The sequence below is a fragment of the Kitasatospora sp. NPDC058243 genome, assembly GCF_042882025.1.
GTDB lineage: Bacteria > Actinomycetota > Actinomycetes > Streptomycetales > Streptomycetaceae > Kitasatospora.
Genome location: NZ_JBHVWW010000007.1, coordinates 132,128 through 188,783 on the forward strand (window position 1 = coordinate 132,128; position 56,656 = coordinate 188,783).

General features: G+C 71.7%; 50 protein-coding genes (1 of these 50 only partly in view). 19 read left to right on the forward strand and 31 right to left on the reverse strand.

Translation table 11 applies throughout. The features are described from left to right. Positions 1 to 281 precede the first annotated feature (281 nt). The 3 genes from pruA to ACFVX9_RS07830 form a co-directional block, all read right to left on the reverse strand. A complete protein-coding gene (gene pruA, locus ACFVX9_RS07820; RefSeq protein WP_063349536.1) occupies positions 282 to 1,910 on the reverse strand; it encodes an L-glutamate gamma-semialdehyde dehydrogenase in 1,629 nt (542 codons plus the stop codon). A 161-nt stretch (positions 1,911 to 2,071) separates the two neighbouring features. Beyond that, entirely contained in the window at positions 2,072 to 3,337 is a 1,266-nt protein-coding gene (locus ACFVX9_RS07825) for an FAD-dependent oxidoreductase (RefSeq protein WP_387980949.1), read from the reverse strand. Then, positions 3,334 to 3,930, reverse strand: coding sequence for a PadR family transcriptional regulator (locus tag ACFVX9_RS07830; RefSeq protein ID WP_063349534.1), 597 nt, complete (start codon positions 3,928 to 3,930; stop codon positions 3,334 to 3,336). Before ACFVX9_RS07830 ends, ACFVX9_RS07825 begins: the two co-directional genes overlap by 4 nt. Before the next feature lie 142 nt (positions 3,931 to 4,072). On the opposite strand from ACFVX9_RS07830, the gene ACFVX9_RS07835 reads away from it, so the two are divergent. Then, positions 4,073 to 5,710, forward strand: coding sequence for a PucR family transcriptional regulator (locus ACFVX9_RS07835; protein ID WP_380481469.1), 1,638 nt, complete (start codon positions 4,073 to 4,075; stop codon positions 5,708 to 5,710). Positions 5,711 to 5,740: 30 nt separating this feature from the next. Here ACFVX9_RS07835 and ACFVX9_RS07840 read toward each other — a convergent pair whose 3' ends face one another. Together ACFVX9_RS07840 and ACFVX9_RS07845 are read right to left on the reverse strand one after the other, a co-directional pair. Next, a complete protein-coding gene (locus tag ACFVX9_RS07840; protein WP_363368945.1) occupies positions 5,741 to 7,231 on the reverse strand; it encodes an alkaline phosphatase PhoX in 1,491 nt (496 codons plus the stop codon). Positions 7,232 to 7,495: 264 nt separating this feature from the next. Further along, the gene (locus ACFVX9_RS07845; RefSeq protein ID WP_380375144.1) at positions 7,496 to 8,584 is read right to left on the reverse strand and encodes a hypothetical protein; all 1,089 of its coding nucleotides are present in this window, start codon (positions 8,582 to 8,584) and stop codon (positions 7,496 to 7,498) included. A 320-nt stretch (positions 8,585 to 8,904) separates the two neighbouring features. On the opposite strand from ACFVX9_RS07845, the gene ACFVX9_RS07850 reads away from it, so the two are divergent. Continuing rightward, on the forward strand, positions 8,905 to 9,348 hold the full coding sequence (locus ACFVX9_RS07850) for a VOC family protein (protein ID WP_380375146.1): 444 nt from the start codon (positions 8,905 to 8,907) through the stop codon (positions 9,346 to 9,348). A gap of 66 nt (positions 9,349 to 9,414) precedes the next feature. On the opposite strand, the gene ACFVX9_RS07855 is transcribed toward ACFVX9_RS07850, so the two are convergent. Then, positions 9,415 to 11,064, reverse strand: coding sequence for a hypothetical protein (locus ACFVX9_RS07855; RefSeq protein ID WP_387980952.1), 1,650 nt, complete (start codon positions 11,062 to 11,064; stop codon positions 9,415 to 9,417). A gap of 345 nt (positions 11,065 to 11,409) precedes the next feature. On the opposite strand from ACFVX9_RS07855, the gene ACFVX9_RS07860 reads away from it, so the two are divergent. After that, positions 11,410 to 12,741: an MFS transporter gene (locus ACFVX9_RS07860; RefSeq protein WP_380375149.1), complete on the forward strand. Its 1,332-nt coding sequence runs from the start codon at positions 11,410 to 11,412 to the stop codon at positions 12,739 to 12,741. Between the two features lie 60 nt (positions 12,742 to 12,801). Here ACFVX9_RS07860 and ACFVX9_RS07865 read toward each other — a convergent pair whose 3' ends face one another. Continuing rightward, on the reverse strand, positions 12,802 to 13,476 hold the full coding sequence (locus ACFVX9_RS07865; protein ID WP_380375151.1) for a Uma2 family endonuclease: 675 nt from the start codon (positions 13,474 to 13,476) through the stop codon (positions 12,802 to 12,804). A gap of 133 nt (positions 13,477 to 13,609) precedes the next feature. Between ACFVX9_RS07865 and ACFVX9_RS07870 the strand changes: the two genes are divergently transcribed. From ACFVX9_RS07870 to ACFVX9_RS07895, 6 genes are all read left to right on the forward strand, one after another. Then, positions 13,610 to 14,815: a helix-turn-helix domain-containing protein gene (locus ACFVX9_RS07870; RefSeq protein WP_387980955.1), complete on the forward strand. Its 1,206-nt coding sequence runs from the start codon at positions 13,610 to 13,612 to the stop codon at positions 14,813 to 14,815. 98 nt (positions 14,816 to 14,913) lie between these two features. After that, the gene (locus ACFVX9_RS07875; protein WP_380375154.1) at positions 14,914 to 15,348 is read left to right on the forward strand and encodes an ATP-binding protein; all 435 of its coding nucleotides are present in this window, start codon (positions 14,914 to 14,916) and stop codon (positions 15,346 to 15,348) included. Positions 15,349 to 15,810: 462 nt separating this feature from the next. Next, positions 15,811 to 17,733: a nucleotidyltransferase domain-containing protein gene (locus ACFVX9_RS07880; protein ID WP_380375156.1), complete on the forward strand. Its 1,923-nt coding sequence runs from the start codon at positions 15,811 to 15,813 to the stop codon at positions 17,731 to 17,733. Beyond that, complete coding sequence (locus tag ACFVX9_RS07885) at positions 17,730 to 18,860, forward strand: hypothetical protein (protein WP_380375158.1); 1,131 nt, start codon at positions 17,730 to 17,732, stop codon at positions 18,858 to 18,860. Before ACFVX9_RS07880 ends, ACFVX9_RS07885 begins: the two co-directional genes overlap by 4 nt. Then, the gene (locus ACFVX9_RS07890) at positions 18,838 to 19,632 is read left to right on the forward strand and encodes an SDR family NAD(P)-dependent oxidoreductase (RefSeq protein ID WP_380375159.1); all 795 of its coding nucleotides are present in this window, start codon (positions 18,838 to 18,840) and stop codon (positions 19,630 to 19,632) included. Before ACFVX9_RS07885 ends, ACFVX9_RS07890 begins: the two co-directional genes overlap by 23 nt. A gap of 34 nt (positions 19,633 to 19,666) precedes the next feature. Further along, positions 19,667 to 20,140, forward strand: a complete 474-nt coding sequence (locus tag ACFVX9_RS07895; protein ID WP_380375161.1) for an NUDIX domain-containing protein — start codon at positions 19,667 to 19,669, stop codon at positions 20,138 to 20,140. Between the two features lie 79 nt (positions 20,141 to 20,219). Here ACFVX9_RS07895 and ACFVX9_RS07900 read toward each other — a convergent pair whose 3' ends face one another. The 8 genes from ACFVX9_RS07900 to ACFVX9_RS07935 form a co-directional block, all read right to left on the reverse strand. Beyond that, entirely contained in the window at positions 20,220 to 20,600 is a 381-nt protein-coding gene (locus ACFVX9_RS07900) for a metal-sulfur cluster assembly factor (RefSeq protein WP_279634938.1), read from the reverse strand. Positions 20,601 to 20,621: 21 nt separating this feature from the next. Beyond that, positions 20,622 to 21,074 carry a Fe-S cluster assembly sulfur transfer protein SufU gene (sufU, locus tag ACFVX9_RS07905; protein ID WP_063349529.1) on the reverse strand — a complete coding sequence of 151 codons (453 nt, stop codon included), beginning with the start codon at positions 21,072 to 21,074 and terminating at the stop codon, positions 20,622 to 20,624. A 16-nt stretch (positions 21,075 to 21,090) separates the two neighbouring features. Next, positions 21,091 to 22,350 carry a cysteine desulfurase gene (locus ACFVX9_RS07910; protein ID WP_063349528.1) on the reverse strand — a complete coding sequence of 420 codons (1,260 nt, stop codon included), beginning with the start codon at positions 22,348 to 22,350 and terminating at the stop codon, positions 21,091 to 21,093. Then, a complete protein-coding gene (gene sufC, locus ACFVX9_RS07915; RefSeq protein WP_387980959.1) occupies positions 22,347 to 23,111 on the reverse strand; it encodes a Fe-S cluster assembly ATPase SufC in 765 nt (254 codons plus the stop codon). Before sufC ends, ACFVX9_RS07910 begins: the two co-directional genes overlap by 4 nt. A 6-nt stretch (positions 23,112 to 23,117) precedes the next feature. Next, entirely contained in the window at positions 23,118 to 23,435 is a 318-nt protein-coding gene (locus ACFVX9_RS07920) for a bifunctional 3-phenylpropionate/cinnamic acid dioxygenase ferredoxin subunit (RefSeq protein ID WP_063349526.1), read from the reverse strand. A 5-nt stretch (positions 23,436 to 23,440) separates the two neighbouring features. Beyond that, on the reverse strand, positions 23,441 to 24,673 hold the full coding sequence (gene sufD / locus ACFVX9_RS07925) for a Fe-S cluster assembly protein SufD (RefSeq protein WP_363368927.1): 1,233 nt from the start codon (positions 24,671 to 24,673) through the stop codon (positions 23,441 to 23,443). Positions 24,674 to 24,737: 64 nt separating this feature from the next. Then, complete coding sequence (sufB, locus tag ACFVX9_RS07930; protein ID WP_363368925.1) at positions 24,738 to 26,153, reverse strand: Fe-S cluster assembly protein SufB; 1,416 nt, start codon at positions 26,151 to 26,153, stop codon at positions 24,738 to 24,740. Positions 26,154 to 26,162: 9 nt separating this feature from the next. Further along, the gene (locus ACFVX9_RS07935) at positions 26,163 to 27,005 is read right to left on the reverse strand and encodes a metalloregulator ArsR/SmtB family transcription factor (protein WP_107452933.1); all 843 of its coding nucleotides are present in this window, start codon (positions 27,003 to 27,005) and stop codon (positions 26,163 to 26,165) included. Between the two features lie 164 nt (positions 27,006 to 27,169). On the opposite strand from ACFVX9_RS07935, the gene ACFVX9_RS07940 reads away from it, so the two are divergent. Both ACFVX9_RS07940 and ACFVX9_RS07945 read left to right on the forward strand, forming a co-directional pair. Further along, positions 27,170 to 28,096 carry an ABC transporter ATP-binding protein gene (locus tag ACFVX9_RS07940; RefSeq protein WP_380481460.1) on the forward strand — a complete coding sequence of 309 codons (927 nt, stop codon included), beginning with the start codon at positions 27,170 to 27,172 and terminating at the stop codon, positions 28,094 to 28,096. A gap of 50 nt (positions 28,097 to 28,146) precedes the next feature. Next, complete coding sequence (locus ACFVX9_RS07945; protein ID WP_387980975.1) at positions 28,147 to 28,866, forward strand: ABC transporter permease; 720 nt, start codon at positions 28,147 to 28,149, stop codon at positions 28,864 to 28,866. Positions 28,867 to 29,021: 155 nt separating this feature from the next. Here the strand turns inward: ACFVX9_RS07945 and ACFVX9_RS07950 are convergent, their stop codons facing one another. Further along, the gene (locus ACFVX9_RS07950) at positions 29,022 to 29,732 is read right to left on the reverse strand and encodes an LAETG motif-containing sortase-dependent surface protein (RefSeq protein WP_380375166.1); all 711 of its coding nucleotides are present in this window, start codon (positions 29,730 to 29,732) and stop codon (positions 29,022 to 29,024) included. 301 nt (positions 29,733 to 30,033) lie between these two features. Further along, positions 30,034 to 31,386, reverse strand: coding sequence for a choice-of-anchor A family protein (locus tag ACFVX9_RS07955; RefSeq protein WP_380375168.1), 1,353 nt, complete (start codon positions 31,384 to 31,386; stop codon positions 30,034 to 30,036). A gap of 218 nt (positions 31,387 to 31,604) precedes the next feature. Here ACFVX9_RS07955 and ACFVX9_RS07960 point away from each other — a divergent pair, with 218 nt between their 5' ends. Continuing rightward, positions 31,605 to 32,576, forward strand: a complete 972-nt coding sequence (locus tag ACFVX9_RS07960) for a heme A synthase (RefSeq protein WP_380375170.1) — start codon at positions 31,605 to 31,607, stop codon at positions 32,574 to 32,576. Between the two features lie 126 nt (positions 32,577 to 32,702). On the opposite strand, the gene ACFVX9_RS07965 is transcribed toward ACFVX9_RS07960, so the two are convergent. Both ACFVX9_RS07965 and ACFVX9_RS07970 read right to left on the reverse strand, forming a co-directional pair. After that, complete coding sequence (locus ACFVX9_RS07965; RefSeq protein ID WP_380375172.1) at positions 32,703 to 33,254, reverse strand: GNAT family N-acetyltransferase; 552 nt, start codon at positions 33,252 to 33,254, stop codon at positions 32,703 to 32,705. Positions 33,255 to 33,412: 158 nt separating this feature from the next. Then, positions 33,413 to 33,751: a hypothetical protein gene (locus ACFVX9_RS07970; RefSeq protein WP_063349518.1), complete on the reverse strand. Its 339-nt coding sequence runs from the start codon at positions 33,749 to 33,751 to the stop codon at positions 33,413 to 33,415. Positions 33,752 to 33,823: 72 nt separating this feature from the next. Between ACFVX9_RS07970 and ACFVX9_RS07975 the strand changes: the two genes are divergently transcribed. Continuing rightward, positions 33,824 to 34,465: a DUF2461 domain-containing protein gene (locus ACFVX9_RS07975; protein ID WP_380375174.1), complete on the forward strand. Its 642-nt coding sequence runs from the start codon at positions 33,824 to 33,826 to the stop codon at positions 34,463 to 34,465. A 54-nt stretch (positions 34,466 to 34,519) separates the two neighbouring features. On the opposite strand, the gene ACFVX9_RS07980 is transcribed toward ACFVX9_RS07975, so the two are convergent. Then, the gene (locus ACFVX9_RS07980) at positions 34,520 to 35,467 is read right to left on the reverse strand and encodes a heme o synthase (protein WP_063349516.1); all 948 of its coding nucleotides are present in this window, start codon (positions 35,465 to 35,467) and stop codon (positions 34,520 to 34,522) included. A gap of 463 nt (positions 35,468 to 35,930) precedes the next feature. Between ACFVX9_RS07980 and tkt the strand changes: the two genes are divergently transcribed. From tkt to pgl, 5 genes are all read left to right on the forward strand, one after another. Next, the gene (tkt, locus tag ACFVX9_RS07985; protein ID WP_063349515.1) at positions 35,931 to 38,030 is read left to right on the forward strand and encodes a transketolase; all 2,100 of its coding nucleotides are present in this window, start codon (positions 35,931 to 35,933) and stop codon (positions 38,028 to 38,030) included. 90 nt (positions 38,031 to 38,120) lie between these two features. Further along, on the forward strand, positions 38,121 to 39,260 hold the full coding sequence (tal, locus tag ACFVX9_RS07990; protein WP_063349514.1) for a transaldolase: 1,140 nt from the start codon (positions 38,121 to 38,123) through the stop codon (positions 39,258 to 39,260). Positions 39,261 to 39,324: 64 nt separating this feature from the next. Beyond that, positions 39,325 to 40,881, forward strand: a complete 1,557-nt coding sequence (gene zwf, locus ACFVX9_RS07995) for a glucose-6-phosphate dehydrogenase (RefSeq protein WP_363369122.1) — start codon at positions 39,325 to 39,327, stop codon at positions 40,879 to 40,881. Then, the gene (opcA, locus tag ACFVX9_RS08000; RefSeq protein ID WP_363368898.1) at positions 40,878 to 41,990 is read left to right on the forward strand and encodes a glucose-6-phosphate dehydrogenase assembly protein OpcA; all 1,113 of its coding nucleotides are present in this window, start codon (positions 40,878 to 40,880) and stop codon (positions 41,988 to 41,990) included. Before zwf ends, opcA begins: the two co-directional genes overlap by 4 nt. Then, positions 41,987 to 42,775, forward strand: a complete 789-nt coding sequence (gene pgl / locus ACFVX9_RS08005; protein ID WP_380375178.1) for a 6-phosphogluconolactonase — start codon at positions 41,987 to 41,989, stop codon at positions 42,773 to 42,775. Before opcA ends, pgl begins: the two co-directional genes overlap by 4 nt. Positions 42,776 to 42,843: 68 nt before the next feature. On the opposite strand, the gene ACFVX9_RS08010 is transcribed toward pgl, so the two are convergent. The 11 genes from ACFVX9_RS08010 to uvrA form a co-directional block, all read right to left on the reverse strand. Further along, a complete protein-coding gene (locus tag ACFVX9_RS08010) occupies positions 42,844 to 43,131 on the reverse strand; it encodes an RNA polymerase-binding protein RbpA (RefSeq protein WP_063349510.1) in 288 nt (95 codons plus the stop codon). A 205-nt stretch (positions 43,132 to 43,336) separates the two neighbouring features. Continuing rightward, complete coding sequence (secG, locus tag ACFVX9_RS08015; RefSeq protein ID WP_063349509.1) at positions 43,337 to 43,573, reverse strand: preprotein translocase subunit SecG; 237 nt, start codon at positions 43,571 to 43,573, stop codon at positions 43,337 to 43,339. 87 nt (positions 43,574 to 43,660) lie between these two features. Beyond that, positions 43,661 to 44,446: a triose-phosphate isomerase gene (gene tpiA / locus ACFVX9_RS08020; protein ID WP_363368892.1), complete on the reverse strand. Its 786-nt coding sequence runs from the start codon at positions 44,444 to 44,446 to the stop codon at positions 43,661 to 43,663. Between the two features lie 5 nt (positions 44,447 to 44,451). After that, a complete protein-coding gene (locus ACFVX9_RS08025) occupies positions 44,452 to 45,654 on the reverse strand; it encodes a phosphoglycerate kinase (protein ID WP_380375181.1) in 1,203 nt (400 codons plus the stop codon). 151 nt (positions 45,655 to 45,805) lie between these two features. After that, a complete protein-coding gene (gene gap / locus ACFVX9_RS08030) occupies positions 45,806 to 46,813 on the reverse strand; it encodes a type I glyceraldehyde-3-phosphate dehydrogenase (RefSeq protein WP_063349506.1) in 1,008 nt (335 codons plus the stop codon). A 297-nt stretch (positions 46,814 to 47,110) separates the two neighbouring features. Beyond that, entirely contained in the window at positions 47,111 to 48,091 is a 981-nt protein-coding gene (whiA, locus tag ACFVX9_RS08035) for a DNA-binding protein WhiA (protein WP_063349505.1), read from the reverse strand. After that, entirely contained in the window at positions 48,082 to 49,179 is a 1,098-nt protein-coding gene (gene yvcK, locus ACFVX9_RS08040) for a uridine diphosphate-N-acetylglucosamine-binding protein YvcK (RefSeq protein WP_079136331.1), read from the reverse strand. The genes whiA and yvcK overlap by 10 nt, the downstream gene beginning before the upstream one ends. Positions 49,180 to 49,242: 63 nt before the next feature. Next, positions 49,243 to 50,127: an RNase adapter RapZ gene (gene rapZ, locus ACFVX9_RS08045; protein ID WP_380343832.1), complete on the reverse strand. Its 885-nt coding sequence runs from the start codon at positions 50,125 to 50,127 to the stop codon at positions 49,243 to 49,245. A gap of 118 nt (positions 50,128 to 50,245) precedes the next feature. Then, positions 50,246 to 52,324, reverse strand: a complete 2,079-nt coding sequence (gene uvrC, locus ACFVX9_RS08050) for an excinuclease ABC subunit UvrC (RefSeq protein WP_380375183.1) — start codon at positions 52,322 to 52,324, stop codon at positions 50,246 to 50,248. Positions 52,325 to 52,420: 96 nt separating this feature from the next. After that, positions 52,421 to 52,873: a Rieske (2Fe-2S) protein gene (locus ACFVX9_RS08055; protein WP_363368884.1), complete on the reverse strand. Its 453-nt coding sequence runs from the start codon at positions 52,871 to 52,873 to the stop codon at positions 52,421 to 52,423. A 111-nt stretch (positions 52,874 to 52,984) separates the two neighbouring features. Continuing rightward, positions 52,985 to 55,894, reverse strand: coding sequence for an excinuclease ABC subunit UvrA (uvrA, locus tag ACFVX9_RS08060; RefSeq protein WP_380375186.1), 2,910 nt, complete (start codon positions 55,892 to 55,894; stop codon positions 52,985 to 52,987). Positions 55,895 to 56,162: 268 nt separating this feature from the next. Between uvrA and ACFVX9_RS08065 the strand changes: the two genes are divergently transcribed. Continuing rightward, on the forward strand, positions 56,163 to 56,656 hold the 5' portion of the coding sequence (locus ACFVX9_RS08065) for a maleylpyruvate isomerase family mycothiol-dependent enzyme (protein WP_380375188.1). It continues 241 nt past the right edge of the window; only the first 494 of its 735 coding nucleotides appear in the window; its start codon is at positions 56,163 to 56,165; its stop codon lies off the right edge, out of view.

A 56,656-nucleotide genomic window follows, 5' to 3' on the forward strand; every position in this document is an offset into this window, starting at 1 on the left:
GGGGTGGAAAGGCCCACGGTCACGACGCGGCGGGGGGGGAGGTGGGGAGGGGGTTCGGCTCGGGGAGGGGTGGACGCGGGAGGAGGGGGGGGGGCGGGGGGGGGGGGCGGTGGTGCGTTGGCCCCCCCCCCCCGGCGGGCGACGCCCGGCTGCGGGGCCGGGCGTCGCGGGTGACCGGAGTGGTCAGGCGACCGCAGTGGTCAGGCGACCGGAGCGGTCGGGTGACCGGCGCGGCCACCTGACCGAGACGGTCAGGCGACCGGAGCGGTCGGGAGGGGCACTCAGCCCATGTGCGGGTAGCGGTAGTCCGTCGGCGGGACGAAGGTCTCCTTGACCGAGCGGGTCGAGGTCCACCGCGCCAGGTTCTGCTTGGCACCGGCCTTGTCGTTGGTGCCGGAGGCCCGGCCGCCGCCGAAGGGCTGCTGGCCGACGACGGCGCCGGTCGGCTTGTCGTTGATGTAGAAGTTGCCGGCCGCGAAGCGCAGCTTGTGCATGGCGTCCTGGGCGGCCGCGCGGTCCTGGGCGATGATCGCGCCGGTCAGGCCGTAGGCGGAGGCCGACTCCATCTGGGCCAGCATCTCGTCGTACTTGTCGTCCTGGTAGACGTGCACGGCGAGGATCGGGCCGAAGTACTCCTCGCGGAAGTACTCGGACGCCGGGTCCTCGCAGACCAGGACGGTCGGGCGGACGAAGTAGCCGACCGAGTCGTCGTAGGTGCCGCCGGCCAGGACCTCGACCGCGGGGTCGGCCTGGGCGCGGTCGATGGCGGCCTTGTTCTTGGCGAAGGCGCGGTCGTCGATGACGGCGGACATGAAGTTCGCCAGGTCGGTGACGTCGCCCATGGTGAGGCCCTCGACCTCGGCGGCGAACTCGTCCTTGAGGCCGGCCCAGATCGAGGCCGGGACGTAGGCGCGGGAGAGCGCCGAGCACTTCTGGCCCTGGAACTCGAAGGCGCCGCGGGTCATCGCGGTCTTCAGCACGGCCGGGTCGGCGGACGGGTGGGCGACCAGGAAGTCCTTGCCGCCGGTCTCGCCGACGATCCGCGGGTAGGTGCGGTAGCCGGCGATGTTCTCGCCGACGGAGCGCCACAGGTGCTGGAAGGTGGCGGTGGAGCCGGTGAAGTGGATGCCGGCCAGCGCCGGGTGCTTGAGCGCCACGGCGGAGACGTCCAGGCCGTCGCCGGTCACCATGTTGATGACGCCCTTGGGCAGGCCGGCCTCCTCCAGCAGCTGCATCAGCAGGTGCGCGGAGTACTGCTGGGTCGGGGACGGCTTCCAGAGCACGACGTTGCCCATCAGCGCGGGCGCGGTCGGCAGGTTGCCGGCGATCGCGGTGAAGTTGAACGGGGTGATCGCGTAGACGAAGCCCTCCAGCGGGCGGTGGTCGCTGCGGTTCCACACGCCGTCCGAGGAGATCGGCTGCTCGGCCATGATCTGGCGGGCGAAGTGCACGTTGAAGCGCAGGAAGTCGACCAGCTCGCAGGGCGTGTCGATCTCGGCCTGCTGGGCGGTCTTGGACTGGCCGAGCATGGTGGCGGCGGCCAGGGTCTCGCGCCAGGGGCCGGCCAGCAGGTCGGCGGCCTTGAGGAAGATCGCGGCGCGGGAGTCGAAGGAGAGCGCCTGCCAGGCCGGGGCCGCGGCCAAGGCAGTGTCGATGGCCTCCTGCGCGTCGGCCTGGGTGGCGTTGCGCAGGGTGCCGAGCCTCGCCGCGTGGTTGTGCGGCTGGACGACGTGGATCTCGGCGCCGCCGCCCATGCGGTGCTCACCGTTGATCGTCATGGTCAGCTGGACCGGCTCCTGGCCGCCCAGCTCCTTCAGCTTGGCCTCCAGACGGGCCCGTTCCGGGCTGCCCGGGGCGTAGCTGTGGACCGGCTCGTTCACCGGCGCGGGGACCTGGGTCACAGCGTCCATAGAGCGCACGCTCTCCTTCGTTGATGCGGGGGGATGCCGACGTGGGTCGCACGTCGGCCACAGCACGAACGCTATTCCTGCCCCTGGGGCCACTTGATTGGCCGGGCGGCTAAATTCCCCCGTACGGCGTTGTCCGGCCCGACGAAGGGGTCACGGCGCAGTCACGGCGCGGTCACGGCGCGCCGTTGACGGCCCGTCGCGCCGGAGGCCACCGGGAGCACCGGCCGGTCCCAGTCGATCCGGTGGCCGTGCACCGGGCGGAGCATCTTCTCCGGGCTCAGGAAGGTCCGCATCGCGATCGGCGCGAGCAGCCGGAACAGCGCCCGGCCGACCGGCCCGGAGGACTTCTGGTTGTTGGTGCGCGCCGCGTTGGCGGCGATCTTCTCGACCCGGGGCCGGCGCAGCGCCTCGTAGGCGGCGAAGGCGGCGGTGTGGTCGGGCAGGTCCCGCAGGCAGCGGGCGAGTTCGACGGCGCTCTCGACGGCCAGCGAGACGCCCTGGCCGGAGCTGTTGGAGGGGGCGTGCGCGCTGTCGCCGACCAGCACCATCCGGCCGCGGTACCAGTGCGGGACGGACGGCATGATCTCCAGCCGCGGGAAGACCTCGACGGTGTCGGCGGCGGCCTCGCGCAGCACGTCCCGGGCGGGCAGGTCGTCGGCGTGCAGGTCGCGGACCCGGCGCAGCCACTCCTCCGGGCTGACGGCGCGGACCTGCTCGGCGGTCAGCTGTTCGGGCTGCGGGATGTTGCTGAACCAGGCCGTCCCGGCGCCGTCCGGCAGCCCCCAGTAGCCGAAGAAGGCGCGGGCGCCGTTGGCGAAGTGCATGGTCTCGCCGCGTCCGGCCCGGCCGGGCAGCCGGTGCGGGCTGTAGCCGCCGACGCCGAGCAGGCCGGTGTACCGCGCGCCGGGTGCGGCCGGGTCGATCAGGGTGCGGACGGTGGAGCGGGTGCCGTCGGTGCCGATCAGCAGGTCGCCGGTGGCGGTGTCGCCGTCGGCGAAGCGGGCGGTGATGCCGTCGGCGCCCTCCTCGGCGCCGACCAGCCGTTTGCCGTAGCGGACTTCGATGCCGCTCTCGCGCAGCCGCCGCTGGAGCACCTCGTACAGTTCGGCGCGGCGCATGACCCGGCCGGGCGGCAGGTCGGGGAGGCCGGCGAACTCGGCCAGCACGCCGCCCCGGCCGTCCTCGATCAGCATCGGGCCGATCGGCTGTCCGATCGCGCCGACCTCCGCCCCGAGCCCGACGGTCGCCAGGGCGTCGAGCCCGTTGGGGGCGATCATGAAGGTGCCGCCGATGCCCTCGGCGGAGGACTCGTAGGCCTCGAAGACGACGGCTTCGACGCCGGCCTTGCGCAGGGCCAGTGCCGTCACCGGCCCGGCGATGCCGCCGCCGATGACGAGGGCCCTCTTCTCCCCGTTGCTCGTACTCATTCCAGACTCCCGAAGATCTCGTGCCAGGTCCGGATGAACTCCGGCTCCTTGAGTCGACCGACGAGGTGCTCGACGAAGCGGCCCTCGGCCTCCAGCGCGCCGACCCGGTGTTCCTCCTCGATCAGGAAGATCCAGGCCACGCCGTCGTCCGAGGCCTTCCGCAGGGCCGCCCGGATGCCCGCCACCTCGGCGGCCAGCGCGGCCCGCCGCTGTTCCAGCAGTTCCACGGCCTCGGCCGGCGGGACCACCATGAGCAGCGACAGCGCGACCCCGAACGCGGGGTACTCGTGCTGCGGTTCGGCGACGAGTTCGCGCATCCAGTCGGTGAGCTCCGCCCGGCCCTCGGGGGTGACGGCGTAGACGGTGCGCTCCGGTCGCTGGGTGTCGCGGACGGTCTCCTGTTCGGCGACGAACCCGGCCTTCCGCAGTTGCTCCACGACCATGTACAGCGAGCTGCGGTTGTACTTGATGTTGCGGTCCTTGCCGTGCTCCTTGAGCCGGCGCCCCATCTCGTACGGGTGCATCGGCCCGGCCACGAGTTCGGCCAGGACCGCGAGGGCCAGCGGGTTCGACACCTTGCGTCGCTTCGCCACGAGACGTCCTCATCTCTTGGTCAGTACTGACTATCCACTCCTGAATAGTCAGAGTCAACTATTTACGAAAGCCGGGCCGCGACTCTGTCCGCCCGGCTAAAATCAACCACACGGCATTGTCCGAGCGGATGAAGGAGGCCCGATGACGACCCCCGGCCTCCCAGGCTCCCCCGGACTCCCGCCCACCTCCGGCCTCCCGCTCCGCCGGCTGCTGATGTCCCTCGGCGAACCCCTGGTCGAACTCCAGGCCGCCCCGCAGGGCCTGGACGTCCCGGTCCGCGACGTCGCGATCCTCGACCCGGAGGACCCGCCGACCGCCTCCCCCGGCGAACTCGTCCTCGCGATCGGCGCCCGCGGCCGCGCCGCCCTCCCCGCCCTGCGCGCCGCCGGACGGGCCGGCGCCGCCGCGGTCGCGGTCAAGCTGGACGGCCCCGGCCAGGCGGACGCACTGCGCGAGGCCGCCACCGAGGCGGGCGTCGCCCTGCTCTCGGTGCGCCGCGAGACCCGCTGGGAGCACCTCGACTCGCTGGCCCGCGCGATCATCGCCGGCCCGGACGCCCCGGACACCCCCGGCGCCCCCGAACCCAACGCGGGCGACCTCTTCTCCCTCGCCCAGACCGTCGCCGTGCTCACCAACGGCATCGTCTCGATCGAGGACACCTCCAGCCGGGTGCTGGCGTACTCCCGCTCCTCCGACTCGGACGAGGTCGACGACCTGCGCCGGCTCTCCATCCTCGGCTGGCAGGGCCCCGAGCCGTACCTGTCCAAGCTCCGCGAGTGGGGCATCTTCCAGCACCTGCGCACCTCGGACGCCCCGATCGCGGTCGAACCGCACCCCGAACTCGGCCTGCGCCGCCGCCTGGCGATCGGCATCCGGGCCGGGGCGCAGCCGCTCGGCACCATCTGGGTGCAGGAGGGGGCGCAGCCGCTGGCGCCGCTCGCCGATCAGGCCCTGGTCGGCGCCGCCCGGGTGGCCGCCGCCCAACTGGTGCGCCGCCGACGTGAGTTGTCCGCCGACATGCGGCTCACCCGGACGCTGCTCACCGGCCTGCTGGAGGGCTCCACCGGCCCGCAGTCGCTCGCCACCCACCTGGGTCTGGACCTGCGCCGCCCGGCCACCGTGCTCGCCTACGGCGCGCACACCACCGAGGCGCTGCACCGCTCCGACGTCACCGGCCTGATCTCGGTGCACACCGCCGCCCGGCACCGCACCGCCCTGCTCGCCCCGATCGAGTCCCGGGTGTACGTGCTGCTGCCCGAGCTCCCGCCCGGCCTGCCGATGGCCACCGTGCGCGGCTGGGCGGACGAGGTGGTGGCGGCCGCCCGGGAGCACCTCGGCGTCCCGCTGCGCGCCGCGATCGGCTCGACCGTGGACGGCCTGGCCCAGGTGCCGGACTCCCGCGCGCAGGCGGACCGCATCCTGGACGCGATGAGCCGCGGCGGGGTGGACCTCGACGTGGCGGCGCTGATCGACGTCCAGGCCGAAGTGCTGGTCAGCGAGATGCTCGCGCTGCTCCAGGAGCGCTCCGGCCTGCGCGACCCCCGGCTCACCGCGCTCGCCGCGTACGACCGCCGGCACGGCACCCGGCTCGCCGAGTCGGTGCTGGCCTGGCTGGACGCGCTCGGCGAGGTCCGGGTCGCCGCGGACGCCCTGCACATCCACCCCAACACCCTGCGCTACCGGGTGCGCCGCGCCGAGCAGTTGACCGGCATCGACCTCGCCCAGCCGCAGCAGCGCCTGCTGGCGATGCTGCAACTGAGGCTGCCCGCGGACGAATGACCGCGGGCAGCCCCTTCGACACCCGCTACGTCACTCGCCGTAGCCCTGGCCGCGCTTGTGCTCGTTCAGCCGGTGCCACGGGCCGGTGATGGCCAGCTGGATGCCCGGGGTCTGGATGTTGGCGAAGAGGGTCTTGCCGTCGTCCGAGAAGGTCACCCCGGTGAACTCGCTGAACTCCGGCTTCTCGGCGGTGCCGATGTTCAGCTCGTTGCGGGCGATGGAGTAGGTCAGCCCGTCCTCGGTGGCGCCGAACAGGTGCGACACGCCCTCGCCGTCCTCGGCGATCACGATGCCGCCGTACGGCGAGACGGTGATGTTGTCCGGGCCGTCGAAGTTGTCGTGGTCGCCCCAGACGTCGGTGTTGACGCCGAGCAGCACCTTCAGGGTGATGGTGCGGCGGGTCGGGTTGTAGAACCAGACCTGGCCGTCGTGCTGCACCGGGCTCTCCGAGCGGGCGAAGCTGGAGACGAAGTAGAAGCCGCCGTCACCCCACCACATGCCCTCCAGCTTGCGGGCGCGGGTGACCTCGCCGTCCTTGAACTGCTTGCGGATCGAGACGGTCCTGGCGTCGCGGTCCTGGACCTTGACCCAGTCCGCGCCGTAGGTGGTGCCGACCTTGGTGGCGCGGGAGAGGTCGTCGACGAACTTGCCCTGGGCGTCGAAGACCTTGAAGGCCTCCAGCACGCCCGCGTCGGCGGCCAGCTTGCGCAGCTGGTAGCGGCCGTGCTTGAAGCCGGCCGGCGGGGTCCAGCGGAACAGCAGGCCGTTGGGGTTCGAGGCGTCCTCGGTCAGGTAGACGTGGCCGCGCTTCGGGTCCACCACGACGGCCTCGTGCGCGTACCGGCCGAAGGCCTTCACCGGCTGCGGGTCGCGGTTGTAGTCGTCGTCGAACGGGTCGACCTCGAAGATGTACCCGTGGTCCTTGGTGAAGCCGTTCTTGCCGGCCTTGTCCTCGGTCTCCTCGCCGGACAGCCAGGTGCCCCACGGGGTCACGCCGCCCGCGCAGTTGGTGGAGGTGCCGGCGATGCCGACCCACTGCTCGACCGAGCCGTTCCGCTTGGCGTGCACGATGGTGCAGCCGCCGGCCGCGCCCGGGTCGTAGACGTGGCCCTCGGTCAGCGGCACCGGGTACGGCCAGTTGGCGCGGGCACCGGACAGCTCGTGGTTGACGACCATCAGGTTGCCGCCGCGCTCGTCCTCGAAGGCGGAGGTGCCGTCGTGGTTGCTCGGGGTGAACTCGCCGGTGCGCAGCCGGGTGACGCCGGCTCGGTTGACGACCTTGTACGCGAAGCCCTTGGGCAGCGACAGCAGCCCGGCCGGGTCCTGCACCAGCGGGCCGTAGCCGATGGCGGCGCGCACCGCACCGGTGTCACCCGCCGCGGACGCGGCCGGCAGCTCGCCGCCGGCCGGGGCGGCGATCGCGCCCGGGGCGCTGGCCAGCGCCTCCGCGCTGCCGGCGATCAGCACGCCGGCCCCGACGAGGGTGGAACGGTTGACGAAGTCCCGGCGGGACAGCGGCATGGCAGCAACTCCTGAGGAATCGGCCGCCGGACCGGGGGCGGGCCCGGTGCCCGGCGGGCGGGGCGTCGAGACGGGGTGTCGACGCCCAGCAGACTCCGCCGCGGGGATGAACCAGGCATGACGCCCACCTCACGCCCAGGCGGCCATTTGCCAACCGATGACCGACACATGACCTCCGCTTTGCCTGAGACGCCCCGCCGAGGGCCACCCCGACCCACGGCGCCCTGCCGAGGGCCACCCCGACCCACGACGCCCCGCCGAGGGTCACCCCGACCGCGTCGTCCGCCACTGCTCCCAGGCCGACAGCCACAGCTGCTCGGCGAGCCGGTGCTCCTCCCAGACCTCTGGCCCGCCGCCCCGCCGCTCCCGCCAGAGCTGCTCCCAGGCCCGCTGCGCCGGCAGGCTCGCCACCTCACTGGCGAACACCGTGTACCGGACGACCTCCTCGACGGCCGCCCCGCCCTCCGGCGTGCCGATCAGCCAATGCGTGTGCCGGGCAAGCCGGTTGAGGTGGTTGACCATCGCGGTCAGCGCCGTCACCGCCTCCTCCCGGTTCTCGGTGGCGAGCCGCATCTGCTGGCGCACCGCCACCTCCCAGCGCACCTCGTAGGCGTCCCCGCGCGGGCGCCGCGGCGTCCGCCCGGCCCGGACCTGCGCCTCGACGGCGGCAGACGCGGCGACGCTCTGCGCGATCAGCTCCCGGTGCGCCTCCAGCCCGACGGCGGGCGGCAGTTCACGCTCCTGCACCGGGACCTGCCGGGCCCGCCGGGCGGCCAGCTCGCCCAGCAGCTCGGCCCGGCCGCGCAGGTACGGCTCGAAGTCCGCGATCCCGCCGAGCTCCACGCCGCCGGGCGGCACCCCGCGCCCGCACACCGTCACGGTCAGCCCGCCGATCCGCAGCCGCCCGGCCCAGACCGGTGCGGCCCCGTCGGCGGCCGACGCACCGGGCCAGAGCACCGGACGGTCCTCGTGCACCTCCACCGGGTACGGCTCGCCGTCCACGGTGATCCACTCGCGCAACGCCCGCACCCGGCCCGGCCCGTCGCCCTCGTCGACCCCCAGGTGGTCGTAGACCCGGTCCCGTTCGTCCTCGACCACGTCCTCCAGCTCGGGCAGGTCCTCGCCGCGCTCCGCGTCCGGCCGGTAGGTGCGCACGCTGACGTACGGGCCGGCCACCGAGCTCCAGTCGCCGGACTGCACCTCGACCCAGGCGAGTTCGCCGCCGGAGGTCTCGAAGGCGGCCAGCGCCTCGCCCCAGCCGCCCGTCCCGCCGCCCCCGCGCGACAGCCCCGCGACCACGCCGTACACCGGGAAGTCGGCCGCGGCCACCGTCCGGCGGGAGAAGTCCTCCACCGCGGCGAGACGCTCCTCCTTGCTCCTCGGGTCCGGGACGCGCGCAGGGTCCGTCCGCCCGACGTTCCATTCCGGGGGCCTGCCGCCACTCTCCCGCATCATCCTGTGCCGCACCCCCGAGTCCTCGCGCCCGCACCGCCGACGCCACCTTAGTGCCCGGGACCTGCCGGGTCATCAGCTCGGGTGCCGGGCACCGGCGCAGGCCGCGTCGGGACGCCCGGCCGCCGACGGGCCCGGGCCGTGTCAGGACTGCTGGTTGCCGGCCGGCACGGGCCGTGTCAGGACGCGCGGTTGTCAGCCGCCCTCCCTACCCTGGCGGCATGACAGCAGACAGCAGCTTCCCGCCCCGGATCAGCATCGTCACCCTCGGGGTCTCCGACCTCGACCGCAGCGCCCGCTTCTACGAGGACCTGGGCTGGCGGCGGTCCTCCGCCTCCAGTCCGGAGATCGTCTGGTTCCGCACCGCCGACTCGGCGCTCGGCCTCTTCCCCACCGAGGAGCTGGCCGCCGACGCGGGCGTGCCCGCCACCGGTGAGCCCGCCTTCCGCGGCGTCACCCTCGCGGTGAACCTGGAGTCCCCCGCGCTGGTGGACGCCGCGTTGAAGACGGCGGTCGAGGCCGGCGCCGTGGTGGTCAAGCCGCCGGTCCCGACCAGCTGGGGCGGCTACTCCGGCTACTTCGAGGACCCGGACGGCCACCTCTGGGAGCTGGCCCACAACCCGTTCTTCCCCTTCGCCGAGGACGGCTCCCTCGATCTCCCCTGACCCGCCGGCCCATCAGCCCGTCGAAGCCCCCCGTCGGCCCGCCGAAGCCCCCCCCCCGTCGGCCCGTCAGCCCTTGGACCGCGCCTTGAAGGCCGCCTTGCGCGCCTCCTTGGCCACCGCCCGGTCCAGGTGCAGCTCCCCGACGGCCTCCAGTACGTCCGCCGTGTACGGGTGGTCGACCCGCCAGAGCTCGCCGAAGTAGGACGCAGGGTTGCCGGTCACCGGCAGGTCCGCGATCAGCTCGCGCAGCAGTTCGGCGTCGCCGCCGCTGTCCAGCAGCTGGGCGGCGAAGGTGTCGACCACCGTCCACAGCGCCATCGTCCGCTCCGGTACCGGCACGTCCGTCGCTCCCTTCGAGGTCAGCCAGGCCCGGGCGGCGCCGCCCAGCTCGGGGTCGTCCAGCACGTCGCGCACGGCAGGCTCGGCGGCCGCGCCCAGCATGTTCAGCGCCGAGACGCCGAGCATCCGCCGCATCGGGGCGTACGCGTCGTCACCGCGCGCCGCCGCCAGCAGCTCGCGCGCCGCCGCCACCGGCTCCCGGCCGGTGATCCAGACCCGCAGCTCCTCGTCCGGCAGCACGTTGGCGGCCTCGCACACCGCGCGCAGCAGCTCGGCCGCGTCGCCCTGGGCCAGCTCGCCGACCAGCGGCGCGTCGTAGCCGTCCTCCAGCAGCCACTGCCGGATGCCGTACTGGCCGAGCGGGGTGAGCCGGACGAGCCCGAATCGCGCCGACTCCTCCTCGTCCAGCGGCGCCTCGCCGACGAGGGCGGGCTCCTCGCCCTCCGGGCCCTCCTCCTCGTCGAACAGCTCCGGGTCGATCGGCCGGTACTCCAGCAGGCCCAGCTCGGCCAGGTCGCCCAGCATCGGGTCCAGTGCGACCATCACATCGGTGATGTCGCCCAGCAGCTCCTCGCTCGGCTCCTCGCCCTCCGGCACCACCAGCAGCGCGGCCAGCACGCCCAGCGGCACGGTCTCGTTGCCCGGATCGGCGAAGGCGGTGGTCTCGTACAGCACCTGCAACGCCTCGTCCAACAGCTCGGCGGCGGCGTCCCGGGCCTCCTCGACCTCGCTCAGGGCGTCCTCGTCCTCCTCACCGCCCTCCCCGGCCTCCCCGGCCTCCCCGCCCTCGGCGGCCCGCGCGGCCTCCTCCTCCGGCAGCGAGTCGGCCTCCACGGCCAGCTCCCGGACGATCCCGGCGGCGGTCAGCCACAGCTCCAGGACGGTCTCCGGGTCACCCTCCTCGGCGGGCTCCAGATCCGGGCCCGGCACGGCGACGTGCTCACCGGCCGCCGTCGTCCCGATCTCCACCAGGTCCAGGTCGCAGGCCAGCGACCAGGCCCGCATCGCCTCGACCTCCGCCTCCTCCGGCACCTCCCCCTCGGCGGGCGCCAGGCCCAGCAGCTGCGCCGCCGGCGCCCGGTCCTCCTCCACCAGGTCGCCGAACTCGTCCACCACCCGGTGCGGGGCGGCCCAGCGGGCCAGCGCCAGCGCGTACCCGAACATCGGCACGGCCTTCGCCAGGGCGGCCAGCTCCTCCTCGGCGGGCAGCTTCACCGGCGGTACCAGGACCGCCGCGTCGTCCAGGTCCTCGTCGTCCAGCCCGTGCGCGGCGAACGCCCCGTAGAGGTCCTGAAGCTCCAGGTCGGCGGGCAGAACCGGCTCGACCGCACTCTCTCCCGGCGAAGCCCCGGCGTTCTTCCGACGTCGTCCGGCCATCGTTGTGCGTTCTCCCTCAGCCAGCGGTCCGCCTATCAGCTCAGCGTCCCGATCCACCACCTCAGCGTATAGGCCGGGCACCCCCGATGCCCGGCCTCAAGGGGCGCGCGCCGCAACCGTGCGCCCACCCTTTATCCTTCGCATTGGCACCGTGCACACCCCGCGCGGGCCACCGGGCAATGAAGCCCTTCGCCCTCCCCTCCCGACACCGGGCAGGAGGGGCCCACTCAGCTCACCCGCTCCACCAGGGAGCCCCGCACCTCGGCCACCACCACAGCGCCTCAGGACGGGCGCGCCGGCACACCCCGCCGACCCGGTGGTGCCCTGCCACAGGAGATCCCTTACATGGCGGACCTCTCCCCCGCCGGCTCCGGCCTGCGCACCGCGCAGCTCGACGGACGCCGACTCTCGGAGGCCCTGCTTCCCCTGGAGCTCGCGCCCCGCGCCCAGCTCCAGCTCGCCGCGGTCAGCCGCTGGAACGCGCTGCGCGGTGTCCGCGTCGGCCTGGTCGCCGCCGCCCTGCTGCTGATGCTGATCGGTGCCAACCTGGCGACGCCGATCTACCCGCTCCTCCAGCAGCGCCTCGGCCTCGGCCCGCTCGACACCACGATCCTCTTCACGATCTACGTGTTCGCGCTGGTCCCCGTACTCGCCGTGGTCGGCCACTGGTCCGACCACCTCGGCCGCCGCGCCCTGATCCTGCCCGCCGTCGCCCTGGCCGCCGCCGGCGACGTCGTGTTCGCCACCTCGGGCAGCTTCTGGCAGCTCGCCGCCGGCCGGGCCGTCCAGGGCATCGCCGTCGGCCTCTCCACCGGCGCCGCCGGGGCCGCCCTCGGCGACCTGCTGCCCGACCACCCGACGCTCGCCGCCAAACTCACCCTGGCCTGCTCCGCCGGCGGCGTCGCGCTCGGCCCGGTGGTCGGCGCCCTGCTCGCCAACGGCACGGACCCGCTGCTGACGCCCTTCCTGCTGCACGCCATCGCCCTGCTGGCGCTCTGCGTGCCGCTGGCCCTCGTCCACCCGCGGATGCCCGGCCGCAACCGCCCGCCGGCCACCCCGCCCCGCATCACCACCCCGGCCCACCTGCGCCCGCGCCGACTCGCCCTGCCCCGCACCGGCCGCCGCGAATTCCTGCTCGCCGCCTCGGCCGGCTTCATCTCGTACGCGGTGTTCGGCGTCTACCTGGCGCTCGCCCCGGCCTTCTCCGCCAAGCTGCTGCACACCTCCTCGCACCTGACCGGCGCGATCGTGGCCGCCCTGCTGCTCGGCTCGTCCGCACTGGCCCAGCTCCTCGTCCCGCCCACCTCCGACCGCCTGGTCATCGCCCTCGGCATGGGCGGCCTCGCCGCCGGCCTCGCCCTGGTCGTCGCCGCCCAGTACACCGAGACCCCGGCGCTGCTCTTCATCGGCAGCGTCCTCGGCGGCATCTGCCAGGGTGTGGCCTTCCGCTCCCTCTTCACCACCGCCGTCGCCGCGATGAACCCGGAACGCCGGGGCTCCGAGCTCAGCTCCCTGTGGATCATCGTCTACCTCGGCAGCTCCCTCCCCATCGTCGCCGTCGGCGCCCTGGTCCAGCACTACGGCCTCCTCCCCGCCGTCAGCGGCTTCGCCGCCATCGCCGCCGCCCTCTGCACGGCCCTCGCGATAGCCGTCGCCCGCAAACCCAAGCAGTCCTGACCACCCCAAGAACACCGCCGCCCGGGACGACCATTCGTCCCGGGCGGCGTTCGTACAGGGCTACTCAGCCCAGGGAGTCCATCTCGCGGTGTCGAGTTCGAACCCGAACTCCTCGGGCCACTCCACAGAGGCACCGAACTCCCACCGACCGAGCACCCGGTAACCGCCCGCACTACTGTCCGGCTCACCGAACAGCGTGACACCCGGCTGCCGTGGGTCGCGGTCCACCAATAGGTAGTACGGCACACCGGCGCGCGCATACCCCCGCCGTTTGGCACGACGGTCGTTGTACGCGCTGAAAGGCGCGGTGACCTCGGCCACCAGACTGACCTCGCCCGCGCGGAGATAGCGGTCCTCCCCTGACATGGCCGCCGAGTCCACCTCCGAGGTCACTACGACGAGGTCCGGAATGTAGCCGTCCCCGATCTCCGCAAGATCGAGGCCGACCGTCTGTACCGCCCGCCATCGACAACACGGCTTCGCAAACTCGGCGCGGAACACCGCCTCTTGAATGTCCGAGATGATCACGGCATGGGCGACGCTCGGCACCGGCGCCACCACGAACTCCCCGCCGATCACCTCAACGCGAAGGACTTCAGGCAGCCGCAAGTGCTCGTCGAGCTCGCCACGGGCCCACAACGCATACGGCGATTCGGGCAAGACCCACTGCCCGGAAGCAACGACCGATGACATGCCCCCAGCCTGGCCGCCCGCCGGCAGATACACCTCTGCCACACAAACCTTTCCCCCGAAGGAGAGGCTTGCGCGGCAGCGGGTTGACGAAGGCCTGGCGGAGCCGAAGCTTGTCCGCCCGCCCATGGGAGCGGGTACCTTCCGAGTACGGCCGTGTACCCGGAAGGGGACCAGGATGACGCAGTGGACCGACTACACCACTGGCGAGCGCATCAAGCTTCTGCGCGGACCGGACATGACGCAGGAACAGCTTGCGGAGGCATCGGGCCTGTCGGTGGCGACGATCCGCAAGGCGGAACGCAACCTCGGCGGCAGCCTCCAGACGCTGCTGCGCATCTCGGCCGCGCTGCACGCCGACGTCTCGGTGGTCCTCGGCCAACAGGCCCCCCGCCGCGCGATGCACGGCGCCGACCGGGCGATGATGCGCGAGTTGTCCCATGCCGTTCACGACACCGCCGCCGGGGTCGGCGTCGACGTGCAGCCCCCGTCCCCGGCCGAACTCGCGGCCGGGCTCACCGCCGCGTGGAAGGCCTATCGCTCCGGCGACTTCATGGGCGCCGGAGTGCGCGTCGCCCCAGTCCTGCGCGAAGCCGCCGCTGCACTGAAGGCCGCACCGGTCGACCTGGGGAGTACGGCGGCGGGCGTCCTCGCGGACGCCTACCGGCTAGCCGCCTACGTGGCGAACCAGTTCGGCGCCCGGGATCTCGCGTACGCCGGGATCGGGCACGCACAGCACCAGGCCGACCGCGCCGGGGACACCGTCCGCTCGGCCATGGTCGCGTCCGGTCGGTCATGGATCTACCTGCGGGATGCCCGGCTCGACCAGGCGGAGGAGACCGCCCGCACGTCGTACGAGTCCATCGAGCCCAGGTACGGGGATCGAGATCTCGGAATGCTCGCCACCTACGGATGGCACGTGACCTTCGCGGCCGTCGTCGCCGCCCGCCGAGGAGACGTGGACGGAGCCGACAATCTGCTGTCACAGGGGCGTGCGGTCGCGGCCCGGATGGGCCGGGACGTCATGGTGAACGGCACGGCGTTCGGGCCCGCGACGGTCGCCGCACAGGCGATCGGCATCTCCGTCTCGACCAGTCGGCCAGGGAGGGCGCTCAGCCTGTTCGAGTCGATCGCCGACATGAGCTCGCTCACCCCGTCGGCGCGCAACCGGATGATGCTGGACGTGGCGCTCGCACAGGCCGAGACCCGGCAGTCCGACACCGCCCTGGACACCCTGCTCGAGGTGTGCTCGGCCGCCCCTGGTTGGGCTCGCCATCAGGGGCTGCCCGGGGTGATCGCACAGAAGGCGAGCGCGGGCAGCGCGACCACGGCCAAGCTGCGCAAGCTCTCATCGATCCTCGGAACATCCGTGATCATCAACTGAGGAGTGATACGAAACGTATCACTCGGCGCCGGTACTACTTCGGGAAGTGATACACGCCATCCGTTCACTGACGGCAACAACTCGGCGACATTGAGCGCATGCTGACGTTCCATCACCAGCGCCCCGCGCTCGCTCCCGTTCCGCCGAGCCCCGCCACCCTCCGGCTGCCTTACACCACGGCATCGGCCCTCGCCGCCCGCCGGATGGTCCGCGCCAAGCTCACCGAGTGGAACCTGCCCCACCTGATCGACGACGCCGAGCTGATCATGTCCGAGCTGGTGGGCAACGCGGCGAAGACCGGCTGCCAGACGTCCATGATGGTCGGCATTCGGCGTGCGACCAGCGACACGGTGCGGCTACTGGTCTCGGACGGGTCAGCATCCCTGCCAGTCCTGATCGACGCCGGACCGGACGCCGAATCCGGCCGAGGGCTCGCCTTGGTCGATCAGCTCACTCACCAGCGGTGGGGCGTGACCGCGTGGCCGCGTGGCAAGCTCGTGCACGCCACCCTCGCCGCTTCCACCGGCGCCTGACGACACCCTCGAACACGACATCGCAGGCCGAGGGCGCGGCCGCCCCGATCGGCAGGCATATCTGGTCAACGGCCAGCACCCGCCGATGTGGTGCTGTCCGTCGGCTGCCTGCCCCCTGCACTCCTTCCCCGGCATCGACGGCACACCGGCCCGGGACGGGTCCAGGCGGCTCCGGGTGAACCCCCGCAGTCGTAGCCGTCCCTCTTCGCCGGCCTCGGCGACCCGCCGAGGCCGGAATCCCCACCCCCGAAGGGAGATTCGCCGTGCCGCAAACCGCCGTCCCGATCTTGGAGGCCCCCCAGCCTCCCCCGCCCCCGCCGCCTCCGCCCCCGGCCCCGCCGATCCCGCCGCCGCCGTACCCGGGCCGCTAGCCCGATCCGGCCCTCGGCCGGGCGCCCTCGCGGCGTCCGGCCGAGGGCCGCCCACCGCCCCACAGATGTTGTGCACCACCCGGAGGAAATCGTGTCCATCTCCCCTGAGCACGACCCCACGCCTTCCCGACCCGTCACGATCGCGGTCAGCGGTCCCGACAACGTCGGCAAGACCAAGCAGATCGGCATCCTGACCCGCCGTCTCGGTCCCGCCGCACATGCCACTGGACCGCTGGACGACTACGACCCGCGCTGGGGCGCCATCAAGGCCCTGGGGATGGGCGCCTGGTGGTTCGAGTGCGGCCCGGTCGAGGAGGTCGCCGACGTCCTCGCCAGCTCCTACCTGGAACGTTCCCGCAGGCCCGCCGCCGCGCCCGTGCGTCTGATGGACCGGGGCATCCCGATGCTGGAGGCGTCACTGGCAGCCACCGTCGCGGTGCGCGAGCGTCTCAGCCCCGACGAGGCCGCCGACCGGGCGCGCAAGCTCCTCGATCCGTACGCCGCCGACGTGCGGGCCGCCGAGGCGGCCGAGTACGGCATCGTGCTCCTGCACGACGACGACCCGGTGATCGGCACTTCCCGCAGCCTCTCCTACGAGCGGCACGTCACCCCGGCCTACGCGGACTACCAGCGGCACCTCCACCTTCAGGTGCACCGGCTCGTCGCCGAAGGCGGGTGGGCGGAGACCATCGTGGTCGGCGAGCGCCGGGTCGTGGCCGTCCAGGACGAGATCCGCCAGCGCCTGCACCCGATCGCCCCGCTCGTGCCGTCCCGCGCCCTTCCCGGCGTGCGGGTGGTCGCGCTCGGCGGCATGTCGGAGAGCGGCAAGAGCACGGCGGGCGAGTACCTGCGGGTCAGGCACGGGTACGCGCGCCTCAAGATCGGCTACCTGATCGAGGACGCCGCCCAGCGCGCCGGCATCGCTGACCCGTACGAGCTCCCGGCCGTGGTGCGGGCCGAGCTGCTGGTCGACGGCCTCGACCGCTACTGCGCGGCCCACCACTTCCTCGGCCACGTCACCGTCGAGTCCCTGCACGACCAGGACGCGACCGCCGAGCTGCGGCGGATGCTCGGCGAGCAACTGACCGTGGTGTACGTCGACGCGACGCCGCAGGTCCGCGCCGAACGCGGCACCGCCGGGCCCGAGGACGTGGTCGAGCGTGACGCCGTGAAGGCCCGTCGTGGTGCGGCCGGGATCGCCTCTCTCGCGCAGGAGGTCATCGACAACAACCACAGCCGTCTGCACCTGGAGCGCCGACTCGACGGGATCGCCCTGGCCCGCCGGTGGCCGCTGCGCAGGCCGGCCACCACGCCGGTGAACACGCTGGGCCTGCCTGTTCACGTGGAGTCCTACCTCTCCGGGCTGCTCGACCGCACCACCGTCCAGGTGCCGCCCGTGATCGACCTCCTCGCTGTGACCGGCAGCGGAGCGCGTGGCAAGTACCAGCACGGGTGGTCCGACCTGGACGTCTTCGTCGTCGCCGAGCAGGACAGCCTCCCCGGGCTCCGGCAGGCCATCGCCGAACTCGAAGCCGAACTCGGTGGCGTCAAGCTCGGCCTGACCGTGCTGACCCAGGACGAGTGCCGCACCGGGGCGGTCACCTCCCGCCTGCTGCACGTCCTCATGCTGATCGGCTCCGGCTCCCTCGTGCCGCTGTGGTGCCGCCCCGGCCTGGCCCTCCCCGCCCCGGACGCGGCCGGCGACGTGGCGGTCAGCGTCGAGGCCGGCGTACAGGCCGCCATCGAGATCCGCCGCCAGATCCTCAAGAGAGCCCCCGACCTCCGCGCCCTGTTCAAGATCACCGCCCTGCTGGCCAAGGTGATGCTCCGCTTCGAGGGCACCGAACGCGCCTCCGACGACGACGCGCTCGGAATCTTCCTCGACCGCGAGCCCGCCACCGACGCCGACCTGCGCCGCCAGGCCCGCGAGGACCGCGAGAAGGCGGTGGAGCTGGCCAACATCGTCCTGGGCCACTGGCTGGCCACCATCGCCCTGCCGACGAGCCGCGCATGAACGGCCCCGCCACTTCTGTCCCGGCCTTCCGCAAGATCCTCGCCCCCGCCGCAGCGCAGGCCGAGGTCCAGGGCTGGCAGGCCACCGCCCGCACCCTGCCGGTGCCCCAACTACTGGGCCACAGCCGGGCAGGCGGCAAGCACGTCGTGGCCTACGAGGACGTGTTCGCCACCGGCCGGTGCACCATGCTCCTCGGCGACGTCATCGCCACCGCCGACCGGCACCCGAGCGCCCTGCCACGGGTCACCACGCTGATCGACGCCGTCTGCGACAGCCTGCTCGCCGCCGTCGCCGACAGCGGAAGCGCCGCGCCGCTCTCGGACTGCGTGCCCGGCCTCTACCTGGACCGCATCCGCCCCGGCGGGCGGATTGACACCTGGTACCTGTCCGGCCGCCTCGCCGTCCCCGCCTCGCGCACCGGCCAGCCGCTGCCCGTACACGCCCTCACCGGCCACATCTTCGTCGTCAACGGCGTCCCGATGCGGCTCGACCTGCCCGCCATCGTCTGGGAAGCCCGCGAAACGCTCTGCTCCGCCCGTACCTGGGTCACCGCGCTCACCCAGGGCGACCCGACCGAGCCGAACATCGCCGACCCGCTGTGCTGGCTCGACTTCCAGTACGCCGGCCGTAACACGCTCGCCGGGGAAATCGCCATCCTCCTCTGGTACTTGCTCGGCATGGGCGGCTGGCTCGTACCGACCTACCAGCCCGAGGTGTACGCCCGCACCCTCCCGCTGCACCTGCCGCCGGTCACCACCCCGCACCTCGAACACGTCGACCACGACGAGCGGCACCGCCGCCTGGAAGTCCGCTACACCTGGGCGGTCGGAGTCGGGCGTCAGGCCGCAATCGACCGCCTGCTGAAGCGCGTTCGCGCCGACCTCGCGCCCGCCGCCGGACTGGCCCCGGACCGCTTCCTCGCCCAGATCCGCCACTTCCTCACCCTGCGAATCCTCGGCGTCATCCCGCCCGGCCGCTTCACCGGCCACGACCTCCTCCTGCTCCTGGCCAAGCTCACCGAGACCCAGAACCCCGAGACCGTCTGCGAGACCTTCACCTGCACCCATCCCGCGCCGGCCACCGGCCCCGACGATCGGACCGACCATGACCACACCCACGCCGCTTGAACTGCCCATCGCCGCCCTGCCGCTCCAGGGCCGGGTGGCCCTGGTCACCGGCGGAGCCACCGGGATCGGCGCTGCAACCAGCCGAGCGCTCGCCGCCGCCGGTGCCTCCGTCGCCGTCAACCACCTCGCGCAGATCCGCCGGGCCCGCACCGTGCTCGCCGACGTGCGGCGCGAGGGCCTGCACGGCATCGAGGTCAGTGCCGACCTCACCGACCCCAACGCCGTTGCCGCCCTGGCCAGTCAGGTCGAGTCCGAACTCGGCCCGATCGACATCCTCGTCAACAACGCGGGCGCCTACCCCCGCATCCCGTGGGACGAACTCGGTGAGGATGAGTGGGCGCGCGCCATCGAGTCCAACCTGACTATCCACTACCGCACTTGCCGTGCCATCACGCCGGGCATGGCCGAGCGCCGATGGGGCCGGGTCATCAACATCGGCAGCGTCAACGCGCGTGCCGGCCGCCCCGGACTCACCGCCTACAGTACCGCCAAGGCCGGACTCCTCGGCCTCACCAGGTCGCTGGCCAGGGAACTTGGACCGGCTGGCATCTGCGTGAACACTGTCGTACCCGGGGCCATCCAGGTCGAGGCGGAGAACGACCTGCCCGCCCACCACCGCGCCCGACCCGAGGACCAGATCCGCCGCCAGTGCGTCCAGCGCCGGGGCCGCCCCGAGGACGTCGCCGCCGCGGTCGCCTTCCTCGCCGGCCCCAGCGCGTCCTTCATCACCGGCCAGTCGTTGCACGTCGACGGCGGCTGGCTCCTCCACTGACCGGCCCGTCCCATCGAACAGGAAGCAGAGCACCATGCAGCACCGCGTCCGCGCCGTCCTCCTCACCCCGAACGACACCATGCTGCTGATCAAGCGCATCCGCCCCGGCATCGACCCGTACTGGGTGATCGTCGGCGGCAAGATCGAACCGACCGACGCCAGCCCCGAGGAGGCCCTGCTGCGCGAGGTCCGCGAGGAGATCGCCGGCGAGGCCCAGATCGTCAGCCTCCTCCACACCATCGAGACCGACGACGAACGCCAGGTCTTCTACCTCGCCACCATCGAGAAGTGGAGCTTCGAGGACCGCACCGGCCCCGAGTTCACCCAGGAAGGCCGAGGCGAGTACCTCCTGGAGGAGGTCCCCCTCACCACCGAGGCGCTCGACGCGATCAGCCTCCTGCCCCAGGAGATCGCCACCGTCCTACGCGGGGCCGTCGAGCGCGGCGTCCTCCTCTCGGCCGGAACACCCTTCCCCGGTTCCGGTCACAGCGAGGCCATCACCCACTGAGGCGCAGATACACCACTGCCGCACGAATCCCCCGGAAGGAAGGAGTCGCGCGGCAGCGAGTTGACGAAAGGGCCGTCCGTCAGACGTTGAAGCCCAGGGCGCGGAGCTGGTCGCGGCCGTCGTCGGTGATCTTGTCGGGGCCCCACGGCGGCATCCAGACCCAGTTGATGCGCAGGTCCTGCACCAGGCCGTCGGTGGCGGTCTTGGCCTGGTCCTCGATGACGTCGGTCAGCGGGCAGGCCGCCGAGGTGAGCGTCATGTCGATGGTGGCCACGTCGGACTCGTCGATGTGGATGCCGTAGATCAGGCCCAGGTTGACGACGTCGATGCCCAGTTCGGGGTCGACGACGTCCATCAGGGCCTCGGTCAGGTCCTCCACGGACACGGTGCCGGCGGTGGTGCCGACGATGACGACGCCGTTCGGCTGCTCCTCCGCAGCGGAGGGGGTTTCGTCACTCATTGTTCTGTCCTCCTCTGCGGGTCAGTCGTTCACGGCGGGGTGCTGGGCGAGCGCCTGGGCGGTGGCGTCCTTCCAGGCCATCCAGCTGAGCAGGGCGCACTTGACCCGGGCGGGGTACTTGGAGACGCCGGCGAACGCGACCGCGTCCTCCAGCACCTCCTCGTCGCCCTCGCCCTGGCCCTTGCTCTGCATCAGCTCCAGGAAGGCCTCCTGGACGGTCTGCGCCTCGCCGACGGTCTTGCCCACGACCAGGTCGTTCAGCACCGAGGCGCTGGCCTGGCTGATCGAGCAGCCCTGGGACTCGTACGAGACGTCGGCGACGGTCGAGCCGTCGAGCCGCACCCGCAGGGTGATCTCGTCACCGCAGGTCGGGTTGACGTGGTGCACCTCGGCGTCGCCGTCCCGCAGCCCCTTGCCGTGGGGGTTGCGGTAGTGGTCCAGGATGATGTCCTGGTACATCGAGTCGAGCTTCATGTCCTGCCCAGTCCCGTCAGCCGAAGAAGTTCCGGACGTGGTGCAGGCCGTCGATCAGCGCGTCGACCTCGCCCGGCGTCGAGTACAGGTAGAACGACGCCCGCGTGGTCGCCGGAATTCCGTACCGCAGGCAGACCGGCCGCGCGCAGTGGTGGCCGACGCGCACGGCGATGCCCTGCTCGTCCAGCACCTGGCCCACGTCGTGCGGGTGGATGTCGCCGAGGGTGAAGGAGATCGCGGCGCCGCGGTCGACGGCCGTGCGCGGGCCGATGATCCGCAGGTCCGGGACCTCCAGCAGGCGCTCGACCGCGTACGCGGTGATCGCGTGCTCGTGCGCGGCGATCTTCTCCATGCCGATGTCCGACAGGTAGTCGATGGCCGCACCGAGCCCGACCGCCTGGGCGATCGGCGGGGTGCCGGCCTCGAACTTGTGCGGCGCCGGGGCGTAGGTGGACGAGCCCATGGTGACGGTCTCGATCATCTCGCCGCCGCCGAGGAACGGCGGGAGGTCCTCCAGCAGCTCCTGGCGGCCCCAGAGCACGCCGATGCCGGTCGGGGCGAGCATCTTGTGACCGGTGAAGGCGACGAAGTCGGCTTCCAGCGCCTGGACGTCCAGCACCATGTGCGGGGCGGCCTGCGAGGCGTCGATGACGACCAGCGCGCCGACCGACTGGGCCTTGCGGACGATCGTCTCGACCGGGTTGACGGTGCCGAGCAGGTTGGAGACCAGGGTGAAGGAGACCACCTTGGTCTTCTCGGTGATCAGCTCGTCGATGTTGGAGAGGTCGAGCCGGCCCTCGTCGGTGAGCCCGAACCACTTCAGCTTCGCGCCGGTGCGCTGCGACAGCAGCTGCCACGGAACGATGTTGGAGTGGTGCTCCATCTCCGTGATGACGATCTCGGAGTCGGCGTCCACCCGGTACGGCTCGTCGGCCCAACCGAGCATGTTGGCAACGAGGTTGAGCGACTCGGAGGCGTTCTTGGTGAAGATCACCTCGTTGCGGCTGGGCGCGTTGACGAAGGCCGCGACCTTGTCCCGCGCGCCCTCGTAGAGCGCCGTGGCCTCTTCGGCGAGCACGTGCACGCCGCGGTGGACGTTGGCGTTGTGCCGCTCGTAGTAGGCGGTCAGGGCTTCCAGCACCTGGCGCGGCTTCTGCGAGGTGGCCGCGTTGTCCAGATAGACGAGCGGCTTCTCCTCGTGCAGCACGCGCTGCAGGATGGGGAAGTCCTTGCGGATCGCGTCGGTGTCGAGCAGACCCGTGAACGGATGCGTCACGCGGACGCGCCCCCCTTCGCATACGCCTCGTAGCCCTCGTTCTCCAGCTTGTCGGCCAGCTCGGCACCGCCGGACTCGACGATGCGGCCGCCCGCGAAGACGTGGACGTAGTCGGGCTTGATGTACCGCAGGATGCGGGTGTAGTGGGTCACCAGCAGGGTGCCGACCTCGCCGGTCGAGCGGACCCGGTTGATGCCCTCGGAGACGATCCGCAGCGCGTCGACGTCCAGGCCGGAGTCGGTCTCGTCGAGGATCGCGATCTTCGGCTTGAGGAGCTCCAGCTGGAGGATCTCGTGGCGCTTCTTCTCGCCGCCGGAGAAGCCCTCGTTGACGTTGCGCTCGGCGAAGGCCGGGTCCATCTGGAGGGCGGCCATCGCCTCCTTGACCTCCTTCACCCACAGACGCAGCTTGGGGGCCTCGCCGCGGACGGCGGTGGCGGCGGTGCGCAGGAAGTTGCTCACCGAGACGCCGGGGACCTCGACGGGGTACTGCATGGCCAGGAAGACGCCGGCCTTGGCGCGCTCGTCGACGGACATCTCCAGGACGTCCTCGCCGTCCAGCAGCACCGAGCCGCCGGTGACGGTGTACTTGGGGTGGCCGGCGAGCGAGTAGGCCAGGGTGGACTTGCCGGAGCCGTTCGGACCCATGATCGCGTGGGTCTCGCCCTGCTTCACGGTCAGGTCGACGCCCTTGAGGATCTCGCGCGGGCCGTTCTCGGCCTCGACGGAGACGTGCAGGTCGCGGATTTCAAGCGTTGCCATGGGTACTCAGGACTCCTGGTTGACGGAGACGAGCACATCGTCCCCTTCGATCTTTACGGGGTAGACAGCGACCGGCTTGGTGGCGGGCAGGCCGGAGGGCTTGCCGGTGCGCAGGTCGAAGCTGGAGCCGTGCAGCCAGCACTCGATCATGCAGTCCTCGACCTCGCCCTCGGAGAGCGAGACGTTCGCGTGCGAGCAGGTGTCGTTGATCGCGAACACCCCCTCGTCGGTGCGGACGACGGAGACCGGCACGCCGTTGAGGTCCACGCGCTTGGGCACGTCCTCCTGGAGGTCGCTCAGCGCGCAGGCACGGAGGAAGGTCATCTGGATCAGACCGCCGCTTCCAGCTCGGCCTCGATCTTCTCCATCAGCTGGTCCTGGATCTCGGCGACGCCGATCTGCTGGACGAGTTCGGCGAAGAAGCCGCGGACCACCAGGCGGCGGGCCTCGTCGGCCGGGATGCCGCGGGACCGCAGGTAGAACAGCTGCTCGTCGTCGAAGCGGCCGGTCGCGGAGGCGTGGCCGGCGCCGACGATCTCGCCGGTCTCGATCTCCAGGTTGGGGATCGAGTCGACCCGGGCGCCGTCGGTGAGCACCAGGTTGCGGTTGAGCTCGTAGGTGTCGGTGCCCTCGGCGGCGGCGCGGATCAGCACGTCGCCGACCCAGACGGCGTGGGCGTCCTGGCCCTGCAGCGCGCCCTTGTAGACCACGTTGGAGCGGCAGTGCGGGGTGTCGTGGTCGATGACCAGACGGTGCTCCAGGTGCTGGCCGGCGTCGGCGAAGTAGAGGCCGAACAGCTCGGCCTCGCCGCCGGGCGCGGCGTAGTTGACCCGCGGGTGGATCCGGACGACGTCGCCGCCGAAGGTGACGACCACGGACTTCAGCGAGGCGTCCCGGCCGACCAGCGCGGTCTGCTGGGCGACGTGGACGGCGTTGCGGTCCCAGTCCTGGACGGAGACGAAGGTGAGCTTGGCGCCGTCGCCGACGAGCAGCTCGACGTTGGCGGCCCGGGTGCCGGTACCGGTGTGGTTGATCACCACGACGGCCTCGGCGAACGGCTTGACGTCGACCACCACGTGGGCGAAGCGGGTGCCGCCCTCGCCGTGCACGTCGATCTTGACCGGCTCGGTGAGCACCGCGTCCTGGGGGACGGTGACGACGAGCGCCTGCTCGAAGGCGCTGAACGCCTGCGCGGCGACCCGGTCGACGGGCTTGCCGGCCTTGCCCAGGCGGGCGTCGTCGCGGCCGACGGTCTCGGCGGTGACGCCGTCCGGCAGGCTCAGCTCGACCTTGTCCTCGCCCTTGGCCGCCTCGGCGGCGGTGCCGTCGTGCAGGCCGCCCAGGCGGTGCATCGGGGTGAACCGCCAGTCCTCCTCGCGGCCGGTGGGCACCGGGAAGTCGCCGACCTCGAACGAGGGCTTGACGGCGACCCGGGCGTCGATCGGCTGCTGGACGGTGGCGCGGCCGGTGCCGGGGCCGGCGAGCTGGGCGCCGGCGCCGGCGGTGCCGACCTCGATCGACCCGGCGGTGGTGGAGCCGGTGGTGGTGTTGACGTCAGCCATGGCTGTCGTAGTGCTCTCTTCCTCGAAAAGCTCGAAAAGTCGGTGGGCGGTCAGCGGCTGGACGTCAGCCGACCGCGCCCTCCATCTGCAGCTCGATCAGCCGGTTGAGCTCCAGCGCGTACTCCATCGGCAGCTCGCGCGCGATCGGCTCGACGAAGCCGCGGACGATCATCGCCATCGCCTCGAACTCGGTCATGCCCCGGCTCATCAGGTAGAACAGCTGGTCCTCGCTGACCTTGGAGACCGTCGCCTCGTGGCCCATGGACACGTCGTCCTCGCGGACGTCCACGTACGGGTAGGTGTCCGAGCGGGAGATGGTGTCCACCAGCAGCGCGTCGCACAGCACGTTGGACTTGGCGCCCTTGGAGCCCTCGCCGATCTCGATCAGACCGCGGTAGGAGGTCCGGCCGCCGCCGCGCGCCACCGACTTGGAGACGATGTTGGAGGAGGTGTTCGGCGCCATGTGCACCATCTTGGCGCCGGCGTCCTGGTGCTGGCCCTCGCCCGCGAAGGCGATCGACAGGGTCTCGCCCTTGGCGTGCTCGCCCATCAGGTAGACGGCCGGGTACTTCATGGTGACCTTGGAGCCGATGTTGCCGTCGACCCACTCCATGGTCGCGCCCTCGTACGCCACGGCGCGCTTGGTGACCAGGTTGTAGACGTTGTTCGACCAGTTCTGGATGGTCGTGTAGCGGCAGCGGCCGCCCTTCTTGACGATGATCTCCACGACCGCGGAGTGCAGCGAGTCGGAGGAGTAGATCGGCGCGGTGCAGCCCTCGACGTAGTGGACGTACGCGTCCTCGTCGACGATGATCAGCGTCCGCTCGAACTGGCCCATGTTCTCGGTGTTGATCCGGAAGTAGGCCTGGAGCGGGATGTCGACGTGGACGCCCTTGGGCACGTAGATGAACGAGCCGCCGGACCACACCGCCGTGTTCAGCGCGGCGAACTTGTTGTCGCCGGCCGGGATGACGGTGCCGAAGTACTCCTTGAAGACCTCCGGGTGCTCGCGCAGCGCGGTGTCGGTGTCCAGGAACAGGACGCCCTGCTCCTCCAGGTCCTCACGGATCTGGTGGTAGACGACCTCGGACTCGTACTGGGCGGCGACACCGGCGACCAGGCGCTGCTTCTCGGCCTCCGGGATGCCCAGCCTGTCGTAGGTGGCCTTGATGTCCGCGGGCAGGTCCTCCCAGGACTCGGCCTGCTTCTCGGTGGAGCGGACGAAGTACTTGATGTTGTCGAAGTCGATGCCGGAGAGGTCGGAGCCCCAGGTCGGCATGGGCTTCTTGCCGAACAGCTTCAGGCCCTTGAGACGCAGGTTCAGCATCCACTCGGACTCGTTCTTCTTCGCGGAGATGTCGCGGACGACCTCCTCGCTGAGCCCGCGCTTGGCCGCGGCACCGGCGGTGTCCGGGTCGGCCCAGCCGTACTCGTAGGTGCCCAGGCCCTCGAGCTCGGGGTGCGAAACGGTGTCAGTCATGCGAGCTTCCTAACGCGCGGACGCTGAATCTTCGGTGGACGTACCGGCAGTCGGCACTGCATCGGAGCCGCGGCCCGCGGAACGCCGGGCAGGCGACGATGCGGCACCGGGTGCCGGCACATAGGTGGTGCAGACCCCGTCGCCGTGGGCGATGGTGGCCAGCCGTTGCACATGGGTGCCCAGCAGCTGCGAGAAGACCTCGGTCTCCGCCTCGCAGAGCTGCGGGAACTGCTCGGCGATGTGCGCGACCGGGCAGTGGTGCTGGCAGAGCTGGGCGCCCGCCGGGGCCTTCGCCACGGCCGGCGGGACCCGCCGCACCGTGGCAGCGTACCCGTCCGCGCTCAGCGCCTGGGCGAGCGCCTCGGTGCGCTCCCCCGCCTCGGCCAGCCGCAGGAGCTCCAGGTACTTCTCGCCCTGCTTGCCGAACCGGGCCCGGGCGAAGGCGGCGACCGCCTCCTCGCCGGCCTTGCCGCCGCCGACCGAGTCGGAGATCCAGCGCAGCGCGTCGGCGGCGAGCTGGTCGTACGCCTGGTAGAAGGCGTCCCGGCCGCCGTCGGTGAGAGCGAAGACCTTGGCCGGGCGGCCCCGGCCACGGCTGCCGTAGACCCGCTGCTCGCGGGACTCGACCAGGCCGGCGGCGGCCAGCCCGTCCAGGTGGCGGCGGACGGCGGCGGCGGTGAGGCCGAGCCGGCTCGCCAGGTCGGCGGCGGAGGAGGGGCCGTGGTCGAGGATCGACCGGGCGACCCGGTCCCGGGTGGCGCGGTGGCCCTCCAGCAGCACCTCGGCCGCCGTCACGGGCACGTCGCACCCGGGGGCCGACTCGGCCTCCTGGGGCGTGGCGTGCTCGCGCATGTTTTTCACAACACCAGTGTTGCGTAATTACTTCCGACAGGACAAGCCGTGATGCAGGCCTCACTCGTGTCATCTGTCACGCAGGTAAGCCTTACCTGACCTGCGAAAACGATCATCGAGGGCGCCGTCCGGGCCCGGCGTCGGGGCCTCTTACACTCGCCGGTATGCACTCCGAACCCGCGGTGAAGATCGCCGGGCTGGTCAAGCACTACGGCGACAAGCCCGCGGTGGACGGCCTCGACCTCACCATCGCACGCGGCGCGATCACCGCCGTCCTCGGCCCCAACGGCGCCGGCAAGACCACCACCATCGAGACCTGCGAGGGCTACCGCCGGCCCGACGCCGGCACCGTCCGCGTCCTCGGCCTCGACCCGGTCGCCCAGAACGCCGCGCTGCGCCCCCGGATCGGCGTCATGCTCCAGTCGGGCGGCGTGTACGCGGGCGCGCGCGCCGTCGAGATGCTGCGTCACACCGCCGCGCTGCACGCCCACCCGCTGGACGTCGACGCACTGGTCGAGCGGCTCGGCCTCGGCTCCTGCGGCCGCACCGCCTACCGGCGCCTGTCCGGCGGCCAGCAGCAGCGGCTCGCCCTGGCCATGGCCGTGGTCGGCCGCCCCGAACTGGTCTTCCTGGACGAGCCCACCGCCGGACTCGACCCGCAGGCCCGACGCGCCACCTGGGAGCTGGTCCGCGACCTGCGCCGGGACGGCGTCACCGTGGTCGTCACCACCCACCACATGGACGAGGCCGAACAGCTCGCCGACCAGGTCGCCGTCATCGACCGCGGCCGGGTGATCGCCACCGGCAGCCCCGAGGAGCTGTGCCGCGGCGGCGCCGAGAACGCCCTGCGCTTCGACGGCCCGCCCGGGCTCGACCTCGGCCCGCTGCTGAAGGAACTGCCCGAGGGCGCCACCGCCACCGAGACCACCCCCGGCAGCTACCGCGTCGAGGCACCCGTCGACCCGCAGCTGGTGGCCACCGTCACCGGCTGGTGCGCGGCCTCCGGAGTCCTGCCCGAACGGCTGTCCGTCCAGCGCCGAAGCCTCGAAGACGTCTTCCTCGACCTGACCGGACGGGACCTGCGCTCGTGAGTACCACCACCGACTACTCCCCCAAGCCCGGCGCGGCCCCGGTCGGCCGGATGCTGCTCGCCCAGACCGCCTTCGAGACCAGGATGCTGCTGCGCAACGGCGAACAGCTGCTGCTCACCGTGGTCATCCCGACCGTGCTGCTGGTGCTGTTCTCGGCCGTGGACGTCGTCGCGGTGGACGGCCCCGGCAAACGGGTCGACTTCCTGGCCCCCGGCCTGCTCGCGCTGGCCGTGATGTCCACCGCCTTCACCGGGCAGGCCATCGCCACCGGCTTCGAGCGCCGCTACGGCGTGCTGAAGCGGCTCGGCGCCAGCCCGCTCCCGCGCTGGGCACTGCTGACCGCCAAGACCGGCTGCGTGCTGGTCACCGAAGCGCTGCAGGTCGCGCTGCTGTCGGTGGTCGCGCTGGCGCTCGGCTGGTCCCCGCAGGGCAACCCGCTGACGGTCGTCGCGCTGCTGGTGCTCGGCACCGCGGCCTTCTCCGGCCTCGGCCTGCTGATGGCCGGCACGCTCAAGGCGGAGGCCACACTGGCCGCCGCCAACCTGGTGTTCATCCTGCTGCTGCTGGCCGGCGGGGTGATCGTGCCGCTGAGCAAGTTCCCCTCGGCCGTGCAGTCGGTGCTGGAGCTGCTGCCGATCTCGGCGCTCTCGGACGGCCTGCGGTCGGTCCTCCAGCACGGCGCCGGGGTGCCCTGGTCCGACCTCGGCATCCTGGCCGGCTGGGCCGTCCTCGGGCTGGCCGCCGCGGCCCGCTTCTTCCGCTGGGAGTAGCCCCCGGCCCCGCACGTGAACCGCCCCGTGCATGAGGCCGCACCGCGTGTGAGGCCGCCCCACACGGGAACCGCCCCACACGGGAGGCCGCCCCACACGGGAACCGCCCCCCGGCCGCTTCGGCCGGGGGGCGGTCTCACGTCACCGACGGAACGTCAGCTCTGGCTGCCGCGACGCTTGCGGGCCAGCAGGACGAGCGCGCCACCGACCAGCAGCACGCCGCCGCCGGCCGCCGCGATCATCGGGGTGGCGTCGTTGCTACCGGTCTGGGCGAGCGCCGGACCACTGGTGGTGGGCGTCGGGACCGGGGTCGCAGTCGGGGTCGGGGTCGCGGTCTTGCTCGCGGTGGGCGAGGCCGACGGGGTCGGGGTCTTGGTGGGCGTCGGCGTGGGAGTCGGCGTCGGAGTCGTGGTCTGCGACGGCGTCGGGGTGGGTGTCGGGGTCGGGGTCTTGGTGGGCGTGGGGGTGGGAGTCGGCGTCGGAGTCGGCGTGTGGCACGGCTCGATCGTCTTGGTCTCGTTGATGTTCCAGCCCTTTTCGTTGGGGGTCTCCGTCGTGTTCACCACGAGGTTCGCCTTGACGGGGGCTGTGTGGTCCTTCACCGGGAAGGTGCCGTGGAACTCCGCGGGGAAGGCCTTGGTGTCCAGGACCTTCTCGCCGTCGATGGTGAGGCTGACGGTGTTCTTCACGTCGGGCTTGGGGCTGTAGTTGATCAGATCGATCACGATCTTGTCGCAGGTCACCGACCAACTCGGCACGTGCGCCGAGGCGTTGGTTGCCAGCGCCAGAGGCAGGAGAATTCCGGCCGCCGCCGTCCCGGCGAGTGCCGCCGCGCCGATCCGCATGTGCCGCTGCTGTCGCGCCATTTACGCTGTTCCCCTCAGAACGGTCTTGCGCAGCAGGCGTGTTGAAGGTTTCGCGGTGGCCCGCTACGACTGTCCGGGGGACTCTACCGGCACTCCCGCACCTCTCCACACCCCGCCGTACGACCGAATTTCGTCTGTTGGTCCGTCGTCTGATGTGTATGACCAGCCCATCACAGCTGCCACCTCGCGGAACGCGGATTCGGCAAACTTGAATGAACTTCGTCACCTGACTGAAATACGTGCGCCCCCGGTGATCAGGTTCAATCACCGAGGGCACAGCACCGGTCGACCGGCGAAACCATCAGGCCTTCTTGGCCGCCCGACGCCGGGTGACGACCACGATCGCGCCACCGGCCGCGAGCACCACCGCGCCGGCGATCGCCAGCGGCACGACGGGCCCGGAGCCGGTGTGCGCGAGGTTGCCGCCCGCGTTCGCCTGGGCGGACGGGCTCGCCGAGGCCGAGGCCGAGGCGGCCGGCACACCCGCCGAGGCGGTGGCCGACGGGCTGGCCGAGGCACCCGCGCTCGGCTTGCCGCTCACCGGGGCGGAGGGCGTGGCCGAGGGGCTCGCCGAGGTCCCGGGGGTGGCCGAGGTGCCGGGCGTCCCGGGCGTGGTGGAGGCCGACGGCGTCCCGCTCGGCACCACCGGCGGCACGGTGGGCGTGGTGGGTGTAGTGGACGGCGTCGGGACGACGACACCGGGCAGGCAGCCGGCGAACGGGTAGTGGTGCGTCTCCGCGCCGCCCTTGCCGGTCAGCGAGGCTGCGATGACCGAGCCGTTGACCGGGCCGCCGCTGCCGAGGTCGAAGGCGGCGTTGGGCGCCAGCACGGTGCCGGCCCAGGCGGCCTTGCTGCTCTTGACCACCTTGGTCGCGGTGGGGAAGTTCCACAGCAGCTTGGCGCGGATCGCCCCGCCGGCCGCGCTCTGCAGCTTGTCGTCCAGGACGAAGGACGCCTTGGCCTCGTCCCACAGGTGGAAGCCGGTGGTCCCGGCGGCCGCCATGTCGTACGAGCCGCCGGTCACGGTGACCACGGTGACGGAGCCGGCCGGCACCTTGAGGAAGACGTCCTTGGCGCCCTGGAGCTTCGCGGCGTCGACGGTGAAGCTGTTGTACTTCGCGTCGCCGCCGGTGAACGTGAGCTTGGCGCCGTCGGCCTGGACGGTGGCGCCGGCGGTCTGCGGCGCGGCGGCCAGCGCGGTGGAGGCGGCGCGCAGCTTGGCGAACTCGGCCTTGAAGTCGATCGGGGAGGCGCCCTGGGCGATGGCGCCCTGGTGGGCCTGGACGACGGCGCCGTCGGCCTTGGAGCCGTAGACGCCGCTGCCCTTCATCACCTGGGTGTTGTGGCCGGTGATGCGGCCGGCGACCACCAGCGCGTTCTTGCCGGGCAGGGCGTCGACCTCGGCGGGGGTCAGCTCCTGGCCGACCGAGAAGCCGCCGGTGAAGTCGGCGTTGCCGCCCACCGCGACGGCGCCCTCGGCGTCGGGGGTGTGGGTGTCGTCGCCCTCGATGAACTCGCCGTAGAGGTTGGCGACCCCGAGGCTGCGGCACTCCTGGCCGGGGTCGGCGGCGTGGGCGGCGGCGGGGGCGATCAGGCCGGCCAGTGCGAGCGAGCCGCCGACTGCGAGCGCGGCGGCGGACGTGGGTATGCGCATGTGCAGGTCTCCGCTTGTGCGGGAGGAGTGGGAGAGGTCCGAAAAAAGGTATGGACCAATCCGCACTCTTTCGGCCTCGCAGGTGATTGGTCAAGACCAATGACCGCCTTGACCGAAGAGTCCGTTTTGCACCCACCCGACCCCGGGTAACCCCCGCGCCCGGGTCACGCTCGCGCCCCGCCCCAAGATCCCCTGTAAGGCCGCCTACGATTGGCCCCGTGCCTAATCCCTTCTCCCTGCTCGCCGACCGCTGGCAGCCGTCCGCCGTGATGGTCCGGCGCGCTGCGTTCGCCGCGCTGGTGATGAGCGTGGTGATCGTCGTCACCGGCGGCGCCGTCCGCCTCACCGCCTCCGGCCTCGGCTGTACGACGTGGCCCCGCTGCACCGCCGACAGCCTGACCCCGACCGCCGAGATGGGCTTCCACGGCGTCGTCGAGTTCACCAACCGGATGCTCACCTACGTACTGAGCGCCGCCGTCGGCTGGGCCATCCTGGCCGCCCGCTGCCACCGCCCCTGGCGGCACAGCATGACCAAGCTCGGCTGGGCGCAGTTCTGGCTGGTGATGAGCAACGCCGTGCTCGGCGGCATCACCGTGCTGACCGGCCTGAACCCCTACACCGTCGCGCTGCACATGATCGCCGCGATGGCGCTGGTCTGGGTTGCCCTGCTGATGTGGGAGCGGTCGAAGGAGGGCGACGGAGCCCCGAAGCTCGCCGTGGCCCGCCCGATCCACCAGCTCTCCTACGTGCTGGTCCTGGCCGTCGGCCTGCTGGTCGCAGCCGGCACCCTGGTCACCGGCGCCGGCCACCACCCGGGCACGCCGAAAGACAACAAGATCGTCCCCCGGATCCCGATCGACTACGACAGGCTGGCCCAGTTCCACGCCGACCTCGCGTTCGTCTCGGTCGGCCTGACCATCGCGATGATCTTCGTCTTCGCCGCCATCAAGGCCCCGCCGGCGGCGAAGGCCCGCACCAGGGAACTGCTGGCGGTCCTGCTCCTCCAGGGCGTCCTCGGCTTCATCCAGTACTTCACCGACGCCCCCGAGCTGATGGTCGGCCTCCACATGCTCGGCGCCACCCTCACCTGGATCGCCGCCCTCCGCATCCCCCTCGCCCTGCGCGTACGCGAGGTAGAAGCGGCCCCCGACCAGCTGCCCGCACAGACCCCACAGGCTGCCACCGTCTGAGCATCGTCGAAGGCCCCCATCCTCGGATGGGGGCCTTCGACGTGTCACAACAACCGCCGCCCGTCATGGCTCCGGACACTCGGCGACGTGTCCCCCCGCCCGCGACGGACACCGAGTGGAGTGGCGTCACGCTCGCACCACCGGGTGGATCGGATCGAGGACCATCACGTCGTGCCGAGCCGCGCCGTCCCACGGGATCGCCGACCCGACGCGCCTGTAGCCCCACGCTCGGTAGGACGCCTGGGCCGCAGTCGCCTCCGGCCGGGTGTTCAGCATCACCCGGGCGCTGTCGATGCCTTCGATGAGGGCGCGATGCATGCGGGTGGCGACGCCCTGGCGGCGCCACCGGGGTCGGACCGCCAGCTCGAAGAGACCGAACGTGCGCTGTCCGTCCTCATACCTGAGATCCTCGGGCACGGGATCGATCAGGGTGTCCCACCATCCGGTGTTCGCCGACAGCGGGTAGCCGTACGCCATCCCGACAACGGTGTCGCCGTCGAAGGCGATGGCCGCCCGGAACCCCCGCCGACGCGCCTGCGGGCGGAACCGGCGAAACGCCCGCCCCACATCGGTCGGCCCCTCGCCGTAGGGGGCTTCCGCGAACGCCTCCGAGAACACCTCCTTCAACCGGCCCTCCAGCTCGACCGCCTGCTCGCCGTCCAACAGCCGAACCGCCACCGTCACACCGTCCTCTGTTTCCGGGCCGAAACCCCGAGCGATCGAAGTTCCTCAACGCAGTCTCGCGCCATCGCCGTATCAACTCGGGCCGCCAACGACGGCAACGGCCCGGCCCCCCTCGAAGGGGGACCGGGCCGTTGCCGTGGGCGCCGAAGTGATCAGCCGCCGAGCTGGATGCCGGCCATCCGCTTCCACTCGTACGGGCCGGTCTTCACCTTGAGGGCCAGCTCGCCCTCGAAGTCGTCGTGCAGGGTCAGCCCGGCCAGTTCGGCGGCGCGGCGGCCGACGGCGTAGCTCGGGGCCACCTGGTCGCCCCAGGCGCCGTCCGCGCCGACCACCACGATCCGGGTGGCCACGGCGCCGACGTACTCGACGACCGCGTCGGCGCCGCCTCCGTGTTGGCGGGCGAAGCTGCTGAGGTGCTTGGCGATGCGCTTGGCGCGGCGCTCGGTACGGGCGTCCGGCGCGGCGGCGGTGGCGGTCTCTGCGCTGCTCATGCCCGCATGCTACCCACCGGTAGTCGGGCTGGCGACGGGAGCACCCTGTGCACCGGGCCACATACTGGAGGCGTGACCTTCTCCGGCTGGCCGGCCGAGGCGCTCGACTTCTACGAGCACCTCGAAGCCGACAATTCCAAGACCTTCTGGCAGGCCCACAAGGAGCAGTACGACGACGACGTGCGGACCCCGATGGAGCTGCTGCTCGCCGAGCTGGAGCCGGAGTTCGGGCCCGGGAAGATCTTCCGCCCCAACCGCGACGTCCGGTTCAGCGCCGACAAGTCTCCGTACAAGACACACATCGGCGCCCACCTGGAGACCGGCGGCTACGTCCAGCTCTCCGCCGACGGCCTGGCCTGCGGCAACGGGATGTACCAGCTCGCCCCCGACCAGTTGGACCGCTACCGCGCCGCCGTCGCCGAGGACGTCAGCGGCGCCGAGCTGGAGCGGGTGATTGCCGCGGTGGAGCAGGACGGCCCCCGGGTGCACGGCCGGGACTCCCTCAAGACCGCTCCGCGCGGCTTCCCCAAGGACCACCCGAGGATCGAGCTGCTGCGCCACAAGGGCCTGGTCGCCTGGCAGGAGTGGGCGCCCGAGAAGTGGCTCGGCACCCGCGGCGCCCACACCCGGATCACCGCCTTCCTGCGCGCCTCCCAGCCGCTCCGGGACTGGCTGGACGACCACGTCGGCCCGTCCGAGCTGCCGGCGCGGTGAGAACGCGAAGAGCCCCGGTCCACCGGACCGGGGCTCTTCGACGTCGGACAGGCCTTACTTCACGAACGGGTCGATCGCGCACACCACGAACAGCAGCGACAGGTAGGTGATCGACCAGTGGAACAGCCGCATCTCCTTCAGCTTCGCGCCCACCACCCCGGCCTTGGCCCGGCCGTACAGCGCGTGCGCCTCGCGCAGCCAGAACCCGCCGAGCAGCACCGCGGTGACGGGGTACAGCCAGCTCATGTGCCCCAGCGGCCACACTGCCAGCGAGGTCGCCACCATCACCCAGGAGTAGGCGACGACCTGCTTGCCGACGGCGACGTTGCCCTTGACCACCGGCAGCATCGGCACGCCGGCCCGCTCGTAGTCCTCGCGCACCTTCATCGAGAGCACCCAGGTGTGCGGCGGCGTCCAGAAGAACACCACCAGGAACAGCGCGACCGCCGCCCAGGACAGCGAGTTGGTGACGGAGGACCAGCCGATCAGCACCGGCATGCAGCCGGCGATGCCGCCCCAGACGATGTTCTGCGAGGTGCGCCGCTTGAGCCCCAGCGTGTAGACGAACACGTAGAACAGCAGCGCGCCGAGCGCCAGTCCGGAGGAGAGCCAGTTGACGCCGAAGCCCAGCAGCAGGGTCGAGACGATCGCGAGGACGATGCCGAACACCAGCGCCTCGCGCGGCGACACCATCCCGGTGACGATCGGCCGGCGCTCGGTGCGGGTCATCACCGCGTCGATGTCGCGGTCGATGTACATGTTGAGGGCGTTGGCGCCGCCCGCCGAGAGGTAGCCGCCGACCACGACCTTCAGCACCAGCAGCATGTTCGGGACGCCCTGTTGGGCGAGGAACATCACCGGCACCGTGCTCATCAGCAGCAGTTCGATGATCCGTGGCTTGGTCAGTGCGACGAAGGCGCCGACACGGGCCCCGATGGGCCGGTGCGCAGGAGTCGCCCCGGTGACCCCGGCGGGACGGGTTTCGACGGCGGTCACTAACACCCCAACTGAAGATGAATCCTCGCAGGCGTCCACAGGAACGAAGGGTCCCAAATCGTCCGCTCTGCGCGTACCACGCCACCTTAGACGCTCCATATATCCCATCCGGCTCCGGGGTCCCCCGGCGAGGCCGATGGCACACCCCCGGGTGAACCGACTGGGTGAAGCCACGAAGCCGTTCCGGCGCGCCGCCGCAACCCGTCCTGACCACCGGGGCGGCAGGGTGCCGTAAAACAGGAGAGTCTGGGACAAAATCAGGCAGGCCGCCCTGGTGGGAATCACCATACGGATTTCCTGGTTGTCCCAGCACGGAGGGTGAGCCCCGGGCCGGACGGTAGGCTCGCACGCAGAAGCGGGATCTACCCTCCGTGACCGGCACCACCCAGCGTCGAGACCACAGCGCCGTGGCCGACCCGGTCCCCTTTCACGGGGTCACTCTTCACAACGGAAGGAGCCCTGAGACAGGGTGAGCACGACGCCGACGAACGCATTCGAGTGGTCCGAACTGGATGAGCGCACGGTTGACACAGCGCGGGTCCTGGCCATGGACGCCGTCCAGAAGGTCGGCAACGGACACCCCGGGACGGCCATGTCGCTGGCCCCCGCGGCGTACCTGATCTTCCAGCGTTTCCTGCGCCACGACCCGACCGACCCCTCGTGGGTCGGCCGCGACCGGTTCGTGCTGTCCCCCGGGCACACGAGCCTGACCCTCTACACCCAGCTGTACCTGTCGGGCTACGGCCTGGAGCTGGACGACCTCAAGGCCTTCCGCGTCGCGGGCAGCCGCACCCCGGGCCACCCGGAGCACGGCCACACCGCGGGCGTGGAGACCACCACCGGCCCGCTCGGCCAGGGCATCGCCAACGCGGTGGGCATGGCGATGGCCGCCCGCTACGAGCGCGGCCTGTTCGACCCGGACGCCGCCGCCGGCGAGTCCCCCTTCGACCACACCATCTGGGCCATCGTCTCGGACGGCGACCTGGAGGAGGGCATCTCCGCCGAGGCCTCCTCGCTGGCCGGCCACCAGAAGCTGGGCAACCTGGTCGCCCTGTACGACGACAACCACATCTCGATCGAGGGCGACACCGAGACCGCCTTCTCCGAGGACGTCCTCAAGCGCTACGAGGCGTACGGCTGGCACGTCCAGCGGGTCGCCCCGAAGGCCAACGGCGACATCGACGTGGCCGTCCTGGCCGACGCGCTGGCCGCGGCCAAGGCCGAGACCACCCGTCCGTCGATCATCGCGATGCGCACGATCATCGCCTGGCCGGCCCCGGACGCCCAGAACACCGCCAAGGCGCACGGCTCCGCGCTCGGCGCCGCCGAGATCGCCGCCACCAAGAAGGTCCTGGGCTTCGACCCGGAGAAGACCTTCGAGGTCTCCGACAAGGTGATCGAGCACGCCCGCGAGGTCATCAAGCGCGGCAAGGCCGCCCACGCCGAGTGGGAGCAGTCCCTGGAGGCCTGGCGCGCCGCCGACCCGCAGCGCGCCGCCGAGTTCGACCGCATCCAGGCCGGCGAACTGCCCGAGGGCTGGAAGAAGACCGTCCCGGTCTTCCCGGCCGGCAAGGACGTCGCCACCCGCAAGGCCTCCGGCGAGACCCTCAAGGCGCTCGGCGCGGTCATCCCGGAGCTGTGGGGCGGCTCGGCCGACCTCGCCGAGTCCAACCTCACCACGATCGACGAGGACAGCTCGTTCCTCCCCGAGGGCAACCCGCTGAAGAGCGCCAGCCCGTACGGCCGGACGATCCACTTCGGCATCCGCGAGCACGCCATGGGCTCGACCATGAACGGCATCGCGCTGCACGGCAAGACCCGCGTGTACGGCGGCACCTTCCTGGTCTTCGCCGACTACATGCGCCCGGCCGTGCGCCTGGCCGCGCTGATGAAGCTGCCGGTCACCTACGTCTGGACGCACGACTCGATCGGCCTCGGCGAGGACGGCCCGACCCACCAGCCGGTCGAGCACATGGCCTCGCTGCGCGCCATCCCGGGCCTGTCCATGGTCCGCCCGGCCGACGCCAACGAGACGGCCGTCGCCTGGCGCACCGTGATCGAGCGCCAGACCACCCACCCGGGCCCGGTCGGCCTGGCGCTCACCCGCCAGAACGTCCCGACCTTCGACCGCGAGGTCTTCGGCTCCGCCGAGGGCACCGCGAAGGGCGGCTACATCCTGGCCGAGGCCTCCAGCGGCGACCCGCAGGTGATCCTGCTGGGCACCGGCTCCGAGGTCCAGCTGGCCGTCAAGGCCCGCGAGGTGCTGGAGGCCGAGGGCATCGCCACCCGGGTGGTCTCGGTGCCGTCCTTCGAGTGGTTCCAGGAGCAGGACCAGGCCTACCGTGACAGTGTGCTGCCGCCGTCGGTCAAGGCCCGGGTGTCGGTCGAGGCCGGCATCGGCCAGGGCTGGCGCGAGCTGGTCGGCGACCACGGCCGGATCGTCTCGCTGGAGCACTTCGGCGCCTCCGCCGACTACAAGGTGCTCTTCGAGGAGTTCGGCCTGACCGCCGAGCGCGTGGTGGCCGAGGCCCACAACGCCCTCCGTTCCCTTGAGGCCGTCAACCGCTGACGCCCCCTTGGGCCGTGCGCCCGCCCGCACGCGGGCGCCCGGCCCCCTCTGACTACCCCACGAAGCAGAAGAAAAAAGGACTGAAGCACCATGACTGACGCACTGAAGCGCCTCAGCGACGAAGGCGTGGCGATCTGGCTGGACGACCTCAGCCGCAAGCGGCTGAACACCGGCAACCTCGCCGAGCTGGTGCAGAACAAGCACGTGGTGGGTGTGACCACCAACCCGACCATCTTCCAGAAGGCCATCGGCGGCGGCGACGACTCCTACGACGGCCAGCTGCGCGACCTCGCCGTCCGCAAGGTCACCACCGACGAGGCCGTCCGCATGATCACCACCTCGGACGTGCGTGACGCGGCCGACGTGCTGCGCCCGGTCTACGACGCCTCCAACGGCCGCGACGGCCGGGTGTCCATCGAGGTCGACCCGCGCCTGGCGCACGAGACCGCGGCCACCGTGGCCGAGGCCAAGCAGCTGTGGTGGCTGGTCGACCGCCCGAACGTCTTCATCAAGATCCCCGCCACCAAGGCCGGCCTGCCCGCGATCGCCGAGGTGATCGGCCGGGGCATCAGCGTCAACGTCACGCTGATCTTCTCGCTGGAGCGCTACAAGGCCGTCATCGACGCCTACCTGACCGGCCTGGAGGCCGCCAAGGCCAAGGGCCTGGACCTCTCCCAGATCGAGTCGGTCGCCTCCTTCTTCGTCTCCCGCGTGGACACCGAGATCGACAAGCGCCTGGAGAAGATCGGCGGCGACGCCCGGGACCTGCGTTCCAAGGCCGCCCTGGCCAACGCCCGCCTCGCCTACCAGGCGTACGAGGAGGTCTTCGGCTCGGTCGACGGCAAGTCCGCCGGCAGCGCCCGCTGGCGTTCGCTGGAGGCCGCCGGCGCCAAGCCGCAGCGCCCGCTGTGGGCCTCCACCGGTGTCAAGGACCCGGCCCTGCCGGACACCCTGTACGTCACCGAGCTGGTCGCCCCCGGCACGGTCAACACCATGCCCGAGGCCACCCTGGAGGCCACCGCCGACCACGGTGTGGTCACCGGCGGCACCATCGTCCCCAACTACGCCGACGCCAAGGCCGTGATGGACGCCATCGCCGCCGCCGGCGTGGACTACGACGACGTGGTCCAGGTGCTGGAGGACGAGGGCGTGGAGAAGTTCGAGCAGTCCTGGAACGAGCTGCTCGACACCGTCACCGCCTCGCTCGCCTCCTTCGCCGGCGAGAAGTGACCGTTCGCTCACACAGCCAGCGCACGAAAGCGGAGCCCAACAAGTGAGCACTGATTTCCCCGAGTTGACCTCGGAGTCGGACGCGGACGATCTCCCGCCGGCCCCCGTCAACCCGCTTCGTGACCCGGCCGACCGACGGCTCCCGCGCATCGCGGGGCCGTCCGGTCTGGTCATCTTCGGAGTCACCGGCGACCTGTCCCGCAAGAAGCTCATGCCGGCCATCTACGACCTGGCCAACCGCGGTCTGCTGCCGCCGGGCTTCTCTCTCGTCGGCTTCGCCCGGCGCGAGTGGGACGACGAGGACTTCGCCAAGGAGGTCCACGACGCGGTCAAGGAGCACGCCCGCACCCCGTTCCGGGAGGAGGTCTGGCAGCAGCTCGCCAAGGGCATGCGCTTCGTCCACGGCACCTTCGACGACGACGACGCCTTCGACAAGCTCCGCGAGACCATCGTCGAGCTGGACAAGGCGCAGGGCACCGGCGGCAACTTCGCCTTCTACCTGTCCGTCCCGCCGAAGTTCTTCCCGACCGTCGTCCAGCAGCTCAAGAAGCACGGCCTGGCCGACCCCCCGCAGGGCTCGTGGCGCCGCGCGGTCATCGAGAAGCCCTTCGGCCACGACCTGGAGAGCGCCCAGGAGCTGAACCGGATCGTCCACGAGGTCTTCCCCCGGGACGAGGTCTTCCGGATCGACCACTACCTGGGCAAGGAGACGGTCCAGAACATCCTGGCGCTGCGCTTCGCCAACCAGATGTTCGAGCCGATCTGGAACCGGTCGTACGTCGACCACGTGCAGATCACCATGGCCGAGGACATCGGCATCGGCGGCCGGGCCGGCTACTACGACGGCATCGGCTCCGCCCGCGACGTCATCCAGAACCACCTGCTCCAGCTGATGGCGCTCACCGCCATCGAGGAGCCGGCGTCGTTCCACCCGAAGGCGCTGGTCGCCGAGAAGCTCAAGGTGCTCAGCGCCGTCAAGCTCCCGGCCGACCTCGGCCGGCACACCGTGCGCGGCCAGTACGCGGCCGGCTGGCAGGGCGGCGAGGAGGTGGTCGGCTACCTGGACGAGGACGGCATCGACCCGGACTCCAAGACCGACACCTACGCGGCGATCAAGCTGGAGATCAACAACCGCCGCTGGGCGGGCGTCCCGTTCTACCTGCGCACCGGCAAGCGGCTGGGCCGCCGGGTCACCGAGATCGCGGTGGTCTTCCAGCGCGCCCCGTACCTGCCGTTCGACTCCTACGCGACCGAGGAGCTGGGGCAGAACGCCCTGGTCATCCGGGTCCAGCCGGACGAGGGCGTGACGGTGCGGTTCGGCTCCAAGGTGCCGGGCACCTCCTTCGAGGTCCGGGACGTCACGATGGACTTCGCCTACGGCGAGTCCTTCACCGAGTCCAGCCCGGAGGCGTACGAGCGGCTCATCCTCGATGTGCTGCTCGGCGACGCCAACCTGTTCCCGCGTCACCAGGAGGTCGAGCTCTCCTGGCAGATCCTCGACCCGATCGAGAAGTACTGGGACACCCACGGCAAGCCCGCCCAGTACTCCGCGGGGACCTGGGGCCCGGCCGAGGCGGACGAGATGCTCGCACGAGACGGCAGGAGCTGGCGCCGGCCATGAAGATCGACCTCACCAACACGACGTCCAGCAAGATCAACGCCGCGCTGATGGAGGCGCGCCGGGCCAGTGGCTCCACCGCCGCCGGCATGGTGCTCACCCTGGTGATCGTGACCGACGAGGGCAGCGCGTACGACGCCCTCAAGGCCGCCAACGACGCCTCCCGCGAGCACCCCTCGCGCACCCTCGCGGTGATCAAGCGCGCCGGGCGCTCGCCCCGGGCCCGCGCCGAGACCCGGCTGGACGCCGAGATCCTGGTCGGCACCGATGCCGGCTCGGGAGAGACGGTCATCCTGCGCATGCACGGCGAACTCGCCGCGCACGCCCAGTCGGTGGTCCTGCCACTGCTGCTCCCGGACGCCCCGGTCGTCGTCTGGTGGCCCGACAACGCGCCGCTGCACCCGGCGCAGGACCCGCTGGGCGCGCTCGCCCAGCGCCGGATCACCGACGCCGTCACCGCCGAGTCCCCGGTCGGCCAGCTCGCCCAGCGGGCCCAGAGCTACACCCCGGGCGACACCGACCTGGCCTGGACCCGGATCACCGGCTGGCGCTCGATGCTGGCCGCCGCGCTGGACCAGCGGCCGGTCACGATCACCTCCGCGGTGGTCGAGGGCGAGTCCTACAACCCCAGCGTCGAACTGCTCGGCCTCTGGCTGCACAACCGGCTGCACGTGCCGGTCGAGCGGGTCGTCACCGGCGGCCCCGGCATCACCGCGGTGCACCTGCGCACCAAGGACGGCGACATCACCCTGGACCGCCCGGACGGCCTGATGGGCACGCTCTCCATGGCCGGCTCCCCGGACCGCCAGGTGGCGCTCAAGCGGCGCGAGACCTCGGAGCTGATCGCCGAGGAGCTGCGCCGGCTCGACCCGGACGACATCTACGCGACGGCCGTGCGCACGCCCGTCGACCGGCTGCGCGAGCCGGACACCGCCGAGACGGCGGCGGCCGAGCGGGTCGCCCGCGCGGCGGTCGCCGAGGCCGCGGTGGCCAACCCCGCCCGGGTGACCGCCAAGGTCGCGTCCGAGGCCTCGTCCGAGGACGTGCCCGAGGACGCCGAGAAGGCTCCCGCCAAGAAGCCCGCCAAGCGCGCCGCCAAGGGGAGCGCATGACCAACGCGACCCCGCAGCTGGTCGTCCACCGGGACAAGGAGCTGATGGCCCAGGCGGCCGCGGCCCGGCTGATCACCCGGATCGTGGACGCCCAGGCCGCCCGCGGCACCGCCTCGGTGGTGCTCACCGGCGGGCGCAACGGCAACGCCCTGCTGGCCGCGATCGCCGCCTCCCCGGCGCGCGACGCGGTCGACTGGGCGCGGCTGGACCTCTGGTGGGGCGACGAGCGCTTCGTCCCCGCCGGGGACCCGGACCGCAACGCCGTCCAGGCCCGCGCCGAACTGCTGGACTCCGTCCCGCTCGACCCGGCGCGGGTGCACGAGATGCCCGCCTCGGACGGTGCGGACGGCTCCGACGTGGAGGCCGCCGCCGCCCGCTACGCGGAGGAGCTGGCGAAGGCGTCCGGCCCGGGCGACCGGCTCGGCGTCCCGGCCTTCGACGTGCTGCTGCTCGGCGTCGGCCCGGACACCCACGTCGCCTCGCTCTTCCCCGAGCACCCGGGCGTGCGGGAGACGGAGCTGACCGTGATCGGCGTGCGCGGGGCCCCCAAGCCCCCGCCGACCCGGGTCTCGCTCACCCTCCCGGCGATCCGGGCGGCCCGCGAGGTCTGGCTGCTGGCAGCCGGCGCGGACAAGGCGGGCGCGGTCGCGATGGCCCTGTCCGGCCCCGGCGAGCTCCAGGCGCCCGCCTCCGGCGCGTACGGCCGTAGCCGCACCCTGTGGCTGCTGGACCGGGCCGCGGCGGAGCAGATCCCGCCCCAGCTGTACCCGCCGGCCTCGGCGTAACGGGCCCGGCAACGCACAAGGGCGCCACCGTCCTCGACGGTGGCGCCCTTCGCTGTCTGTCGTCCGGGTCAGATCTCGCCGCGCAGCTTGGCCAGCGCCTCGGCGAGGATCGCCTCGCCGTCGGCGTCGGTGCGCCGCTCGCGGACGTAGGCGAGGTGGGTCTTGTACGGCTCGTTGCGCGAGGGCGCGGGCGGGTTGTGCTCGTCCTGACCGGCGGGGAATCCGCACCGCGGGCAGTCCCAGGTGTCCGGGATGACGGCCTCGGCGGCGAAGCTCGGCCGGGTCTCGTGCTTGTTGGCACACCAGAAGGTGATCCGGTTGCGCGGGGCGGACTCGCCGCGCTCCGCCTCGCCCATCGGGCCCGCTCCGACCCTGCTGCCACGGATGGCGTTGCCACTTGCCACGGTCTGACTCCCTGCGTGCTGGTGCGCCGACCCTCCGCGGTGCGCGTCGGTGGCGAAAGTCGTCCTAGTGTAAGCAGGAGTTAAGCGTCCACCGCCATCGCCTCCGCCCCCGACCGTCCCAGGATAGGCGCTCGGGCGACGGGGCGTCAGGGTTACGTCAGCTCTTGTACTTCAGCACCAGGCCCAGCACGATGATGCAGGCGAACCAGGCGAGACCGACCACGATCGTGATGCGGTCCAGGTTGCGCTCGGCCACCGCCGAGCCGCCGCCGGTGGACATCGCGCCGCCACCGAACATGTCCGACAGGCCGCCGCCCTTCCCCTTGTGCAGCAGCACCAGCAGGATCATCAGCAGACTGAAGATGATCAGGGCAATCGAGAACCCGAGAACCACGACGGGACCAACTCTCTCGTATCTTCGGCGACGGGGCCGGACCGCTGACGGCGGTCCGGCCCCAAAGCCTACGTTGCTGCAGCGGCGTTAGCCTACTGCCTGCTCACGGTAGCGCACGATCTTGACGAACTCGTCGGCGTCCAGCGAGGCACCGCCGATCAGGCCGCCGTCGATGTCGGGCTTGGCCATCAGGCCGGCCGCGCTCGACGACTTCACCGAACCGCCGTACAGCACGCGGACCTTGTCGGCCAGCTCGGCGTCGTACAGCTCGGCGATCCGCCTGCGGATGGCGGCGCAGACCTCCTGCGCGTCCTCCGGGGTGGCCACCTCGCCGGTGCCGATCGCCCAGACCGGCTCGTAGGCGACCACGATGGACTCGGCCTGGTGGGCCGGGATGTCCGCCAGGGCGCCGTCCAGCTGGGCGAGGGTGTGCTCGACGTGGGTGCCGGCCTTGCGGACGTCCAGCGGCTCGCCGATGCACAGGATCGGGGTGATCCCGGCCCGGTAGGCGGCCTTGACCTTGGCGTTGACGATCGCCTCGTCCTCACCGTGGTACTGGCGGCGCTCCGAGTGGCCGATCACCGCGAAGGTGCACTTCAGCTTGGCCAGCATCGGGCCGGAGACCTCGCCGGTGTAGGCACCGGAGTCGTGCTGCGAGATGTCCTGCGAGCCGTACTTGATCTTCAGCTTGTCGCCGTCGACCAGGGTCTGCACCGAACGCAGGTCGGTGAACGGCACCAGGACGGCGACCTCGACGGCCGCGTAGTCCTTGTCGGCCAGCGCGAAGGCCAGCTTCTGGGTGTGCTGGATGGCCTCAAGGTGGTTGAGGTTCATCTTCCAGTTGCCCGCCATCAGCGGGAGACGCTCAGTCATTGCTTTCAGCCTTCCAGGGCGGCGAGACCGGGGAGGGTCTTGCCCTCCAGGTACTCGAGGCTGGCGCCACCGCCGGTCGAGATGTGTCCGAATGCGTTCTCGTCGAAGCCCAGGATGCGGACGGCCGCGGCGGAGTCGCCGCCGCCGACCACGGTGAACGCGTCGCTGTCGAGCAGCGCCTGGGCCACGGCCTTGGTGCCGTTCGCGTAGTCCGGGTGCTCGAAGACACCCATCGGGCCGTTCCAGAACACGGTGCCCGCGTCGGCCAGCTTCGCCGCGTACAGCTCGCGGGTCTTCGGGCCGATGTCCAGGCCCTCCTGGTCGGCCGGGATCGCGTCCGCGGCGACGAGCGAGGGGTTGGCCGGGGCCTTGGTCTTGAGGTCGGGGAACTCCGCCGACACCAGGACGTCCACCGGCAGGACGAACTCGACGCCCGTCGCCTCGGCGCGCTTCAGGTAGTCCAGGACGACCGGGATCTGGTCCTCCTGCAGCAGCGAGATGCCGACCTCGTGGCCCTTGGCCTTGAGGAAGGTGTACGCCATGCCGCCGCCGATCAGGATCCGGTCGGCCTTCTTCAGCAGGTTGTCGATCACGCCGAGCTTGTCGGAGACCTTGGCGCCGCCGAGCACGACCACGTACGGACGCGCGACCTCCTCGGTGAGCTTCTTGAGCACACCGACCTCGGTGGCGATCAGGTCGCCGGCCGCGTGCGGCAGCAGGCCGGGCAGGTCGTAGACCGAGGCGTGCTTGCGGTGCACGGCGCCGAAGCCGTCGCCGACGTACAGGTCCGCGAGGGCGGCCAGCTGCTCGGCGAAGGCCTTGCGCTCGGCGTCGTCCTTGCTGGTCTCGCCGGCGTTGAAGCGCAGGTTCTCCAGCAGCGCGACCTCGCCGTCGCCCAGCGCGGCCACGGTGGACGCGGCGCTCTCGCCCACGGTGTCGGTGGCGAAGGCGACGTTCTTGCCGAGGATCTCGCCGAGGCGCACGGCCGCCGGGGCCAGCGAGAACGTCGGGTCCGGCGCACCCTTCGGGCGGCCGAGGTGGGAGGCGACGACGACCCGGGCGCCGCGCTCGACGAGCTTGGCGATGGTCGGGGCGACGGCGCGGATCCGGCCGTCGTCGGTGATCGTGGTGCCGTCCAGCGGGACGTTCAGGTCGGCACGGACGAACACGCGCTTGCCGGCGACGTCGAGGTCTTCGATGGTCTTCACGGGGATTGGCTCTCCTGGGGAGATGGTTGATGCGCAGAGGCGGCACGGCGCAGGGGCCGCCTGGGAAAGTCCTGGTGCGCAGAGCGAGGGCCCGGTCGGCACAGTGCGCCAGCCGGGCCCTCGCCCCTACATCACGTCAGCTCCCGCTGCGTCAGAGCTGGCCGCCGACGAGGGAGGTCAGGTTGACGAGGCGGTTCGAGTAGCCCCACTCGTTGTCGTACCAGCCGAGCACCTTGACCTGGTTGCCCTGGACCATGGTGAGCTGGGAGTCGAAGATGCAGGAGGCCGGGTCGTTGACGATGTCCGAGGAGACGATCGGGTCCTCGGTGTAGGTCAGGATGCCCTTGAGCGGGCCCTCCTGCGAGGCCTTCTGGAAGGCGGCGTTGACCTCGTCCTTGGTCACCTCGCGCTCCAGGGTGACGACCAGGTCGGTGATGGAGCCGGTCGGGACCGGGACGCGCAGCGAGGTGCCGTCCAGCTTGCCCTTCAGCTCCGGCAGGACCAGGGCGGTCGCCTTGGCGGCACCGGTCGAGGTCGGGATGATGTTCTGCGACGCGGCACGGGCGCGGCGCAGGTCCTTGTGCGGGAAGTCCAGGGTCACCTGGTCGTTGGTGAACGCGTGGACGGTCGTCATCAGGCCCTTGACGATGCCGAAGTTCTCGTGCAGCACCTTGGCCATCGGCGCCACGCAGTTGGTGGTGCAGGAGGCGTTGGAGATGATCGAGTGGTTGGCGGCGTCGTACTTGTCCTCGTTGACGCCCAGGACGATGGTGACGTCCTCGTCGCTCGCGGGCGCCGAGATGATGACCTTCTTCGCGCCGGCGGCGAGGTGCTTCTTCGCGGCCTCGGCCTTGGTGAAGATGCCGGTGGACTCGACGACGATGTCGGCGCCCAGGGCGGCCCACGGCAGGTTGGCGGGGTCACGCTCGGCGCTGACCTGGAAGGTCTTGCCGTCGACGGTGATGCTGTCCTCGGTGTGCGAGACCTCGCCCGGGAAGGTGCCCAGGGTGGTGTCGTACTTGAGCAGGTGAGCCAGGGTCTTCGTGTCAGTGAGGTCGTTGACACCGACGATCTCGATGTCCGCGCCCTGCGCCTTGACCGCGCGGAAGAAGTTGCGGCCGATGCGGCCGAATCCGTTGATGCCTACCCGGATCGTCACGAACCGATCTCCTCGTTAGGTACGCCGGAGCTAAGCCGACGGGGGTGAGATTTGGGAAGTCCCCGACCGCCTATGACCCTACCCCTCCCAGGCCTGGGAGGGCACATCGCGCCACGTGCGACGACCTGGCGTGGCGCGAAATCAGGCCGACCGTCCTTGGCGGTCAGGGCAGTTGGTCCCGGTCAGTGGTCTCTACCAATTTGCGCACACCGGGCGCGTCCGGGTATCCCGTCCGGACACGGCGGCGGCCGGTGCCCGGAATCCGGACACCGGCCGCGGAACAGCCACTTGGTGCGGTCAGTTCATCGCCATCTCGTCGGTGAGGTTGGCCTCGGTGCTCGGCAGGCCGAGCTCGGAGGCCCGCTTGTCGGCCATCGCCAGCAGGCGGCGGATCCGGCCGGCCACCGCGTCCTTGGTCAGCGGCGGGTCGGCGAGCGCGCCCAGCTCCTCCAGCGAGGCCTGCTTGTGCTGCATCCTCAGCTGGCCGGCCGCGGCCAGGTGCTCGGGCACCTCCTCGCCGAGGATCTCCAGCGCCCGCGCCACCCGGGCGCCGGCCGCCACCGCGGCGCGGGCCGAGCGGCGCAGGTTGGCGTCGTCGAAGTTGGCCAGGCGGTTGGCGGTGGCCCGGACCTCGCGCCGCATCCGGCGCTCCTCCCAGGCGAGCACCGACTCGTGCGCGCCGAGCCGGGTCAGCAGCGCGCCGATCGCGTCGCCGTCGCGGATCACCACCCGGTCCACGCCGCGCACCTCGCGGGCCTTGGCCGGGATGCCGAGCCGACGGGCCGCGCCGACCAGGGCGAGGGCGGCCTCGGAACCGGGGCAGGTGATCTCCAGCGAGGAGGAGCGGCCCGGCTCGGTGAGCGAGCCGTGCGCCAGGAAGGCCCCGCGCCAGGCCGCCTCGGCGTCGCAGGTGGCCCCGGAGACGACCGCCGGGGGCAGCCCCCGGATCGGCCGGCCCCGGCCGTCCACGAGGCCGGTCTGGCGCGCGAGCAGTTCGCCGTCCTTGACCACCCGGACGACGAAGCGGCTGCCGCGCCGCAGTCCGCCGGGGGCCATCACCACGAGGTCGGAGGAGTGTCCGAAGATCTCCAGCAGGTCCTTGCGCAGCCGCCGCGCCGCCGCGCCGGTGTCCAGCTCCGCCTCGATCACGATCCGGCCGCTCACGATGTGCAGCCCGCCCGCGAACCGCAGGATCGCCGACACCTCCGCCTTGCGGCAGCAGGCCCTGGTGACCGGGAGCCGGCTGATCTCGTCCTTCACCGCTGGAGTCATCGCCATGGCCCGATCCTTCCATGTGTCCGGAAAATCCGGTCGTACGCGGCCGCCAACAGCTCCGGGTCGTGTCGCGGGGTGCCGTCGGTGCGGGCCACCCTGCCGAGGACCAGGGCGGCGCCCATCCGCTCGGCGGCCTTCTCCAGACCGGCCAGGTCCGCCTGGCCGAAGGCGCCGCCGGTGACGGCCCGCTCGTCCACCAGGATCGCATCCACCGCGAGGCCCGGGGCGTGGTCGGCGATGACCTCCAGGTGGCGCTGCGGGGTGAAGCCCTCGGTCTCGCCGGGCTGCGGGGCCAGGTTCAGGGTGAGCAGGCGGCGGGCGCGGGTCTCGGTGAGCGCCTTGGCCAGCTCCGGCACCAGCAGGTGCGGCAGCACGCTGGTGAACCAGGAGCCGGGCCCGAGCACCACCCAGTCCGCCTCCCGGACGGCGGTGACCGCCTCCGGGACGGCCGGCGGCCCGTCCGGCAGCAGCCGGATCGACTGCACGGTGCCGGGCGTGACCGCGACGTCGGCCTGGCCGCGGACGGCCGACAGCTCGCCGGGGCGCTCCGGGTCGTGGCCGCGCACGGTCGCCTCGATGTCCAGCGGCACCGCCGACATCGGCAGCACCCGACCCTGGACGTTCAGCAGCCGGCCGACCCAGTCCAGGGCGGCCACCGGGTCGCCGAGCTTCTCCCAGAGCGCGACGATCAGCAGGTTGCCGACCGCGTGGCCGCCCAGCTCACCGGTGCCGGTGAAGCGCTGCTGGATCACCTCGGACCAGGTGCGCCCCCAGTCGTCGTCCCCGCACAGCGCGGCCAGCGCCTTGCGCAGGTCGCCGGGGGGCAGCACGCCCAACTCGGTGCGGAGCCGGCCGCTGGAGCCGCCGTCGTCGGCGACGGTGACCACGGCGGTCAGGTCGCTGGTGAGCCGGCGCAGCGCGGAGAGCGAGGCGGACAGGCCCTGGCCGCCGCCGAGCGCGGTGATCCGGGGGGCCGGGTTGGCCCGGGCGGGGCTGCTGCGCGGCCGGCTCGGGACCGGCGGCCGGGCCGGGCCACCCGCCCGGTCGGCACTCCTGTTCTGCGGCTGCCGCCCGGGCACATATCCCGCCACACTCACCTCGCGTTCCTCGCCGCGGCCGCCGGCCCCGCCGGCGGCCCGGCTAGGAGGCGGCGGTCACTCCCGTCCCATGTCACGGTGGACGAGCACCGTCTCCACTCCGTCGGCGATGAGACGCTTGGTCAGGCGCTCGGACATCGCGACGCTGCGGTGCTTGCCACCGGTGCAGCCTACGGCAAGCGTCATGTAGCGCTTCCCCTCGCGGCGGTACCCCTCGGTGATGATGCGCAGGAGATCGGCGTAGCCGTCCAGGAACTCGTTGGCGCCGGGCTGCTGGAACACGTAGTCGGCGACGTCCGCGTCGGTGCCGGTACGGGCGCGCAGCTCGGGCACCCAGTGCGGGTTGGGCAGGAAGCGGCAGTCCACCACCAGGTCGGCGTCGACCGGCAGGCCGTACTTGAAGCCGAAGGACATCACGGTGGCGCGCAGCTCGGGCTCGTCGTGGTCGGCGAACTGGGCGTCCAGCTTGGCGCGCAGCTGGTGCACGTTGAGGTTGGAGGTGTCGATCACCAGGTCGGCCTCGCCGCGCAGGTCGCGCAGCAGGTCGCGCTCCTGGGCGATGCCGTCGACGATCCGGCCGTCGGCCTGCAGCGGGTGCGGGCGGCGCACGCTCTCGAAGCGGCGGACCAGCGCGTCGTCGGAGGAGTCCAGGAAGACCACACTGAGCCGGACGCCGCGCTTCTCCAACTCGTCGAGGGAGGTGAGCAGGTCGTCGAAGAACTGGCGGCCCCGGACGTCCACGACCACGCCGATCCGGGCGACGTTGCCCTGGGAGCGGGCGCCCAGGTCGACCATGGTCGGGATCAGGGCCGGTGGCAGGTTGTCCACCACGAACCAGCCCAGGTCCTCCAGGCACTTCGCGGCGGTGGAGCGGCCGGCTCCGGACATGCCGGAGATGATCACCAGCTCCGGCGCGTTCTCGGCCACGTCTGACACGGTCACTTCGGTTCCCCGCTCTCGGTCTTTCTGCTGGGGAGAACGCGCACGGCGCGACCACCCTTCCCCTGCCCGGACAGGCGGGCGGGGGCTGGGCGCGTCGTCTGACGGTCGGCGTCGGCCGTCATGGCGTCTCCTGGGATGGTGCGGTCTGGGATGCTGCGGCCACCGGCTCGGCGGCCGGTTCGGCCCCGTCCTCGATGATCTCGCCGGTAGCGGTGTTCACCGCTGGTGCGACGGGTGTACGGGAGGACAACGCCGCCGCAACAGTCTCCGCCGTGCGGCGTCCGATGCCGGGTACGGCGCAGAGTTCGTCGACGGTGGCGGCCCGGAGCCTCTTCAGCGAGCCGAAGTGCTTGAGCAGCGCCTGGCGGCGAGTCTCGCCGAGGCCCGGGACGGAGTCCAGTTCCCCGGCGGTGAGTCGCTTGGAACGCTTGCTGCGCTGGTAGGTGATCGCGAAGCGGTGGGCCTCGTCGCGGACCCGCTGGAGCAGGTAGAGGCCCTCGCTGGAGCGCGGCAGCACGACCGGGTCGTCCTCGCCGGGCAGCCAGACCTCCTCCAGCCGCTTGGCCAGGCCGCACAGCGCGACGTCGTCGATGCCGAGTTCGTCCAGGGCGCGCTTGGCGGCGGCGACCTGCGGCTGGCCGCCGTCCACGACCAGCAGTTGGGGCGGGTAGGCGAAGCGGCGCGGGCGGCCCGTCTCCGGGTCGATCGGGCCGGCCGGGGCCCCGGTGCCGTCGGCGGCGGCGCCCGGGTCGTCGGCCTCGGGGACGACCCACTCGCCGGTCTGCTCGCGCTCCTGGAGGTAGCGGCGGAAGCGCCGGCCGATCACCTCGTGCATCGAGCGGACGTCGTCCTGGCCCTCGAAGCCCTTGATCTGGAAGCGCCGGTACTCGCTCTTGCGGGCCAGGCCGTCCTCGAAGACGACCATCGAGGCGACCACGTCCTCGCCCTGGAGGTGGGAGATGTCGAAGCACTCGATGCGCAGCGGCACCGAGTCCAGCTCCAGCGCGTCGGCGATCTCCTGCAGGGCACGGCTGCGGGTGGTGAGGTCGGAGGCGCGCTTGGTCTTGTGCAGTGCCAGCGCCTGCTGGGCGTTGCGCTGCACGGTGGCCATCAGGTCCTTCTTGTCGCCGCGTTGCGGGATCCGCAGGTCGACCTGGCTGCCGCGCAGGCCGCTCAGCCAGTCCCGGACCGGACCGGACGGCTCGGGCAGCGCGGGGACGAGCACCTCGCGCGGGACGGTCTCGTTGCGCTCGTCCGGGCCGGCGCCGCCGTAGAGCTGCTGGAGGGCGTGCTCGACCAGGCCGGCGGTGTCGACGTCCTCGACCTTGTCGGTGACCCAGCCGCGCTGGCCGCGCACCCGGCCGCCGCGGACGTGGAAGATCTGGACGGCGGCCTCCAGTTCGTCCTCGGCGACGGCCAGCAGGTCGGCGTCGGTGGCGTCGGCGAGCACGATGGCGTTCTTCTCCATCGCGCGCTTGAGGGCGCCGATGTCGTCCCGCAGCCGGGCCGCCTTCTCGTACTCCATCTCCTCGGCGGCCTCCCGCATCTGCTCTTCCAGCCGGCGCAGGTAGTTGCCGGTGCGCCCGGCCATGAAGTCGCAGAAGTCCTCGGCCAGCGCCCGGTGTTCCTCCGGCGAGACCTTGCCGACGCAGGGCGCGGCGCACTTGCCGATGTAGCCGAGCAGGCAGGGCCGGCCGACCTGCCGGGCGCGCTTGAACACGCCGTTGGAGCAGGTGCGGACGGGGAAGACGCGCAGCAGCAGGTCGACCGTCTCGCGGATCGCCCAGGCGTGCCCGTACGGGCCGAAGTAGCGCACGCCCTTCTTGTGCGCCCCGCGCATCACCTGGACCCGCGGGTACTCCTCGTTGAGGGTGACGGCGAGTTCCGGATAGCTCTTGTCGTCGCGGTACTTGACGTTGAACCGCGGGTCGAACTCCTTGATCCAGGAGTACTCCAGCTGGAGCGCCTCGACTTCGGTGGCCACCACCGTCCACTCCACCGAGGCCGCGGTGGTGACCATGGTCGCGGTGCGCGGGTGCAGGCCGGCCAGGTCCTGGAAGTAGGACGACAGGCGCGGCCGCAGGCTCTTGGCCTTGCCGACGTAGATGACCCGCCCGTGGGCGTCACGGAACTTGTAGACGCCCGGTGAGGTCGGGATCGCGCCCGGCGCCGGGCGGTAGGTGCTCGGGTCAGCCATGGGTCCACCGTACCGAGTGGAGCCGGGGCCGCGAAGGGGAGATCAACCGGGCGGGGACCGACTGGGCCGAGATCGACTGGGTGGAGATCAACTGCTTCAGCTCGGGGTCACCTTGAGGTTCCCGCCGTCGACCGTGACGGCGTAGGCGGGCAACGGCCTGGGGGCCGGGCCGTCCTGGACGGCGCCGTCGGCGATGGCGAACCGGCTGCCGTGGCAGGGGCACTGGATCTGCTGGCTCTTCACCTGGTCGACGACGCAGCCGGCGTGGGTGCAGACGGCGCTGAAGGCCTTGTACTCCCCCGCGGTCGGCTGGGTCACGACGATCTTCTGGTTGCGGAAGACCTTGCCGCCGCCCTCCGGCACCTCCGAGGCCGGGCCGAGGTCCACCGGGGTCTTGGCCGCGCTGCCGGCGCCGGAGGAGCCCGAGGAACCCGAGGAGGGACCGCAGCCGGCGACCGCCACGGTGCCGCCGGCCGCCAGTACGGCGGCGGCGCCGCAGAGCACGGTGCGGCGGGAGGTGGCGGGGCTGGTCTCGGGGGCCTCTGACATCGGTGCGCTCCTGCGGTTCGGCTTCCTACGAGGGACCACGGAAGTCTATGCGGCACCCGCTCCGCCGCCCCCGTGGGTGGGGCGGCGGAGCGGGGCGCTGCTCCCTCTTCGCTACTTCTTCGCCGCGGCGGCCCGCTTGCGCGGCGCCCTCTTCACCGGGGCGACCGGGGCGTCCGCGAACTCGCCCGGAAGGATGTCCCGGAGGAACTTGCCGGTGTGGCTCTCCGGGACGGCGGCGATCTGCTCCGGGGTGCCCTCGGCGACCACCATGCCGCCGCCGGAACCGCCTTCGGGGCCCATGTCGACGACCCAGTCGGCGGTCTTGATCACATCGAGGTTGTGCTCGATGACGATCACCGTGTTGCCCTTCTCCACCAGCCCGCTGAGCACCTTGATCAGCTTGCTGATGTCCTCGAAGTGCAGGCCGGTGGTGGGCTCGTCCAGCACGTAGACCGTCCGCCCGGTGGAGCGCTTCTGCAGCTCGGAGGCGAGCTTGACGCGCTGCGCCTCGCCGCCGGACAGCGTCGGCGCGGACTGGCCGAGCCGGACGTAGCCGAGGCCGACGTCGTTGAGCGTCCTGAGGTGCCGGGCGATCGCCGGGACGGCCTCGAAGAAGGCCAGCGCCTCCTCGATCGGCATGTCCAGCACCTCGGAGATGGACTTGCCCTTGTAGTGGACCTCCAGCGTCTCCCGGTTGTACCGGGCGCCGTGGCAGACCTCGCACGGCACGTAGACGTCCGGCAGGAAGTTCATCTCGATCTTGATGGTGCCGTCGCCCGAGCAGTTCTCGCAGCGGCCGCCCTTGACGTTGAAGGAGAACCGGCCGGGCAGGTAGCCGCGGACCTTCGCCTCCTGCGTCTCCGCGAAGAGCCGGCGCACGTGGTCGAACACCCCGGTGTAGGTGGCCGGGTTGGAGCGCGGGGTGCGCCCGATCGGCGACTGGTCGACGTGCACCACCTTGTCCACCAGGTCGGTGCCGGTGATCCGGGTGTGCCGGCCGGGCACGCTGCGGGCGCCGTTCAGCTCCCGGGCGAGGTGGGTGTAGAGGATGTCGTTGACCAGCGTCGACTTGCCGGAGCCGGAGACGCCGGTGATCGCGGTGAAGGTGCCGAGCGGGAAGCCGACCGTGACGTCCTTGAGGTTGTGCTCGCGGGCGCCGTGGACGGTCAGCTGGCGCTTCTTGTCCCGGTCTCGGCGGCCCGCCGGGATCGGGATGGACCGCTTGCCGGAGAGGTACTGGCCGGTCAGCGACTCCTTGTTGGACAGCAGCCCCTTCAACGAGCCGGAGTGCACCACCTTGCCGCCGTGCTCGCCGGCGCCCGGGCCGATGTCGACCACCCAGTCCGCCGTCTTGATGGTGTCCTCGTCGTGCTCGACCACGATCAGCGTGTTGCCGATGTCGCGCAGCCGCACCAGCGTCTCGATCAGCCGGTGGTTGTCCCGCTGGTGCAGGCCGATGGACGGCTCGTCCAGCACGTACAGCACGCCGACCAGGCCGGAGCCGATCTGGGTGGCCAGCCGGATGCGCTGGGCCTCGCCGCCGGACAGGGTGCCGGCCGCGCGGTTCAGCGAGAGGTAGTCCAGGCCGACGTCGACCAGGAAGCGCAGCCGCTCGTTGACCTCCTTGAGGACGCGCTCGGCGATCTGCTTGTCCCGGTCGTTCAGCTTCATCGCGCCCAGGAACTCGGCGCAGTCGCTGATCGACATCGCCGAGACGTCGGCGATCGACTTCTCCTCGACGGTGACCGCGAGCACCACCGGCTTGAGCCGGGTGCCCTCGCACGTCGGGCAGGGCACCTCGCGCATGTAGCCCTCGAAGCGCTCGCGGCTGCTGTCGCTCTCCGCCTCGGTGTGCCGGCGCTGGATGAACGGGACGGCGCCCTCGAAGCCGGTGCTGTACGAGCGCTCGCGCCCGAAGCGGTTGCGGTAGCTGACCTGCACCTGGTGCTTGTGTCCGTACAGCAGCGCCTTCTTGGCGCGGGCCGGCAACCCGGCCCACGGGATGTCGGTGCGGAAGCCCAGCTCCCCGGCGAGCGCGTCGATCAGGCGCTGGAAGTACTCCTTGGCGTGGCCCGCCGACCACGGGTGGATCGCGCCCTCCTCCAGCGAGCGCTCCGGGTCCGGGATGACCAGCTCCGGGTCGACCTCCATCCGGTTGCCCAGGCCCGAGCAGTCCGGGCAGGCGCCGAACGGCGAGTTGAAGGAGAACGAGCGCGGCTCCAGCTCCTCGAACGACACGTCGTCGTACGGGCAGTAGAGGTGCTCGGAGTACATCCGCTCGCGCTCCGGGTCGTCCTCCGCGAGGTCGACGAAGTCGAGCACGACCATGCCGCCGGACAGCCGCAGGGCCGTCTCCACCGAGTCGGTGAGCCGCCGCTTGGCGCTCTCCTTGACGGTCAGGCGGTCGATGACCACCTCGACGGTGTGCTTCTCCTGCTTCTTGAGCTTCGGCGGCTCGGCGAGCTGGATCGTCCCGCCGTCCACCCGGGCGCGCGAGTAGCCCTTGGACTGGAGGTCGGCGAAGAGGTCGACGAACTCGCCCTTGCGCTCGCGCACCACCGGGCTGAGCACCTGGAACCGGGTGCCCTCGGCGAGCTCCAGCACCTTGTCGACGATCGCCTGCGGCGACTGCTTGGCGATCGGGCGGCCGCAGTGCGGGCAGTGCGGCTTGCCGATCCGGGCGAACAGCAGGCGCAGGTAGTCGTAGACCTCGGTGATCGTGCCGACGGTCGAACGGGGGTTGCGGTTGGTGGACTTCTGATCGATCGAGACGGCCGGGGAGAGGCCTTCGATGAAGTCCACATCGGGCTTGTCCATCTGCCCGAGGAACTGGCGGGCGTAGGAGGACAGCGACTCGACGTAGCGGCGCTGGCCCTCGGCGAAGATCGTGTCGAAGGCGAGCGAGGACTTGCCGGAGCCGGAGAGGCCCGTGAAGACGATGAGGGAGTCGCGGGGCAGGTCGAGCGAGACGTTCTTGAGGTTGTGCTCGCGAGCACCGCGGACGATGAGGCGGTCGGCCACTGCTTCTGGCGCCTTTCTCCGGGGCGAGAGGACTTGCGGGGAGATGTGTGCTTCTTCCAGGATGCGGCAGCCAGCCTACTAGCTCAGACGTTCGAATATCGACCGTGTCCAGCGGAGTCCACCCGAACGAGTGAGAGCGCCCCTCGAACCCTCCGTACCCGGACCGAAAAAGGCCCTGCTCAGCGGTCGGATTCGGCGATAGCGTCAGCTGGTCAACGAGCGGAGCCCCCCGCGGGCAACGCGCCGTCTCCCACAGAAGGCCGATCCGATGACCGACCCGCAGACCGCCGCCGAGGCCGCCGCGCAGTACCTGGCCCTGGTCGAGGAGAGCACCCGGCACCTGCTGCACACCGTCGCCGAGCTGAAGCCCGAGGCCGTCGCCGAGCCCTCCGCCCTGCCCGGCTGGACCCGCGGTCACGTGCTGGCCCACCTCGCCCGCAACGCCGACTCCCTGGTCAACCTGCTGGACGGCGCCCGCACCGGCACCGACATCCCGCAGTACGCCAGCACCGAGGCCCGCGACCGGCAGATCGAGGAGGGTGCGCCCCGCCCGGTGGACGCCCAGCTCGCCGACCTGCGCGACTCCCGCGAGCGCTTCGCCGCGGCCGCCGCTCTGCTGCCCGCCGAAGCCTGGACGGTCGAGGTCCGCCACCGCACCGGCTACGTCTTCCCCGCCCACGACCTCCCGTGGAAGCGCCTCGCCGAGGTCGAGTACCACCACGTCGACCTGGACGCCGGCCACACCCCCGCGCACTGGCCGGA

Bases quoted from the DNA above. Each gene is read 5' to 3' on its own strand.
- pruA (WP_063349536.1), bottom strand. From the start codon at position 1,910: ATGGACGCTGTGACCCAGGTCCCCGCGCCGGTGAACGAGCCGGTCCAC.
- ACFVX9_RS07825 (WP_387980949.1), bottom strand. From the start codon at position 3,337: ATGAGTACGAGCAACGGGGAGAAGAGGGCCCTCGTCATCGGCGGCGGC.
- ACFVX9_RS07835 (WP_380481469.1), top strand. From the start codon at position 4,073: ATGACGACCCCCGGCCTCCCAGGCTCCCCCGGACTCCCGCCCACCTCC.
- ACFVX9_RS07840 (WP_363368945.1), bottom strand. From the start codon at position 7,231: ATGCCGCTGTCCCGCCGGGACTTCGTCAACCGTTCCACCCTCGTCGGG.
- ACFVX9_RS07850 (WP_380375146.1), top strand. From the start codon at position 8,905: ATGACAGCAGACAGCAGCTTCCCGCCCCGGATCAGCATCGTCACCCTC.
- ACFVX9_RS07855 (WP_387980952.1), bottom strand. From the start codon at position 11,064: ATGGCCGGACGACGTCGGAAGAACGCCGGGGCTTCGCCGGGAGAGAGT.
- ACFVX9_RS07860 (WP_380375149.1), top strand. From the start codon at position 11,410: ATGGCGGACCTCTCCCCCGCCGGCTCCGGCCTGCGCACCGCGCAGCTC.
- ACFVX9_RS07870 (WP_387980955.1), top strand. From the start codon at position 13,610: ATGACGCAGTGGACCGACTACACCACTGGCGAGCGCATCAAGCTTCTG.
- ACFVX9_RS07875 (WP_380375154.1), top strand. From the start codon at position 14,914: ATGCTGACGTTCCATCACCAGCGCCCCGCGCTCGCTCCCGTTCCGCCG.
- ACFVX9_RS07885 (WP_380375158.1), top strand. From the start codon at position 17,730: ATGAACGGCCCCGCCACTTCTGTCCCGGCCTTCCGCAAGATCCTCGCC.
- ACFVX9_RS07890 (WP_380375159.1), top strand. From the start codon at position 18,838: ATGACCACACCCACGCCGCTTGAACTGCCCATCGCCGCCCTGCCGCTC.
- ACFVX9_RS07895 (WP_380375161.1), top strand. From the start codon at position 19,667: ATGCAGCACCGCGTCCGCGCCGTCCTCCTCACCCCGAACGACACCATG.
- ACFVX9_RS07900 (WP_279634938.1), bottom strand. From the start codon at position 20,600: ATGAGTGACGAAACCCCCTCCGCTGCGGAGGAGCAGCCGAACGGCGTC.
- sufU (WP_063349529.1), bottom strand. From the start codon at position 21,074: ATGAAGCTCGACTCGATGTACCAGGACATCATCCTGGACCACTACCGC.
- sufC (WP_387980959.1), bottom strand. From the start codon at position 23,111: ATGGCAACGCTTGAAATCCGCGACCTGCACGTCTCCGTCGAGGCCGAG.
- ACFVX9_RS07920 (WP_063349526.1), bottom strand. From the start codon at position 23,435: ATGACCTTCCTCCGTGCCTGCGCGCTGAGCGACCTCCAGGAGGACGTG.
- sufD (WP_363368927.1), bottom strand. From the start codon at position 24,673: ATGGCTGACGTCAACACCACCACCGGCTCCACCACCGCCGGGTCGATC.
- sufB (WP_363368925.1), bottom strand. From the start codon at position 26,153: ATGACTGACACCGTTTCGCACCCCGAGCTCGAGGGCCTGGGCACCTAC.
- ACFVX9_RS07935 (WP_107452933.1), bottom strand. From the start codon at position 27,005: ATGCGCGAGCACGCCACGCCCCAGGAGGCCGAGTCGGCCCCCGGGTGC.
- ACFVX9_RS07940 (WP_380481460.1), top strand. From the start codon at position 27,170: ATGCACTCCGAACCCGCGGTGAAGATCGCCGGGCTGGTCAAGCACTAC.
- ACFVX9_RS07945 (WP_387980975.1), top strand. From the start codon at position 28,147: ATGCTGCTCGCCCAGACCGCCTTCGAGACCAGGATGCTGCTGCGCAAC.
- ACFVX9_RS07950 (WP_380375166.1), bottom strand. From the start codon at position 29,732: ATGGCGCGACAGCAGCGGCACATGCGGATCGGCGCGGCGGCACTCGCC.
- ACFVX9_RS07955 (WP_380375168.1), bottom strand. From the start codon at position 31,386: ATGCGCATACCCACGTCCGCCGCCGCGCTCGCAGTCGGCGGCTCGCTC.
- ACFVX9_RS07970 (WP_063349518.1), bottom strand. From the start codon at position 33,751: ATGAGCAGCGCAGAGACCGCCACCGCCGCCGCGCCGGACGCCCGTACC.
- tal (WP_063349514.1), top strand. From the start codon at position 38,121: ATGACTGACGCACTGAAGCGCCTCAGCGACGAAGGCGTGGCGATCTGG.
- opcA (WP_363368898.1), top strand. From the start codon at position 40,878: ATGAAGATCGACCTCACCAACACGACGTCCAGCAAGATCAACGCCGCG.
- pgl (WP_380375178.1), top strand. From the start codon at position 41,987: ATGACCAACGCGACCCCGCAGCTGGTCGTCCACCGGGACAAGGAGCTG.
- ACFVX9_RS08010 (WP_063349510.1), bottom strand. From the start codon at position 43,131: ATGGGCGAGGCGGAGCGCGGCGAGTCCGCCCCGCGCAACCGGATCACC.
- tpiA (WP_363368892.1), bottom strand. From the start codon at position 44,446: ATGACTGAGCGTCTCCCGCTGATGGCGGGCAACTGGAAGATGAACCTC.
- whiA (WP_063349505.1), bottom strand. From the start codon at position 48,091: ATGGCGATGACTCCAGCGGTGAAGGACGAGATCAGCCGGCTCCCGGTC.
- uvrC (WP_380375183.1), bottom strand. From the start codon at position 52,324: ATGGCTGACCCGAGCACCTACCGCCCGGCGCCGGGCGCGATCCCGACC.
- ACFVX9_RS08055 (WP_363368884.1), bottom strand. From the start codon at position 52,873: ATGTCAGAGGCCCCCGAGACCAGCCCCGCCACCTCCCGCCGCACCGTG.